At 52.6% G+C, this 55969-nt stretch carries 60 protein-coding genes, 1 tRNA gene and 1 riboswitch (1 of these 62 cut by a window edge); of the genes, 29 read left to right on the top strand and 32 right to left on the bottom strand.

What is annotated here, in order from left to right:
• Nucleotides 1–842 carry the 5' portion of a MocR-like pyridoxine biosynthesis transcription factor PdxR gene (gene pdxR / locus J4E70_RS10525; RefSeq protein ID WP_213889205.1) on the bottom strand. 613 nt of this gene lie to the left of the window's left edge, so 842 of the gene's 1455 nt are visible here — the first part of the coding sequence; the start codon lies at nt 840–842; its stop codon lies beyond the left edge, outside the window.
• Between the two features lie 385 nt (nt 843–1227).
• On the opposite strand from pdxR, the gene J4E70_RS10520 reads away from it, so the two are divergent.
• The 3 genes from J4E70_RS10520 (at nt 1228) to J4E70_RS10510 (ending at nt 4365) form a co-directional block, all read left to right on the top strand.
• Complete coding sequence (locus tag J4E70_RS10520) at nt 1228–2229, top strand: taurine ABC transporter substrate-binding protein (RefSeq protein ID WP_213889204.1); 1002 nt, start codon at nt 1228–1230, stop codon at nt 2227–2229.
• A 67-nt stretch (nt 2230–2296) separates the two neighbouring features.
• Nucleotides 2297–3103: an ABC transporter ATP-binding protein gene (locus J4E70_RS10515; RefSeq protein WP_213889202.1), complete on the top strand. Its 807-nt coding sequence runs from the start codon at nt 2297–2299 to the stop codon at nt 3101–3103.
• Entirely contained in the window at nt 3100–4365 is a 1266-nt protein-coding gene (locus tag J4E70_RS10510) for an ABC transporter permease (RefSeq protein WP_213889200.1), read from the top strand. The genes J4E70_RS10515 and J4E70_RS10510 overlap by 4 nt, the downstream gene beginning before the upstream one ends.
• Nucleotides 4366–4522: 157 nt before the next feature.
• Here J4E70_RS10510 and J4E70_RS10505 read toward each other — a convergent pair whose 3' ends face one another.
• The 17 genes from J4E70_RS10505 to fabA form a co-directional block, all read right to left on the bottom strand.
• On the bottom strand, nt 4523–5761 hold the full coding sequence (locus tag J4E70_RS10505; protein ID WP_213889199.1) for a mandelate racemase/muconate lactonizing enzyme family protein: 1239 nt from the start codon (nt 5759–5761) through the stop codon (nt 4523–4525).
• Nucleotides 5758–6843 carry a Zn-dependent alcohol dehydrogenase gene (locus tag J4E70_RS10500; RefSeq protein ID WP_213889197.1) on the bottom strand — a complete coding sequence of 362 codons (1086 nt, stop codon included), beginning with the start codon at nt 6841–6843 and terminating at the stop codon, nt 5758–5760. The genes J4E70_RS10505 and J4E70_RS10500 overlap by 4 nt, the downstream gene beginning before the upstream one ends.
• Before the next feature lie 91 nt (nt 6844–6934).
• Nucleotides 6935–8188 carry a TCR/Tet family MFS transporter gene (locus tag J4E70_RS10495; RefSeq protein ID WP_343229457.1) on the bottom strand — a complete coding sequence of 418 codons (1254 nt, stop codon included), beginning with the start codon at nt 8186–8188 and terminating at the stop codon, nt 6935–6937.
• Between the two features lie 33 nt (nt 8189–8221).
• On the bottom strand, nt 8222–9550 hold the full coding sequence (locus tag J4E70_RS10490; RefSeq protein WP_213889190.1) for a lyase family protein: 1329 nt from the start codon (nt 9548–9550) through the stop codon (nt 8222–8224).
• Nucleotides 9551–10381 carry a 3-oxoadipate:acetyl-CoA acetyltransferase gene (locus tag J4E70_RS10485; RefSeq protein ID WP_213889189.1) on the bottom strand — a complete coding sequence of 277 codons (831 nt, stop codon included), beginning with the start codon at nt 10379–10381 and terminating at the stop codon, nt 9551–9553. It lies immediately after the preceding gene.
• Between the two features lie 5 nt (nt 10382–10386).
• On the bottom strand, nt 10387–10992 hold the full coding sequence (gene pcaG, locus J4E70_RS10480) for a protocatechuate 3,4-dioxygenase subunit alpha (protein ID WP_213889187.1): 606 nt from the start codon (nt 10990–10992) through the stop codon (nt 10387–10389).
• A complete protein-coding gene (gene pcaH / locus J4E70_RS10475; protein ID WP_213889186.1) occupies nt 10992–11723 on the bottom strand; it encodes a protocatechuate 3,4-dioxygenase subunit beta in 732 nt (243 codons plus the stop codon). Before pcaH ends, pcaG begins: the two co-directional genes overlap by 1 nt.
• A complete protein-coding gene (gene pcaC / locus J4E70_RS10470; protein WP_213889184.1) occupies nt 11720–12100 on the bottom strand; it encodes a 4-carboxymuconolactone decarboxylase in 381 nt (126 codons plus the stop codon). Before pcaC ends, pcaH begins: the two co-directional genes overlap by 4 nt.
• Nucleotides 12093–12887: a 3-oxoadipate enol-lactonase gene (pcaD, locus tag J4E70_RS10465; RefSeq protein ID WP_213889183.1), complete on the bottom strand. Its 795-nt coding sequence runs from the start codon at nt 12885–12887 to the stop codon at nt 12093–12095. The genes pcaC and pcaD overlap by 8 nt, the downstream gene beginning before the upstream one ends.
• Nucleotides 12887–14056, bottom strand: a complete 1170-nt coding sequence (gene pobA / locus J4E70_RS10460) for a 4-hydroxybenzoate 3-monooxygenase (RefSeq protein WP_213889182.1) — start codon at nt 14054–14056, stop codon at nt 12887–12889. Before pobA ends, pcaD begins: the two co-directional genes overlap by 1 nt.
• A 99-nt stretch (nt 14057–14155) precedes the next feature.
• Nucleotides 14156–15151, bottom strand: coding sequence for a threonine ammonia-lyase (locus J4E70_RS10455; protein ID WP_213889181.1), 996 nt, complete (start codon nt 15149–15151; stop codon nt 14156–14158).
• Nucleotides 15148–15969, bottom strand: coding sequence for an alpha/beta fold hydrolase (locus J4E70_RS10450; protein ID WP_213889179.1), 822 nt, complete (start codon nt 15967–15969; stop codon nt 15148–15150). The genes J4E70_RS10455 and J4E70_RS10450 overlap by 4 nt, the downstream gene beginning before the upstream one ends.
• Nucleotides 15970–15972: 3 nt before the next feature.
• Nucleotides 15973–16662, bottom strand: coding sequence for a haloacid dehalogenase type II (locus tag J4E70_RS10445; protein WP_213889177.1), 690 nt, complete (start codon nt 16660–16662; stop codon nt 15973–15975).
• Between the two features lie 296 nt (nt 16663–16958).
• On the bottom strand, nt 16959–17351 hold the full coding sequence (locus tag J4E70_RS10440; RefSeq protein WP_213889176.1) for a GFA family protein: 393 nt from the start codon (nt 17349–17351) through the stop codon (nt 16959–16961).
• 147 nt (nt 17352–17498) lie between these two features.
• Complete coding sequence (locus tag J4E70_RS10435) at nt 17499–18287, bottom strand: enoyl-ACP reductase FabI (protein WP_213889175.1); 789 nt, start codon at nt 18285–18287, stop codon at nt 17499–17501.
• Between the two features lie 9 nt (nt 18288–18296).
• A complete protein-coding gene (gene fabB / locus J4E70_RS10430; protein ID WP_213889174.1) occupies nt 18297–19523 on the bottom strand; it encodes a beta-ketoacyl-ACP synthase I in 1227 nt (408 codons plus the stop codon).
• Nucleotides 19524–19543: 20 nt separating this feature from the next.
• Nucleotides 19544–20056, bottom strand: a complete 513-nt coding sequence (fabA, locus tag J4E70_RS10425) for a bifunctional 3-hydroxydecanoyl-ACP dehydratase/trans-2-decenoyl-ACP isomerase (protein ID WP_213889173.1) — start codon at nt 20054–20056, stop codon at nt 19544–19546.
• A gap of 185 nt (nt 20057–20241) precedes the next feature.
• Here fabA and irrA point away from each other — a divergent pair, with 185 nt between their 5' ends.
• A complete protein-coding gene (gene irrA, locus J4E70_RS10420) occupies nt 20242–20658 on the top strand; it encodes an iron response transcriptional regulator IrrA (RefSeq protein ID WP_213889172.1) in 417 nt (138 codons plus the stop codon).
• Between the two features lie 47 nt (nt 20659–20705).
• Here the strand turns inward: irrA and J4E70_RS10415 are convergent, their stop codons facing one another.
• Complete coding sequence (locus J4E70_RS10415) at nt 20706–21089, bottom strand: hypothetical protein (RefSeq protein ID WP_213889171.1); 384 nt, start codon at nt 21087–21089, stop codon at nt 20706–20708.
• Nucleotides 21090–21351: 262 nt separating this feature from the next.
• Between J4E70_RS10415 and J4E70_RS10410 the strand changes: the two genes are divergently transcribed.
• Nucleotides 21352–22155 (top strand): c-type cytochrome, encoded by an 804-nt coding sequence (locus tag J4E70_RS10410; protein WP_213889170.1) that lies wholly within the window; start codon nt 21352–21354, stop codon nt 22153–22155.
• Between the two features lie 3 nt (nt 22156–22158).
• Here the strand turns inward: J4E70_RS10410 and J4E70_RS10405 are convergent, their stop codons facing one another.
• Nucleotides 22159–23028, bottom strand: a complete 870-nt coding sequence (locus J4E70_RS10405) for a hypothetical protein (RefSeq protein WP_213889169.1) — start codon at nt 23026–23028, stop codon at nt 22159–22161.
• A gap of 130 nt (nt 23029–23158) precedes the next feature.
• On the opposite strand from J4E70_RS10405, the gene miaB reads away from it, so the two are divergent.
• The 11 genes from miaB to aroA all read left to right on the top strand — a co-directional run bounded on the left by miaB (nt 23159) and on the right by aroA (nt 33651).
• On the top strand, nt 23159–24499 hold the full coding sequence (gene miaB, locus J4E70_RS10400) for a tRNA (N6-isopentenyl adenosine(37)-C2)-methylthiotransferase MiaB (RefSeq protein WP_213889167.1): 1341 nt from the start codon (nt 23159–23161) through the stop codon (nt 24497–24499).
• Nucleotides 24500–24723: 224 nt separating this feature from the next.
• A complete protein-coding gene (locus J4E70_RS10395; RefSeq protein ID WP_377609559.1) occupies nt 24724–25293 on the top strand; it encodes an OmpA family protein in 570 nt (189 codons plus the stop codon).
• 14 nt (nt 25294–25307) lie between these two features.
• Complete coding sequence (locus J4E70_RS10390; RefSeq protein ID WP_213889166.1) at nt 25308–25604, top strand: EexN family lipoprotein; 297 nt, start codon at nt 25308–25310, stop codon at nt 25602–25604.
• 148 nt (nt 25605–25752) lie between these two features.
• The gene (locus tag J4E70_RS10385; RefSeq protein ID WP_246531703.1) at nt 25753–26769 is read left to right on the top strand and encodes a PhoH family protein; all 1017 of its coding nucleotides are present in this window, start codon (nt 25753–25755) and stop codon (nt 26767–26769) included.
• Entirely contained in the window at nt 26756–27271 is a 516-nt protein-coding gene (ybeY, locus tag J4E70_RS10380; protein ID WP_213889161.1) for an rRNA maturation RNase YbeY, read from the top strand. The genes J4E70_RS10385 and ybeY overlap by 14 nt, the downstream gene beginning before the upstream one ends.
• 35 nt (nt 27272–27306) lie before the next feature.
• Entirely contained in the window at nt 27307–28209 is a 903-nt protein-coding gene (locus tag J4E70_RS10375; RefSeq protein WP_213889155.1) for a hemolysin family protein, read from the top strand.
• A complete protein-coding gene (lnt, locus tag J4E70_RS10370) occupies nt 28202–29704 on the top strand; it encodes an apolipoprotein N-acyltransferase (protein WP_213889154.1) in 1503 nt (500 codons plus the stop codon). Before J4E70_RS10375 ends, lnt begins: the two co-directional genes overlap by 8 nt.
• 33 nt (nt 29705–29737) lie before the next feature.
• A riboswitch (SAM-SAH riboswitch) is annotated at nt 29738–29785 on the top strand.
• A gap of 4 nt (nt 29786–29789) precedes the next feature.
• Complete coding sequence (gene metK / locus J4E70_RS10365; RefSeq protein WP_213889153.1) at nt 29790–30971, top strand: methionine adenosyltransferase; 1182 nt, start codon at nt 29790–29792, stop codon at nt 30969–30971.
• 16 nt (nt 30972–30987) lie between these two features.
• The gene (queF, locus tag J4E70_RS10360; protein ID WP_213889149.1) at nt 30988–31452 is read left to right on the top strand and encodes a preQ(1) synthase; all 465 of its coding nucleotides are present in this window, start codon (nt 30988–30990) and stop codon (nt 31450–31452) included.
• Nucleotides 31453–31460: 8 nt separating this feature from the next.
• Nucleotides 31461–32177 carry a tRNA (guanosine(46)-N7)-methyltransferase TrmB gene (gene trmB, locus J4E70_RS10355; RefSeq protein ID WP_213889147.1) on the top strand — a complete coding sequence of 239 codons (717 nt, stop codon included), beginning with the start codon at nt 31461–31463 and terminating at the stop codon, nt 32175–32177.
• Nucleotides 32178–32304: 127 nt separating this feature from the next.
• The gene (gene aroA, locus J4E70_RS10350; RefSeq protein WP_213889146.1) at nt 32305–33651 is read left to right on the top strand and encodes a 3-phosphoshikimate 1-carboxyvinyltransferase; all 1347 of its coding nucleotides are present in this window, start codon (nt 32305–32307) and stop codon (nt 33649–33651) included.
• Between the two features lie 53 nt (nt 33652–33704).
• On the opposite strand, the gene J4E70_RS10345 is transcribed toward aroA, so the two are convergent.
• The 3 genes from J4E70_RS10345 to J4E70_RS10335 all read right to left on the bottom strand — a co-directional run bounded on the left by J4E70_RS10345 (nt 33705) and on the right by J4E70_RS10335 (nt 35894).
• Complete coding sequence (locus tag J4E70_RS10345) at nt 33705–34160, bottom strand: MarR family winged helix-turn-helix transcriptional regulator (RefSeq protein ID WP_213889144.1); 456 nt, start codon at nt 34158–34160, stop codon at nt 33705–33707.
• 75 nt (nt 34161–34235) lie between these two features.
• Entirely contained in the window at nt 34236–34715 is a 480-nt protein-coding gene (locus J4E70_RS10340) for a YHS domain-containing (seleno)protein (protein ID WP_213889141.1), read from the bottom strand.
• Nucleotides 34716–34844: 129 nt separating this feature from the next.
• A complete protein-coding gene (locus tag J4E70_RS10335; RefSeq protein WP_213889140.1) occupies nt 34845–35894 on the bottom strand; it encodes an AraC family transcriptional regulator in 1050 nt (349 codons plus the stop codon).
• 42 nt (nt 35895–35936) lie between these two features.
• Here J4E70_RS10335 and cmk point away from each other — a divergent pair, with 42 nt between their 5' ends.
• The 6 genes from cmk (at nt 35937) to trpB (ending at nt 41177) form a co-directional block, all read left to right on the top strand.
• The gene (cmk, locus tag J4E70_RS10330; RefSeq protein WP_213889139.1) at nt 35937–36557 is read left to right on the top strand and encodes a (d)CMP kinase; all 621 of its coding nucleotides are present in this window, start codon (nt 35937–35939) and stop codon (nt 36555–36557) included.
• A 108-nt stretch (nt 36558–36665) separates the two neighbouring features.
• Nucleotides 36666–38345, top strand: coding sequence for a 30S ribosomal protein S1 (gene rpsA / locus J4E70_RS10325; protein ID WP_213889134.1), 1680 nt, complete (start codon nt 36666–36668; stop codon nt 38343–38345).
• 282 nt (nt 38346–38627) lie between these two features.
• Complete coding sequence (gene ihfB / locus J4E70_RS10320) at nt 38628–38909, top strand: integration host factor subunit beta (RefSeq protein ID WP_213889133.1); 282 nt, start codon at nt 38628–38630, stop codon at nt 38907–38909.
• 6 nt (nt 38910–38915) lie between these two features.
• On the top strand, nt 38916–39266 hold the full coding sequence (locus tag J4E70_RS10315; protein WP_213889129.1) for a lipopolysaccharide assembly protein LapA domain-containing protein: 351 nt from the start codon (nt 38916–38918) through the stop codon (nt 39264–39266).
• Nucleotides 39267–39297: 31 nt separating this feature from the next.
• The gene (locus tag J4E70_RS10310) at nt 39298–39951 is read left to right on the top strand and encodes a phosphoribosylanthranilate isomerase (RefSeq protein ID WP_213889127.1); all 654 of its coding nucleotides are present in this window, start codon (nt 39298–39300) and stop codon (nt 39949–39951) included.
• Nucleotides 39948–41177, top strand: coding sequence for a tryptophan synthase subunit beta (trpB, locus tag J4E70_RS10305; protein WP_213889126.1), 1230 nt, complete (start codon nt 39948–39950; stop codon nt 41175–41177). The genes J4E70_RS10310 and trpB overlap by 4 nt, the downstream gene beginning before the upstream one ends.
• Before the next feature lie 66 nt (nt 41178–41243).
• Here the strand turns inward: trpB and J4E70_RS10300 are convergent, their stop codons facing one another.
• The 7 genes from J4E70_RS10300 to J4E70_RS10270 form a co-directional block, all read right to left on the bottom strand.
• Nucleotides 41244–42176 carry a carbon-nitrogen hydrolase family protein gene (locus tag J4E70_RS10300; RefSeq protein WP_213889125.1) on the bottom strand — a complete coding sequence of 311 codons (933 nt, stop codon included), beginning with the start codon at nt 42174–42176 and terminating at the stop codon, nt 41244–41246.
• Nucleotides 42177–42375: 199 nt separating this feature from the next.
• Nucleotides 42376–42750, bottom strand: coding sequence for a DUF2237 family protein (locus J4E70_RS10295; protein ID WP_213889123.1), 375 nt, complete (start codon nt 42748–42750; stop codon nt 42376–42378).
• A gap of 56 nt (nt 42751–42806) precedes the next feature.
• Nucleotides 42807–43970: a serine hydrolase domain-containing protein gene (locus tag J4E70_RS10290; protein ID WP_213889121.1), complete on the bottom strand. Its 1164-nt coding sequence runs from the start codon at nt 43968–43970 to the stop codon at nt 42807–42809.
• Between the two features lie 55 nt (nt 43971–44025).
• Nucleotides 44026–45081, bottom strand: coding sequence for a DUF2332 domain-containing protein (locus J4E70_RS10285; protein WP_213889120.1), 1056 nt, complete (start codon nt 45079–45081; stop codon nt 44026–44028).
• The gene (gene pth, locus J4E70_RS10280; protein ID WP_213889118.1) at nt 45078–45752 is read right to left on the bottom strand and encodes an aminoacyl-tRNA hydrolase; all 675 of its coding nucleotides are present in this window, start codon (nt 45750–45752) and stop codon (nt 45078–45080) included. The genes J4E70_RS10285 and pth overlap by 4 nt, the downstream gene beginning before the upstream one ends.
• Nucleotides 45753–45964: 212 nt before the next feature.
• A complete protein-coding gene (locus J4E70_RS10275) occupies nt 45965–46627 on the bottom strand; it encodes a 50S ribosomal protein L25/general stress protein Ctc (protein ID WP_213889116.1) in 663 nt (220 codons plus the stop codon).
• A 202-nt stretch (nt 46628–46829) separates the two neighbouring features.
• On the bottom strand, nt 46830–47993 hold the full coding sequence (locus J4E70_RS10270; RefSeq protein ID WP_213889115.1) for an alpha-hydroxy acid oxidase: 1164 nt from the start codon (nt 47991–47993) through the stop codon (nt 46830–46832).
• A 156-nt stretch (nt 47994–48149) separates the two neighbouring features.
• On the opposite strand from J4E70_RS10270, the gene J4E70_RS10265 reads away from it, so the two are divergent.
• On the top strand, nt 48150–49256 hold the full coding sequence (locus J4E70_RS10265) for an Acg family FMN-binding oxidoreductase (RefSeq protein WP_213889112.1): 1107 nt from the start codon (nt 48150–48152) through the stop codon (nt 49254–49256).
• Nucleotides 49249–49704, top strand: a complete 456-nt coding sequence (locus J4E70_RS10260) for a MarR family winged helix-turn-helix transcriptional regulator (protein WP_213889110.1) — start codon at nt 49249–49251, stop codon at nt 49702–49704. The genes J4E70_RS10265 and J4E70_RS10260 overlap by 8 nt, the downstream gene beginning before the upstream one ends.
• A 3-nt stretch (nt 49705–49707) precedes the next feature.
• Here J4E70_RS10260 and trpA read toward each other — a convergent pair whose 3' ends face one another.
• Nucleotides 49708–50499, bottom strand: coding sequence for a tryptophan synthase subunit alpha (trpA, locus tag J4E70_RS10255; protein WP_213889109.1), 792 nt, complete (start codon nt 50497–50499; stop codon nt 49708–49710).
• Between the two features lie 177 nt (nt 50500–50676).
• On the opposite strand from trpA, the gene J4E70_RS10250 reads away from it, so the two are divergent.
• The 4 genes from J4E70_RS10250 to J4E70_RS10235 all read left to right on the top strand — a co-directional run bounded on the left by J4E70_RS10250 (nt 50677) and on the right by J4E70_RS10235 (nt 53694).
• Nucleotides 50677–51507 (top strand): PhzF family phenazine biosynthesis protein, encoded by an 831-nt coding sequence (locus J4E70_RS10250; protein ID WP_247077550.1) that lies wholly within the window; start codon nt 50677–50679, stop codon nt 51505–51507.
• 80 nt (nt 51508–51587) lie between these two features.
• Complete coding sequence (gene ychF / locus J4E70_RS10245) at nt 51588–52685, top strand: redox-regulated ATPase YchF (RefSeq protein WP_213889444.1); 1098 nt, start codon at nt 51588–51590, stop codon at nt 52683–52685.
• A 247-nt stretch (nt 52686–52932) separates the two neighbouring features.
• Nucleotides 52933–53022, top strand: a tRNA-Ser gene (locus J4E70_RS10240).
• Between the two features lie 369 nt (nt 53023–53391).
• Entirely contained in the window at nt 53392–53694 is a 303-nt protein-coding gene (locus tag J4E70_RS10235) for a hypothetical protein (RefSeq protein ID WP_213889105.1), read from the top strand.
• 448 nt (nt 53695–54142) lie between these two features.
• On the opposite strand, the gene J4E70_RS10230 is transcribed toward J4E70_RS10235, so the two are convergent.
• Nucleotides 54143–54322, bottom strand: coding sequence for a hypothetical protein (locus J4E70_RS10230; RefSeq protein WP_213889104.1), 180 nt, complete (start codon nt 54320–54322; stop codon nt 54143–54145).
• A gap of 542 nt (nt 54323–54864) precedes the next feature.
• Between J4E70_RS10230 and J4E70_RS10225 the strand changes: the two genes are divergently transcribed.
• Nucleotides 54865–55257 carry a nuclear transport factor 2 family protein gene (locus J4E70_RS10225; RefSeq protein ID WP_213889103.1) on the top strand — a complete coding sequence of 131 codons (393 nt, stop codon included), beginning with the start codon at nt 54865–54867 and terminating at the stop codon, nt 55255–55257.
• Nucleotides 55258–55969 lie beyond the last annotated feature (712 nt).

Genomic DNA, 55969 nt, shown 5'->3' with positions numbered 1-55969 from the left:
GTCTGCCTGCGTTTAAGCGACATTGTTGTCGAGGTTGGGCACTGATGGCTTGGAGTCGTAAAGACGACGTCCGTTTCGTCTGGCAGCAGGTCGGGTGGAAGACCATCATCGTCAACTGGGATAGGGGCCAGATGACACCGCGCCTGAGTTAAAATTTCTCGCAAACCCGGATAGCAGGGGTTTTCATAAGCTGCGGTACGTCGTTGCGTCAGGAGTATCTGTGCAGCAAGCCAGAGGGCGTTTTGCGCCCCTATAGTGATCAGGATTTCTTCTGGGCGTGCTAATATTCCGCGCCGCGGGAGCGTGTGACGCGCGATAAACTCAACCAGCTTCGGGTCATCCCTTTCGGCATAGTCTGCCGTCAGGCTTGAAAAGTCCTTGCGGCCGAGTGCCTGAAGCGCACAAAGGCGCCAGTTTTGCTGATCAAACAGCGTTGGGTCCGCTTGCCCATAGACAAAGGGATAAGGGAACGCCTCCCAGTCAACCGGTTTCTCAACCAATCGAGCGCCGGAAAACCGCCGTCCAATTGCGCGCGACCAGTCAACGCTGTCTCGGGAATGACCAGCTGAAAACTCCGGTGGTGGAGGCGCACTTTGGGATATGAAGTAACCAGAGCGGCCATGCGACGTCAGGTAGTCGTCAGATATGAGCTCGTTATATGCAAGCGTCACGGTCAGCCGCGACACACCGAGATGTTTGGCCAGCTTCCGCGAAGAGGGCATTTTTTCACCGGGTCGAAAGCGTCCAGACAGAATTCCCTCTGCCACCATTTGTTGAATCTGGCTTTGGAGAGTGCCCTCGAATCGGTTCTCGAGGAAAAATGTTTCTTCAGATATTGCCATGTTGTGTTCTTTAACTGGTCTTATCGCGCAATGTAAACTGGAGATACTGGACTTTACGATGAGGCATTATTCATGTTCAATAGCAGGAGACGCAAGAGCGGTTTCCTGAGTGGAGGTCGCGAACAAAAAAACTTGAAAAATTTTGAAATTGCTTAGACTTAGAGCAGAATTTTTGTCTGCAAAATTTCTGTGAAAGGCTTGGCAGAAACGTCTCAGAATGGAAGGAGCAAGAGAATCGCAATCGAAATTCGGGGCTATTTTGGAATCGGGTTCTGTGGTTCGCTGTGTAATGCTTTGGTCAAAATCAAGACAAAACAAAAAAGTTTTGCTGTTCCAAATCGATAAAATCAAACCGCTGAAGCGGTAAAATAACCGGGAGAAAAGAATGAAACTTAAAACCAAATTTATGAGTGCAGTTGCTGGTGTAGCTATGTTGACGGGTGCTCAGGCAGCATATGCTGCCGACGAAATTACTGTCGCCTACTTCCTGGAATGGCCGATGCCTTTTCAGTTTGCGAAAGTGAATGGCCTTTATGATGAAGCAATGGGCGTCAAGGTAAACTGGGTAGCGTTTGACACCGGAACTGCAATGAGCGCGGCGATGGCGTCGGGCGACGTGGATATCTCTGTCAGCCAGGGCGTTCCGCCCTTCGTAGTTGCGGTATCTGCTGGTCAGGACATCCAGATCGTTGACGTGGCCGTGTCCTATTCTGACAACGACAATTGCGTTGTGGCATCGAGCCTTGAGATCGACGCATCCAGTGCGTCCGAGCTTGCCGGCAAGAAAGTTGCTGTACCTCTTGGTACTGCTGCGCACTATGGCTTCTTGTCTCAGATGAACCACTTTGGCGTTGATGTGGCGTCGTTGGAAGTTGTCGACATGGCGCCTGCTGAAAGTGCCGCTGCATTGTCGCAAGGTTCTATCGATATGGCCTGCGGTTGGGGTGGCGCACTGCGTCGAATGAAAGAAAACGGCAACGTGCTGCTGACAGGAGCCGAAAAGGAAGAACTCGGCATTCTGGTGTTTGACGTGACAACCGCACCAGCAAACTTTGTTGCGGAAGAAGGTGAACTGCTTGCGAAGTTCCTCGCTGTCACCGCAGAGATGAACGAGCGCTGGAATTCTGGCGAAGGCGTTGAAGAAATGTTGCCGGTTATCGCTAAGGACGCTGGTATGGAACTGGAAGATACCCGCGCGACGATCGCTACTTTCACTTTCCCAAGCGTCGAAGACCAGCTGAGCGATAAATGGCTCGGTGGCGGTAGCCAGATCTTCATGAAAGGCGTCGCAGACGTCTTTGTAGGTGCAGGTTCAATCGATTCAGCCCTCGACTCTTATGACGCAACGGTGAATACGGCAGCGCTACAGGCCGCATCTGCGATGTAAACCTTATTAAATGGCGCGCCATCCGGCGCGCCGTTTTTCTATTAGGGACAGCAAAGGGGACGTTAGCGTGACAGGGCTATTAATCGAAAATATCTCAATGCGATTTGACTTGCCGAACGGAACATCGATTCAGGCGTTGAAGGACGTATCACTGAATATCAAAGAAGGCGAGCTGATGTCTGTGCTTGGGCCATCGGGCTGCGGCAAGACAACGCTTTTGAATATCATCGCGGGTTTTCTGGCGCCCACTGAAGGACAAGTTGTTCTGAATGGCCATACAGTGACCGGCCCTGATGCAGAGCGTGGAATGGTCTTTCAGCAAGGTGCGCTGTTTGAATGGATGAGCGTGCGTGAAAACGTTGATTTTGGACCCCGGATGAAAGGGCTGCCCAGATCAGAGCGCAACGAGACCGTTGAACATTTGCTGGAGGTCGTCGGATTGGGCGATTTTAAAGACAAGGCGGTTTACGAATTGTCAGGTGGTATGCAACAGCGTGTTGCGCTGGCGCGATGTCTGGCAAATGACCCTGATGTTATCCTGATGGATGAACCGTTAGGTGCACTTGACGCGCTGACCCGTGAAAAAATGCAAGGCCTTGTTCTGAAACTTTGGAAAGAGACCGGCAAGACCGTGATTCTGATCACCCATTCGGTGGAAGAGGCTATTTTGCTGGGTGAGCGGTTGTTGGTGCTGGCACCACGGCCAGGGCGCATCCATAAGGAATACCAGTTGCCATATGCTGAAATGGGTGTGAACGCAGATTTGCGTGAGGTGAAAAAAGCCAAAGGCTATTCCGAAACGCGAGAAGAAATTCTGTCGATGATCTGGGAAATGGAAGAAGAGATCATGGGCCGGACGGAGGGCGCAGCATGACCATTCTGATTATCTATATCATTTTGTTTGTAGGTGCCTTTTTTCTTGTGAGTACCGCAACAAAAATGATGACCGCCAAGCATGATTTCACCAGTCTGAAGACGGTGACATTCGGCGACGAAAGTGCGGTAAAGCCCAACAGGGCTGCCTCTATCATCTCAGTTCTGTCCATATTTCTGATTTGGGGTGCCTTTACCGGCTCTAAGTTGACACCGATTCATGCGCCGGGTCCTTTTGTTGGGGATGCGACGTTCACCTACACCGCAACGAATGCTGCGGGCGCGACGGATGACGCAACGGTCACCGTTGTTGTTCGCAAAACCGGCAGCGCAGATGAAGAACCCGAAGTAGAACCGGGCGACGGGTTTGCTAAAAATGATGTTGCTTCGGTGGGTGCATGGCGCAGCGGCCTTGTTCAGACAAAGGGAAATGATGAGGGAAGCGGAGAGGACGGCTTTCGCATTACGGCGATTGACGGACAGGCGATTGAGCCGGGCAAGGAAGTTATGGTCGACGCCGGACGGGTCAGTCTGACAGGAAAAGGCACGATCAATTTTGAGCCGAGAAAAGGCTGGCAAATGGAACCGATTTGGCTGCCGTCGCCTGAAGCGGTCTGGTCGCGTCTTGTTGAAATCTCCGGGTCAGGCTATCAGAACTTTACGCTAATCGAACACCTGAGTTCCTCGCTGATGAGGGTGATTGCAGGCTTTGTCCTTGGGTCACTTGTCGGTATCCCGCTGGGATACGCGATGGGGCTCAGCAGTTGGTTCCGTGGCTGGTTTGATCCAATCGTTGAATTCATGCGCCCCGTACCACCACTTGCTCTGATCCCGCTGGTGATCATCTGGTTCGGAATTTGGGAAACCGGGAAGATCGTGTTGCTGTTTCTTGCGGCGCTCTGGATCATGACGATCGCAGCGCGGGCGGGTGTGTCTGGTGTGAATATTACCAAGATTCACGCAGCCTATTCGTTGGGGGCGTCACGTGGTCAGATCATGCGGCACGTGATTGTGCCCAACTCTTTGCCGGAAATCTTTACCGGTGCGCGGGTTGCAATGGGTGTTTGTTGGGGAACAGTTGTGGCAGCAGAACTTGTTGCGGCGCAAAAGGGCGCCGGGATGATGATCATTGCGGCCTCAAAGTTCCAGCTGACCGACATCGTGATCATGGGGATCATCCTGATTGGCGTCATCGGTTACGGCATCGATATCCTGATGCGTAAGGCTGAAAACTATCTGGTGCCATGGAAGGGACGTAGCTAAGCCACGTGGGAGAATAAATCTTACAAAGATTTTTGACAAGGATTTTTAGAAAATCCTTGATCTCCGCGCAAAGCAAACGTCGCTTAATAACAAACTCAAAGAGGAGCGTTCTTAACGCTCCTCTTTCTTTTGATGACCAATCACGAAGTCTGTAAATCTAGTCTTCGCGCGCCGGAGCACCACCTAAGAAAACGTTGCCATTCTTGTAGTCACAGGGCGCTTCCTGCATCTCAAGGTGCAGGCCGGTTCCAGTGAACGGATTGGCCCGTGCAAGGCCTTCGTCAAATTCAATGCCGAGCCCAGGGGCAGTGGGCGCGATTATAAATCCGTCTTCCCAGGTTATGGAGTGTTTGATCAGCGGCAGGTGGAAATCACCGCCCGTGCCAATGGTTTCCGCAAGCAGCAGGTTTGGTATGTTCGCGGCAAGCTGAATATTGGCTGCCCATTCCACGGGTCCCGCATATAAATGCGGTGCTATTTGGGCGTTGTAGACTTCGGCCATTGCGGCAATCTTTTTGGTTTCCAAAATACCGCCGGATCGTCCAAGGGCGGGCTGCAGGATTGTCGCCGCACCCGAGCGCAGGACTGTTGCGAATTCAGCCTTTGTGGTCAGCCGTTCACCGGTTGCAATCGGGGTGGATGTCGCGCGGGCGACCTTGGCCATCTCATTTACATTATCCGGCGGAATCGGTTCCTCAAACCAGAGTGGGGAATAAGGCTCTATCGCCTTGCCAAGTCGTATGGCACCACCGGTTGAGAATTGCCCGTGTGTGCCGAATAGTAAATCTGCCTTGTCTCCAACCGCCTCGCGTATCGCTTTGCAAAAGGCGACCGACTGGCTGATATCGCTCATCGCGGGCATATGGCCACCACGCGCAGTATAGGGGCCTGCCGGGTCGAATTTCACCGCAGTAAAGCCCAAGTCTACCATTGCAGCAGCGCATTCTGCGGCCATGTCAGGCGATGTCCAGAACTCGCTAAGCGAATGGTGTTCCATCGGGTAGAGATAGGTGTAAGAGCGGATGCGTTCATTCATCAGTCCACCCATCAGCGCATAAACAGGGCGATCATGCGCCTTGCCAAGAATATCCCAACACGCGATTTCAAGACCAGAGAATGCACCGATCACCGTAAGGTCAGGCCGCTGCGTGAAGCCCGAGGAATAGGCGCGGCGGAACATGAGCTCTATGTTTTCGGGGTTTTCACCTTGCATGTGCCGTTCAAAGACATCCGTTATGACGGCATCCATGGCTTTGGGGCCAACCGATGTGGCATAGCATTCTCCATACCCAACGATGCCGTTGTCGGTCGTGAGTTTCACGAATGTCCAGTAGCGCCCACCCCATCCGGGCGGTGGCGGGGCAACGGTGAATATTTCAAGGTCTCGCAGTTTCATTTGAACATCACCACATTACGGCGTGCCGCACCTGTTTTGGTATCGGCTATCGCCTCGTTTATCTGATCCAGCGACCAGCGACCTGAAATCAGTTCGTCCAGTTTCAGACGGCCTTGCTGGTAGAGGTCGATCAACCATGGGATATCGCGGCGCAAGACAACGTCGCCCATCTTTGTTCCAATCATGCTTTGCCCAAGAGCGGCGATGACAACCGGCTCATAGGATGCATTTGCTCCAGAGTGTGGCATGCCAACCATCACCATCTTGCCTTTGCGGGAAAGATAACGCGGCGCACTTTCATAGGCTGGAATCGCGCCAACCGTCACGAAAACAGCATCGGCCATATGCCCTCCCGTCAATTCGGAAATCTGTTCCCAGGGTTTCTCGGAGCTTGCCAAAATCCCGTGGGTCGCGCCAAATTCCATTGCGACGTCCAGCTTTTCCTCAAGCATGTCGATGGCGATTATCTTTGCGGCACCGGCGATGCGTGCGCCCTGAATAGCGTTAAGGCCAACGCCACCCGCGCCGATTACGACAGCGGTCTGGCCGGGACGCAATTCGGCAGAATTCACCACCGCGCCAACACCGGTAATCACGCCGCAAGACAGGAGCGAAGCAACATCCATCGCCATATTCTCGGGGATCGGAACAATCTGGCTGGGGTGCACGACAACCTTTTCAGCAAATGCGCCACAGGCCATTGCCTGCTCGACCGGGCTGCCGTCGGGCAGTGTGATCGGCCCATGCATCGGAGTCGGCGATTCACAGGAAACCGGAGAGCCACCTGAACAAGGTGCACAGGCACCGCAAGAGCGGATCAGTGTTACAAGAACCGGGTCGCCAACCGCATAGCCTTGAACCCCTTGGCCTAGGGCCGAAATCCGGCCAGCCGCCTCGTGTCCATAGACTGCAGGAAGGGTTCCGCCCCAGCCACCGTCGATAAACGCAATATCAGAGTGGCAGATTGCGCAGGCTTCCAGCGTGACTTCGACTTCACCCATCTCGGGCGCGCGTAGTATCACGTCTTCGATGGAAAGGGGATGGCCGAAGGTATGTGCCACGGCGGCGCGGATTTGGGACATGGGCAAAGCTCCTGTTGTGTTCACAGTAGGGTGCGAAGTTCAGCGCTGGGCTGCAAGGGGGCACGCGACAAAAACATGTCGCAAACAGAGATTATGGTGTTGAGGTTGCAACGCTACGGCGTGATGTCGCGAGAAAAACGAACGCGCAAAGTCCCATAAGCACCATCGAAAGCAAAAATGGTGCCCCGGGCAAATAGATCGGCGCCGCCGGGTTGCTGAAATAACTGAAGGTGGAGGTCATAATCAACGGCGACAGGATTGTGCCAATTGCGGCAACACTGGCCAGCACTCCCTGAAGTTCACCCTGCTGATCATCGCCCGCAATGCGTGAAATGATTCCTTGCATTGCAGGCCCAGCTATTGCGCCGAGTGCTGTCAGCGGTGTCAGTGCAAGAACCACCCAGCCATTTGTAATTGTGCCAATCGCAAGACAGGCGATCATGTTGAACAAAAAGCCTATAATCACAGTTCGACTTTCGCCCAAACGCGGAATGATCAGGCGTATCAGCCCACCCTGTACGATTGCGATGGAAACACCGAATGCAGCCAGAGAATAGCCGACCATCACCGGTTCCCAGCCAAAGCGTTCTTGTGTGAAATAGCTCCAGATTGCCGGATAAACGAAGAACGCAATCTGATAGAGGAAATACACCACAAGAAGACCTTTTAAGCCCGGCAAGTTCCCAATGTTTTTGAAGGCGCCAAACGGGTTCGCGCGTCGCCACATAAACGGGCGGCGGATGCGGTCAGTTACGGTTTCGGGCAGCACAAAATAGCCAAAGGCGAAGTTTAACCCCGCCAGCGCCGCAGCGGCGACAAAGGGCGCACGTGGCCCAAAGGTCGACAGCAAACCGCCAAACATCGGGCCAATCACAAAGCCAACGCCAAAAGCCGCGCTCATCAGCCCAAAATTCTGAGCCTTCTTTTCAGGGGCTGATATGTCCGCAACAAAGGCAGACGCGGTAGATTGCGTGGCGGCAGTGATGCCACCAATGATGCGTCCGACAAACAGCAGCCAGATCGTGCCTGCAATCGCCATGACCGCGTAATCCAGCGCCATGACAGCGAGTGAAATAAGTAAAACAGGACGGCGGCCAAACCTGTCGGACAAGCTGCCAACGACAGGCGAGAACAGGAATTGCATCACGGCGAAACTGGTCGCCAGCACGCCGCCCCATATAGCGGCAGACGCAAGATCACCACCCTGCACATCAATGATGAGATCCGGCATCACGGGCATGATCAGCCCAATACCCATGGAATCGATCATCAGCGTGATCAGGATAAACAACATGGGCAGGCGGTTGGACATGGTTTGCTCCGCGCGCGGCCCGGATGTCCGCACGTGCCGATGTAGATAGTGAACTACGCGGTTTAGTTAAAGAGCTTTAGCAGATTTCGCAAAGTCTCGTGCCTCCGCCGGGGCCTGTCCAAGCTGGGCAATGTGGGAAAACATTGTGCCAAAGTCAACGTCCGGCCACCGTTTCGATGCGAGCTTGCGTAAGGGTTCTCTTTGATCAAGCATTTGTTGGCAAAGCTCCTTTACAGCAGCCTGAGCATCTGGACGGGAAAGGCCGGGCACCAGCGCGAAAGACAACGCTTCGGCATAGATCAGGCCGGTGCCATCGTCGATATGGGCCGCCATTGCCGCATTGTTCGGGCTTAGGGTGTTCGCTAGTTCCGTCGCTGCCGATAGGGCGCGCGCAGTCGCCATGCACATCTGCGGCAGGCTCATCCATTCGCACATCCATGCCGCGCCGTCACGTTGTTGACGGTGCTTTGTGGCGGATTGCATGACATTGTTAAGGGCCGAGGTCTGTCCAGCCAAAGCAACCAGAAGCGAAGGCAAGACCGGATTTGATTTTTGCGGCATAGTCGAAGAACCGCCGCCCGAGGACAGTGATACCTCGTTGATCCCTGATTGTGTCATCAGCAAAATGTCTTCGCCGAAATTTCCAAGGCTGCCGGTAACAAGTGTCAGCCAGCCTGCAAGTTCTGCAAGACTATCGCGTGTCGAATGCCACGACCTTGCCGGATCATTCAGAGACAAGGCTTCTGCCAGGGCCGCGCGTATTTTAGGGCCGTCGTCACCCATTGCAGACAATGTTCCCGCCGCCCCGGAAAGAGAGACGTTCAGAAGGCGTGGGCGCAATACTGCCAGTCGATCAAGATGATTGATAAACGGGGTTCCCCAGCTCGCAACGACTGCGCCAAAACTTGTGACAGTGGCGGTCTGACCCCATGTCCGCGCCGCCATTGGCAAAGTTGCGTGCTCCTCAGCCAGTGAACCGAGGGTTTTGACGAGCGCTTTTATCCGTGTCTCGTAAATTGACAAAACCTGTCGAAGACGCAGCACAAGCCCGGTGTCTATTATGTCTTGCGATGTTGCGCCCCAATGCAGGTATTGTGCGTGTTCCGGTGCCTCCATTGCCTTGCGGAATGCAGCGACGAGGGCAGGGACGACGACAGCGTTTTTACCGGTTTCTGCTGACAGCCCACCGGGGTCGATCTGTATCTCAAGACCAGCACGGTGAATGGCGGCAGCACTGATTTCAGGGATCATGCCAAGCTTGCCCTGCACCTTGGCAAGCGTGCCCTCGACCAGCATCATTGCCCGGACTTCTGCACTGTCAGTGAACAGCTTTCCTACCTCTGCGTCGTAAAACAAGTCACGGGTAATTGCGCTGTCAAAGGGTGTTGTTGCCATTTATGTGGCTCTCAAACCAAGAATTTTCCGCGCTTCCTGCCACGTTGCGACGGGGCGCTCATATTTTTCGCATAGGTCTACGGCGCGTTCCACAAGCGCTGCGTTTGACGGTGCAAGGTGATCGCGGTCAAGACGCATGTTGTCTTCTAATCCCGTGCGCGTGTGCCCACCGGCGGCTATCGACCATTCGTTGACCATGATTTGCCCCGGGCCAACACCAGCGCCACACCAAAGCGCATCAGGTGCGAGCCGGTTCAACGTTTTGATATAGAAATCAAAGATTTCCTTATCCACGGGCATAGCGTTCTTTACACCCATCACAAATTGAACGTAGAGCGGCCCGTTCAAACGGCCATCGGCCTGCATGCGTGTGGCCTGTACGATGTGCGAAAGATCAAAAGCCTCGATCTCGGGCTTCACATCATAGGTTTTCATTTCGGACGCGAGCCAATTCACAAGATCGGGTGGATTCTCATAAACACGAGTTGGGAAGTTGTTGGAGCCGACGGAAAGTGATGCCATATCTGGCCGCAACGGCAGCATGCCACCACGTTCGTTCCCGGCACCTGAGCGGCCACCTGTCGAAAGCTGGATGATCATACCGGGGCAGTGTTTTTCCAGACCTTCCTTGAGGCGGGCAAATTTTTCCGGGTCGGACGTTGGCGTTTCATCGTCGTTGCGCACGTGGCAATGGGCGATACTGGCCCCGGCCTCAAACGCGGCGTGGGTTGATTCAATCTGCTCAGAGATGGTGACCGGCACCGCCGGATTGTTAGCCTTTTTCGGCACAGATCCGGTGATGGCGACGCAAATGATACAAGGATTTTTCATGAGACCTATATATCCAGAAAAACGGTCTCGGCGTCACCCTGTAAGTGTATGTCGAAACGATAGATATCATCATTTTGTCGTGTTGCGATCAAAGTATCGCGACGATGAGCCTGTTCGATAAGGCCCAGAATCGGGTCTGCGGAATTGTCGCTGTCATCAAAGTACATGCGTGTACTTAGCCCGACATTGATGCCACGCGCCACGATCCAAAGATTCAGATGCGGTGCTTGTGTGGTTCCGTTTCGACCCGGTGTTGCGCCGGGCTTTACAGTATCAAAACCCCAGAGTCCGGTTCCGAAATTGGTGATCACCCGCCCCCAGCCACGAAAGCCGTCTTCAACCGCGCGGCCATCTTCGGGATGGGCATAGACCCCTTCTGCATTGGCCTGCCAGACCTCAAGCATAACATCTTTTACGGGTGCACCGGTTCCGTCATAGACATAACCTTCTACGCGAATACGTTCACCTTTTGCGTTTGGTCCTGCGATGTCCCAGCCAAGTTCCTGATCAAAAATCTCAAACCCTGCTGCGCCGGGGGCCAGTCCTATATGAACGTAAGGCCCTGCGGTTTGTGATGGGGTTTCCTTGAGGTAGTTAAGTTTCTGTACCATCAGTTCCCCTCCAGCCGGTTTTCAAACAGGGTAGAGCGCCGCCCGCGCAGCACAATATCAAACTTGTAAGCGATTGAATCCAGAGGGATGGTGGCGTTCATATCAAGAGCGGCGATCAGTTGATCTACAGCTTCGGGGTCAGGGATAGATTGCACAATAGGGCATTTCGCAATGAGCGGATCGCCCTCAAAATACAACTGTGTAATTAGTCGTTGCGCAAAGCCAGACCCAAAGATTGAAACGTGTATGTGCGCAGGTCGCCAACTGTTGATCCAATTGCGCCAGGGATATGCGCCGGGTTTTACCGTGCGAAAAAAGTAATACCCGTCCGCATCAGTCATCGTCCGCCCGCAACCACCGAAATTCGGGTCAATTGGGGCAAGATAGGTATCTTTCTTATGCCGGTAACGCCCGCCTGCGTTCGCCTGCCAAATCTCGACGAGCGTATGGGGAACGGGCCTTGCGTTTTCGTCGATCACGCGGCCATGCAGGATGATCCGCTCGCCAATCGGCTCGCCCCCATGTGTGAAATTGTTCAGCAGGTCATTGTCAATTTCCGCAATATCATTGTGGCTGAAAACCGGGCCTGTCACCTCTCCCAAAGCATTTTCAAGCGACAGCAAGGGCATGCGTGGCGAGCGCGACAATGACGTTTTATAGTCAGGAGCGAACGCTGGCGGATGCCACTGCCGGTCTCGCTGGTAGTATTCAGTGGGTGATCTGTTGGTCATAGTGTAACCCCCATTTCGTGATAGGTGTCGCGTGCGATTCTCAGCGCGTGGTTGGCCGCAGGAACCCCGGCGTAGATCGCGACGTGTAGCATGGCCTCGCGTACATCTTCGGGGCTGGCGCCGGTGTTTTCGGTGGCACGAATATGCATTGCAAATTCTTCCCAATGCCCAAGAGCCGCTAACAAAGTCAGCGTCAGCATTGAACGTTCGCGCGGCGTGATCGTGTCGCGCGCCCAGACAGTACCCCATGCCCCTTCGGTGATAAGCTCTTGAAAGGGCGTGTCAAAAGCGGTTTTAGCGGCCTCTGCACGGTCGACATGTGCATCGCCTAGAATTTCGCGGCGGGTTTTCATGCCGTCGTTGTATCGGTCAGACATGGCCGACCTCCTCCAGAAAAGCGGTCAGAACCTCTGCGTATTCATTTGGGTTTTCAACGCAGGGAAGGTGGCCCGCACCCCGGACCAGATGAAAGCGTGACCCCCTGATCAGATCAGCGGTTTCGCGCACCAGATCTGGCGGGGTAGACCCATCTTCGGAACCAGCAATCGCGAGCGTCGGCAACGTAAGCCGTGCCGTGCTGTCAAACAAATCTGTCTCGGAAATCGCGGCAGAGCAACCTGCATATCCGGCTGCCGGCGTCCGGCAGAGCATGTTGCGCCAGCCATCAAGCTCTGCAGCATTTTCCCGATGAAAGCGTTTGGAAAACCAGCGTTCAAGAATAGGTTGCTCGAGTGCCGCAACACCCCCTTTGCGAACCGTTTCGATACGGCCTTTCCAAATCTCGGGTGTGCCGATTTTTGCGGCTGTATTGGAAATGACCATGGCGCGAACAAGGTCCAGCCTTTCAGCCGCCAATCCTTGTGCAATCATTCCACCAATTGAAAGGCCAACAAAGACACAGCCTTTGACACCCAGCATATCAAGCAGACGCGCCGCGTCCTGAACCAGATCACCCATGAAATAGTCGCCCGCCGGGCAGGTCGTCAGCCCGTGGCCGCGTTTATCATAGCGTATTAATCGTAGTCCCGGCGGAAGCAGTGGAATGATTTGGTCCCATAGGCGAAAATCAGTCCCAAGTGAGTTTGCAAAAACAACAGGTGCGCCATTCCGGTCGCCTTCGTCCACATAGTGGACGTTGATATCGTTCAGTTGAGCCATCAACATCAGTACGGCAATCCTACATAATTTTGTGCGAGCAATTTCTGCGCTGTATCGCTTTCTTCCAATGCTTCAAGGTCGGCGTTTTGCATCTTCAGGTCAAACGGGCTTTGTTCCGGAAAGCGATGCAACAAATTCGTCATCCACCAGCTAAATCTTTCCGCTTTCCAAATACGCGCAAGCGCCTTTTCTGAATACCGTTCAATGCCTTCCATATCCTTGTCATGATAGGCGTGGATCAATGCATGATAAAGGTAGTGCACATCGGATGCCGCTGTATTAAGCCCCTTCGCCCCGGTTGGCGGAACAATATGGGCCGCATCACCGCACAGGAACAGCCGCCCCCACCGCATGGGCTCTGTTACGAAGCTACGCAATGGGGCAATGGATTTTTCGATTGAGGGTCCGGTGATCAGGGCCTCCGCTGTTTCCGCTGGAATGCGCCGCTTTAACTCTTCCCAGAATTGCGTATCTGACCAATCTTCTGGCCTGTCAGAAAGGGAACACTGCACGTAATATCGGCTGAGGTTTTCATTTCGCATGGAACACAGGGCAAAACCTCGGTCTGAATTTGCATAGATTAACTCATCATCCACCGGCGGCGTTTCTGAAAGCACGCCGAGCCAGCCAAAGGGATAGAGCTTTTCGTATTCTCGCCGGATCGTCAGTGGAATTGTCTGCCGACTGACGCCATGAAACCCATCGCATCCGGCAACGTAATCACATTCCAGCCGATACTCGGTTCCTTTCTGGCTGAACTTTACATAAGGTGCATCGCGATCAGCATCATGGATCACGACGTTTTCGACATTGAAAAAGGTTTCGGCACCCGCCGCTTCGCGGGCGTCATACAGATCGCGGGTCAGCTCAGTCTGGCCATAAATTGTTATCGGCGTATTGGTATGCTTTTTAAAATCAACACGAAATTGCCTGTCACCGTATGCGAAAATTGCACCGTCGTGTTGCTGCCCTTCTGCGGCCATCCGGGTGCCTACACCCGCTTCTTCCATCAACTGCACAAAACCTGTTTCGAGAACGCCTGCGCGAATGCGACCCAGCACATATTCGCGGGTCCTTCGCTCCAGCACCACTGCGTCTATGTCTTGCTTGTGCAACAACTGGCCAAGCAAAAGACCTGATGGACCACCCCCGATAATGACAACCTGTGTTCGCATAGAGCCCTCCCGGTAGCGGAACTATCGCACCAGCTAATTGTCAGTGTCAATTATTTAGGGATTGGCCTTCGCCGCTTTCTTAGCTGCGCCTTACAGTTTCTAGCTGTCAGTTGGATTGGGAGTTCCATATTTACGTAACGCATCCTGATAGACATCGGCGTCGACATTTCCTCCCGATGCAACGCAAATCACTGCATCACCCTTAATCTCATCCTGATGGAACAACGCAGAAGCAAGGGCGATTGCGCCTCCGGGTTCAAGAATAATTTTCAACCTCAGAAAGGCAAGGGCCATTGTTTTCAGGCATTCTTCATCCGTTGCAACAATTCCGGGGCCGCAAAGTCGCTGCATGATCGGGAAAGTAATCTGGCCGGGCGAAGGAGTTACAATTGCATCGCAAATGGATTGGTTGCCAGAGGCATTTGTTTCAATGTTCCCAGATAGCAGTGACCGGGTCGCATCATCAAAATTTTCAGGCTCTGCAGGACGCGCGCGCAAACCCGGAGCACGCGCTTCGAGTGCCAGCGCGATACCAGAAGTAAGGCCACCACCACCGCAGCAGACAATGACATCTGCCTTGTCAATGCCCTCGTGAGCCGCCTGCTCTGCTATTTCAAGGCCAGTTGTACCCTGGCCTGCGATGACCAAAGGCTCGTCATACGGCTTGATCAAAGTAAGGCCGCGTTCCTTTGATAACGTCTCCCCAATCGCATCGCGGTCTTCGCCGAAACGGTCATAAAGAACAACCTCTGCCCCCAACGCGCGGGTATTGTCGATCTTCAGGTGGGGCGCGTCATACGGCATCACTATGACGGATGGGACGCCATGCATGCGTGCGGCAAGCGCAACGCCTTGTGCATGGTTTCCCGAAGAAAAAGCGATCACACCCTTGGTTCGCACCGCAGGATCAAGCGCAGAAAGGGCTGACCACGCTCCGCGAAATTTGAAGGACCCGGTATGTTGAAGGCATTCAGGTTTCACAAAAACCCGGCGCCCGGCGATTTCATCCAGAAACGGCGAAGACAAAAGTGGGGTGCGCCGCGCGTGACCCTTTAGACGCTTAGCAGCCGCTTCGATCATTGTGATATCTGTCATCGGATTTTATCCAGAAATTGTGAAATGATTTCAAGGCTTTCAGGTTCGTCGAGAAAAGGCACATGCGCGCGGTCGGGGATATTAGCAAACACCATGTCAGGGCGGCGGCGCTGCATTTCAGAGGCCGTTTCCGGTGACAAAAGGTCAGAGTTTTCACCGCGGATCAGTGCCAGCGGCAACCCTTGAAGTGCATCAAAAAATGGCCAGAGGTCTAGGGCAGGCTGCGCGCTTGCAACTTCAACAGCGCGGCGTAGTTTTGCGTCATAGGTGATGCCAAGACCGTGGTCAGTTTCGACATAATGTTTGCGTACTTCATCGTCCCAGCGGGATATGGGAACATCGTGGAAACCGACCATAAACTTGGCCCGGGCAATTGCCGCATCTTCAAACGTTTTTTGCGGAGGGCGACGACCGAGGTAGGTCATAATGTTTCGCAGACCTTCGTGCGCAATCTCTGGGCCGATGTCATTCAGGCAAACGCCAAGCAGCCGGTCCTTAACTGTACCTGCCAGCCCCATCGCAATAAGTCCGCCACGCGAGGTGCCAAGAATGGCTGCCTTTTCAAGGCCCAGATGATCCATCAGTTCCAACACATCCCGTGCCTCTGTTGGAACAGTGTAGGTCGTATAGTCAGCATGCTCCGATGCGCCGCGGCCGCGATAGTCCGGCCTGATCACCCGGATGTTTTTTAAATGCGGAACGACATAATCGAAGTCAGTCGAGTTTCGCGTCAGGCCAGAGAGGCATAGCAAAGGAAGACCCTCGCCTTCATCCTGGAAGGCGAGGGTCAAACCATCAGAAGATGTGTAATGTTTCATATGTTAAAGGCGCTGGGCTAGATCTGGGATCGTTGTAAGATTGCTCAGTATGTTATGCGGGACCCAGGGCAGTCTGTCTACCGGTTCATTTGCGCGATTGGCCCATGCAGTCTGGAAGCCATAACCTGTTGCAGCAGCAGCATCCCAACCATTTGAAGAGACAAACAAAACCTGATCAGGTTTTGTGCCAAACCGTTTGCCGACGAGGTCATAAACGCTGCGGTGAGGCTTGAAGACACCGACAGATTCAACCGACAAAACGTCGTCAAGCACGTCAGACAGGCCGGCGGATTTTACAGCGCCATCCAGCATTGCGGGGGAGCCGTTTGACAGAATCGCGGTTTGCATGCCGTTCTCTTTGAGTGTTGCCAGCATTTTGGGAACTTCGGGGTAAGCCGAAAGCTCCCAGTAAAGCTGCAACAGACGCTCTCTTAATTCGGCATCGCCATCAAGACCCGATGCTTCGAGTGCCCAGTCCAGCCCGTTTTGCGTGACATCCCAGAAATCTGCATGGGCATCAGCAACGGCGCGTAGCCAGGTGTATTGCAGTTGCTTCAACCGCCAGTCATTTGCAACTTTGGGCCAGAGGTCAGCGAACGCTTCGCGCCCCGGCTCTGCCGCTGCTTCACGCGCCGCAGCGGATACGTCAAACAGTGTTCCGTAGGCGTCAAAGACACAAGTTGTGATAGGCATGGTGTTCTCCTTGGTTGCGGCGAGATTGGCATAGCGATTTGGCGAGGAAAAGGGCCATTCACTTAATGGTTATATCCTGTCCCGATCATTGACGGGTCTGTGGCAGCAGAGTGTTAACAATTCGTAAACGAGGTATCGGGCCGCTCATAGAAGCCGGTAATACGTCAGCAATCGTGATCCTGAACCAGACCCATCAAAACCGTTGCAATAAGGCGGGGTCCATACACAATCCACACAGGATAAAGCTGACATCCCTTACTTTTAGCCGAATAACCGCTTTTCAAAGATTGCGGAATTTAATTCTCAGCCCTACCAGTGGTTTCACGACCGTGCTCGTACAGCCTCGTTTCCGGAAATGGAGGCAACCAAGACTCACGATGAACGGTCCAGCTTTCGTAAGTTGGCACGAGTTGGTCCGCAGCATCCAACGATCCCAAGTGCACTTCGATTTCGTCTTCGCTGCGTGCAAAAACTGACGAACCGCAACGTGGACAGAAAAATCTCCCGGCGTAGTTGCGTGTTTCGCCTTCGATTGTAACCGCATCCTGAGGGAACACCGCGGAAGCATAAAAGAGCGCCCCATGATGCTTACGGCAACCTAGGCAGTGACAAAGGCCCACCCGGTATGGGTTTCCCAACGCAGTAAATTGCACGTTGCCACAAAGGCAACTTCCCGTGAACCGATCCATGGGGTGTCTCCTCAAAATCAAACGGTCGGGATATCTACAACGAATTCTGTCAGGCGTCTACGATTTGGTAAGCCCAACAGCGGACATTCCCTGAAAAGCCGGAGACGGTCACCAAGGGCTCAAAGCAGCCCTTGGTGCCTGTGTTACCTACAGGTTTTCAGGCTGTGGCATTCCCAAAACATGGTAGCCGCCATCAACCGTGATAATTTCACCCGTCGTGCAAGCCCCATATTCAGAGGCGAGGTAAACTGCAGTACCTCCGATTGCCTCCAACGTCGCATTGCTGCGCAGCGGGCTGTTCGCTTCTGTCTGGCGAAAGGTTTTGCGCGCGCCGCCTATCGCGGCTCCGGCCAGGGTTTTCATCGGGCCGGGGCTGATCGCGTTTACGCGAATACCTTCTGGTCCCAGGTCATTCGCAAGGTAACGCACAGAACTTTCCAGCGCGGCCTTCGCAACACCCATCACGTTGTAATACGGTGTCACCCGGTTTGAGCCTTGGTAGGTCAGGGTCAGGATTGTGCCGCCATCGCTCATTAGCGGGGCGGCCCGGCGTGCGACTTCGATCAGCGAGTAGCAGGAAATACACAGCGAATTTTTGAAGTTTTCGCGGCTTGTGTTGATGAAACGGCCCGTGAGTTCGTTTTTGTCAGAAAATGCGATTGCGTGGACGACAAAATCCAGGCTGCCCCAACGATCTTTGAGCGTCTGAAATGCCAGATCAAGCGATGCATCATTATTGACATCTGCATCGACCAGTATATCCGAGCCGAGGCTTTCCGCGAGCGGGGCGACCCGTTTTCCAAAAGCCTCACCCTGGTAGGTGAACGCCAGTTCTGCACCTTCGGCGGCCATCGCTTTTGCAATGCCCCAGGCTATAGAACGTTCGTTGGCGACCCCCATGATCAGGCCGCGCTTTCCCTTCATCAACTCAGGCATTTTATTTAATCATCCGTGATATTTGCTCATGATCAAGGTGGCATTTGTGCCGCCAAACCCAAAGCTGTTTGAAAGGACTGTATCAAGATTTACGTCATTCAGGCGCGTTGTCACAATTTCACCTTCATCAAGTGCCGGGTCAAGTTCGGTGATATTGGCAGACGCTGTGATAAAATTGTCTTTCATCATCAGAAGCGAATAGATTGCCTCGTGTACACCGGTTGCGCCCAGACTGTGACCTGTCAGCGATTTTGTAGAACTTATTGGCGGAGTGCTACCCCGGCCAAAGACGCGACGAACGGCTTCTATTTCGGTGACATCGCCTGCTGGCGTCGATGTGCCATGTGCGTTGATATAGTCGATTTTGCGATCGCCGATCGTGGATAGTGCCACTTTCATAGAACGTTCGCCGCCTTCGCCAGATGGTGCGACCATGTCGTAGCCGTCCGACGTCGCGCCATAGCCGGTGACTTCGGCGTATATCTTGGCTCCGCGTGCCAATGCGTGGCTTAGTTCTTCTAACACCAAGACACCGCCGCCGCCGCCTATGACAAAGCCATCGCGGGTCGCATCAAATGGGCGAGAGGCCGTTTCGGGCGTGTCGTTATACTTGCTCGACATCGCACCCATTGCGTCAAACAGGCAGGAAAGGGTCCAGTCGACCTCTTCGCCGCCGCCCGCAAAAACGATGTCCTGTTTGTCCATCTGAATTTGCTCGACCCCATTACCGATGCAATGCGCACTGGTAGAGCAGGCAGATGTTATTGAATAGTTTATACCCTTGATTTTGAAGGGCGTGGCAAGGCAGGCAGAATTGGTAGATGACATGCAGCGGGTCACCATAAAAGGACCCATACGCTTGGGTGCGCCTTTCTCTTTAACTGCTGTGAAAGCCGTAAAGAAGTTCGACGTAGATGGCCCGCCAGAGCCCATTACCAGCCCGGTGCGCGGGTTGGACACTTCATTGTCTTCGAGTCCGGAGTCGGCGATTGCCTGTTCCATCGCAAGATAATTATAGGCAGCACCCGGCCCCATAAAGCGAAGCTGGCGCTTGTCTATGGATTCAACCAGATCGATCTTTGGAATACCGGCAACTTGGCTGCGAAAACCATTCGCGGCATAGTTCTCCTCAAATATAACCCCGGATTTTCCTGCTTGCAGCGAAGCAGTAACCTCTTCGGCATTGTTGCCAATGGGTGAAATGATCCCTATTCCGGTGATAACGACGCGGCGCATGGGTAGTCCTTTCCTTGATGTCAGCTGGCGTCTGTTGCCAGGCCGACCTTCATATCTTTTACGAGATAGATCTCTTCGCCATCCGCTTCAACCCGGCCATCCGCGACGCCCATCTTCAGACGACGGTCGATCACCTTTGTAAAGTCCACGTAATAACGCAACATTTTGCGGTCGGGTTTGACCATGCCTTTAAGCTTCACTTCGCCCACGCCAAGGGCCATGCCCCTGCCTAGCATGCCGCGCCAGCCCAGATTGAAGCCGGTAAGTTGCCACAAGCCGTCAAGACCAAGACAGCCGGGCATGATTGGGTTGCCGGGGAAGTGGCATTCGAAAAACCACAGGTCGGGGGTAATGTCGAATTCAGCAACAACATGGCCTTTGCCATTGGCACCGCCATCCGCGCTGATTTCGGTGATGCGGTCCATCATCAGCATCGGGGGCAGCGGCAACTGAGCGTTACCGGGGCCAAAAAGTTCGCCCCGCGCGCACTTCAAAAGCCCCTCTTTGTCAAAACTGCTTGGATATTCGGCCATAGAGACCCGCCCCCTGTTCGTCATGTATTTGTTATCACCCGTTTAGCACCTGAAAAAGACGGGTGGCAAGGGTTGCAAATCCAACAAATAAAAAGGCTCTGGAGGGTAGTTGCAATTGAAAATCATTTGAAATTGGCGCGAATTCAGCCATATATGAGGTGGAAGCAACCGAAAGTAGTCCTCTTATGACCATCCGCGCGACCGAGAGAGGTACATCCTGGCTTAGCAGCGCGGGCCTGCGCCCGACGCGTCAGCGCATGTCGTTGGCTACATTATTGGTGGGTGATGGCAATGATCGCCATGTGACGGCAGAAAGCCTGTATGCTGCCTCTGTTGCTACGGGTGACAAGGTGTCGCTCGCGACGGTCTACAACACGCTACGCGCGTTCTGTGACGCCGGATTGATGCGTGAGGTAACGGTGGATGGTTCAAAAAGCTATTTTGACACCAATATCACGGACCACCCGCATTTTTTCTGGGAAGACAGCCACGAGCTGACCGATGCCCCTGCGGAGCAACTCGTGATTTCACGCCTGCCCGAGGCACCCGAGGGTGCAGAAGTCAGCAAGGTTGACGTCGTGATCCGGGTGCGGCGGGTTTAGGACTACCTTCAATTTATGAATTGCGGGTAATACTCAAAAGCGCTGCTTTAGTCTAAAAACTTCTCCAAAATTTCTGCGATCCATGGATCAGTGTAGTCAGAAATCGGATCATCGCTTTTGTCTTTTGAATGGTGATATTCGCCTTCGTCAAAGGCGCTGAATACTTCATAGAACATTTCGGGTATTTTGAATTCTCCACGATGCTCGTGAAGAATTACAACCCAAAGATCATTTACAATTGCATCACAAATTTCAAAGGACAAACGTCCTTGGTGGTATTCCTTGGCCAAGTACAATGCGAGTTTTTCGTAGAAATCGGGTAGCGTACGTGATTCCGCCACCGCCCAGCGGATAACGTCCTCTTTAACAATGCGGAAAGTCCCGTTCTCCGGGTGATCGTTCGGCATCATTTCATCAAGAACAGCTTTCATTTCAATTCCGTGTGCTGAGCTACAGATACGCATAACTGAATTCTGGTCGAAGCACCCAATCAACTTACGTTGAGAATTGTTATTGCAGGCCAATCGATAACCGCAGCTCAACAATGTGAAGATCCTTCAAAATTTCAGAAATTAACGTTGCACAGTTGAGTTCCGGAATCTCCAGCATCGTTAGATAAAACAATGCTAAACTGAATTTAGGGAACGTCGCGAATCGCTGCGCTTTTAAGGCGCGGAAACCTCGGGAGGGGATATGCGACTATTTTCGTTAAGTTTTTCAGCAATAGTAGTAACAGCTTTGGTTGCGGGTGCCGCGGGGCAGCTCGAAGCCAGTGAAGCGGAAAACCATGACTATTCGCATGGTGAAGAGGCACAAATGTTTGTGCACGGTGCTCCGGAAAATCCAACAGACGCTTGGACGCTCGCTGCGGGTGGGCGCATTTATGACAACTGGTGGGTTGCGCTTGATAGGGACGAGCCGGAAGGGACGCATCCCTCTTATCCCGCAACGGGCAAAAAGGACGGCTCAACAACATGGCGCTGCAAAGAATGCCATGGATGGGACTATCTGGGGGCTGAGGGCGTTTATCGTTCTGGCAGCCATTTCACGGGGATCAAAGGTATCTCCGAAGCTATTGGAATGGATGAGGCCGAGATAGCGACCACGATGAGGGCCCCCACACATGGTTTTACCGCTGAGATGATCAGTGACGAAGAACTGGCGCGCTTAGCGGCCTTCGTTTCCCGGGGTCAGATTGACATGGCGAATTACGTCGATCTCGCAACTCGAGAAATCATCGCAGGCGATCCAGACAGCGGACGCGCGATTTTTCAGACAACCTGTGCTGTATGCCATGGATTTGACGGGCGTAGTCTTGATTGGGGCGATGAAGATGGGCCTGCCTATGTCGGGACCGAAGCGGTTGCTGCTCCTGATGAAGTCATGAACAAGATTCTGAACGCCCATCCGGGTGTTGAAATGATCAATCTTCGTGTGTTTGGTCCTGACGTTGCAGGGGATGTGCTGAGTTACATCGCGACGCTTCCGCAGGAGTAGGCTCTAAAACCACTGCCCCGGCTCCATCAAGCCAAGATCCAGCAATTGCTGCGAATGCCACTCGAACGTTGTGGAATTGTGCCAGGTGAAGCTTTCGATATCAAACTTGCTGCCGGGGTTTGATTTCAGCGCTTTTGCAGTTCGGAAACTGCAAATTGACGCCGTGATGTTGTGGTGCCAGGGGCAAGCGTAGGTATTCATTTCTTCATCGTTGAAGGTATGGCTTGGCAGTAACCGCAATCCCGGTTTGCTTTTGAACAGGGCAATCCGGTCAATCTTGCGCCGGATCATCGGGATATGTTCCTCATACCGCCAGCGCAGCCCGCCAAAGAAATCAAGCTGGCGTTCCTTCGGATGAAAGTGATTGTCAGGGTCTTTGCGCGCGAGGGCGTAGTACCCAGTTTTATCCATATGTGCGTCTTCCAGCGAGACTGCGGTGGGGTATTCATTAAGATCGCCCGCATAGAGATCGACGACATAAGTTAAGACGGAATCCCGGCGCTCCTCAGAATTGAAGGCCAGCATTTCACCTATGCTGCGCGTTTCACAAAACGGATAGAAAAGATATTCGGCGTTGTAGCAGTAGTAGATCCAGACATCTGGCGCGGCGTCATTGATGGCGTTCACCGCCGTTTCCGTCGCGCCATTTTCGTGCATATTAAACGGAATGCGATGTATTGCCTTTTCCAGAACGTCAGGAAGCTCTAACTCCGGCGGAGCAAAAACCAATGTCTCTTTGAACCCGGCCTGCTGGTGGTGTCGGATGGTTGTGTCGACTTCGACCAGATCTTCGACAAGAATCAGCGCAATCGGGCCTTTGGCCAGCACCTCTTTGCCTTTTGACAGAAAATCCTTGAGATCGTTGTAGATCATTTGCCTGCTGCCCGCCTTTTGCCGGTCCGTTTTGTCCAAAATCGATTAATTTTCTGTTCATTGCAAGCGTTGCAGCCGCGCTTCTCTTTCTATAGGAAGCTCCACTGAACAGATGTAAAGGCTAAGGGCCATGTCGGACGCAAAGAAACTTTTCATCAAGACCTATGGCTGTCAGATGAATGTCTATGACAGCGAACGAATGGCTGAGGCGCTGGGCACCTCGGGTTACACAACAACAGATGTAGTTGAAGACGCGGATATGATTCTGCTGAACACCTGTCACATTCGTGAAAAGGCGGCGGAAAAAATTTATTCGGAACTTGGGCGATTTAAAGGGCTGAAAGCAGAAAACCCGGACCTGAAGATCGGTGTTGCCGGTTGCGTCGCACAGGCCGAAGGGGCCGAAATTATGCGGCGTCAACCGATGGTCAATCTGGTTGTTGGGCCACAGACCTATCACCGCTTGCCAGAAATGATGCTCGAGGTTGAGGCCGGTAAGAAGGCGCTGGACACGGATTTCCCTGAGGAAGACAAGTTTGATCACCTTGCAAAACGCCCCAAGGCAAAACGCGGCCCGACTGCTTTTCTGACGGTGCAGGAGGGATGCGATAAGTTCTGTGCGTTCTGTGTGGTGCCCTACACCCGCGGTGCAGAGGTCAGCCGCCCGGTTGACCGAATTCTCGGCGAAGCGCGAGACTTGGTCGAACGGGGTGTTCGCGAGATTACCCTATTGGGTCAGAATGTGAATGCCTATCACGGTGCAGGAGAAGGTGGCGACTATACATTAGCGCGGCTCATCTGGGTGCTGAATGACATCGACGGTCTGGAACGTATTCGTTTTACCACAAGCCACCCCAACGATATGGATGACACGTTAATCGAAGCGCATGGTGCCTGTGAAAAACTGATGCCCTACCTGCATCTTCCGGTTCAATCTGGCAGCGATAAGGTTCTGAAAGGAATGAACCGCAAACATACCGCCAAAGAATATCTGCGCATTATTGAGCGTATTCGCAAAGCACGCCCGGATATTTTGCTATCCGGAGACTTTATTGTCGGGTTTCCGGGTGAAACTGAAGATGATTTTCAGGACACCATGCGCTTGATCGAAGAGGTGCGTTACGGACAGGCCTATTCCTTTAAGTATTCTACGCGCCCCGGGACGCCCGCAGCAGAGCGCGCGCAGGTGGATGAAGCCGCGAAGACAGAGCGTCTCTATCGCCTTCAAGCGCTTCTTGCACGTCAGCAGAGCGAGATTCAGAACGAAATGATTGGTCGCGATGTGAAGGTTTTGTTTGAAAAACCAGGGCGGCTGGATGGCCAAATGGTCGGAAAATCTGAGTATTTGCATGCTGTGCATGTCAGCGATCCGAATATTGCGACTGGCGATATCAAATGGGTGAGAATCACCGGGAGCGAGCGAAACTCTCTGGGTGGCGAAATCCTGGAAAAGACAGCTCCAGTTTCCTGACGTTAACGATTTTGACAGTATCGTGAAGGTATTTTCAGCGATATGTCGAGACAATGTACCTAAAGTTGTATCAGTGTTTCCTGATTGGACACGATGAACTGACCTAGTGCATTCTTTTTATTGTAAAATTTGCTAATATCCTCCTGATTTTGTGGCGGCACAGAACCGGGAAAATACATCCTGTGGTTTCTCCGCTGCACCAATTGAGAACAAGGATGTAAGCGGTGTTGATCAGATATTTAAAAAGCATTCGGTTCGTGCTGGGGGGCGTTTCTGCTCTTGCACTGACGTTTGCATTTTTGGCTGGCCCGAGTATGGCGCAGCAAACCGTGAGAGGGGAACGTTATGTCCCGACGATCTGGGTTGATCCGGATGGTTGCGAACATTGGGTGATGGACGACGGTTGGGAAGGTTACATGGATAACCACCTCAATCGCGATGGTACGCCAGTATGTCGCCAACTGGATACCTGTGCTGTGATGAGTTCTGACCAGTTGTTTGCAACGGACCGCTATTCAATCAACGCAACAAACCGCCAGCGTCTTGCAGAGTTCTTCCGTCAGGATGGCGTGAATTCCTACATTGTCATTGGTCACACTGATAGCCGCGCGAGTGATCAGTACAACATGCGCCTTTCCGAAAACCGGGCAAACGCTGTTGCGAGCATTGCGCGTAGCGCAGGTGCAAGTGTTGCCGATGTGCGCGGTTATGGCGAACGACAGCCACGTGCTACCAACACGACCGCTGCGGGCATGCAGCAGAACCGCCGCGTCGAAATCATTTGTGTCCGCTGAAGGAGAGAACCGACATGAAAATCTTACATGGTTTTACAATTCTCGCCTCTGTAGCAGTTCTTTCTGCATGCACAGAAAAAGTAGACAAAACCGTTGACCGCTTTGTTGACTCAAAAGACCTGACCGAGCTTCAAGCGGGAATCTGGATTGACCCGAATGGGTGCGATCACTGGATTATTGATGATGGCATCGAGGGTTATCTTAGCACAAGGCTTGATCGTCTTGGCCGTCCGGTCTGTTCCGGCTCTGCCCCGCCAAGCACAGCAATCGGCGGGTATCATGATGGGACAACCATTGGCGACCCGATCTGATATCTAAACACACCCAGAAAACCAAAATAGCCGCGATCAGTCTTCGCGGCTATTTTGTTGCAGTTACGTGATGTTTTGCAATGTGTGCTTGCACACCGGCGCGCGACTTGGCACCATCGGTCTTAACTTGCACCCAACGGAGATATTTTTGGATATTCGTGCGTTGACACCACCGCCAAACACAGAAGAGGCAGAAGAAACTCTTCTGGAATTCCCTGATAATCGGTTATTGATCGACCTTTGTGGTGAGTTTGATAAAAATTTAACTCAGATTGAAGAAAAATTATCGGTGCAGATTTTGCGCCGGGGAAATCTGCTTGCGGTTCTGGGCGAGTCGGGAGCACGTGAAAAAGCGGCCGAGGTATTGCAGGCGCTATACGTTCGGCTTGAAGCCGGGCAAAGCTTTGAGCCCGGCGATATCGACGGTGAAATTAGAATGGGTGATTCTGAAAAGGACACTGGAATCCGCGATGGCGACCAACTGGAAATGTTCCGGGGAGGTCGGGTTGAGATAAACACCCGAAAAAAAACCATTGTACCGCGTACTGAAGCGCAGAATGCCTATGTGCAGGCGCTTTATCAGAATGAAATGGCTTTTGGCATCGGGCCTGCCGGGACGGGTAAAACATATTTGGCCGTCGCGGTTGGTGTCAGTATGTTTATCGGTGGCCATGTCGACAGAATTATCCTCTCGCGTCCCGCTGTCGAGGCCGGTGAAAGGTTGGGGTTCTTACCGGGCGACATGAAAGAAAAGGTCGACCCCTTCATGCAACCCCTTTACGACGCGTTGGCTGATTTTCTGCCAGGCAAACAGGTTGCGAAGCTTATCGAGGATAAACGGATCGAGATTGCGCCGCTTGCGTTTATGCGTGGGCGAACGCTGTCCAACGCTTTCGTCGTGCTTGACGAAGCACAGAACGCCACAACCATGCAGATGAAAATGTTCCTGACCCGCCTTGGTGAGGGGTCACGGATGGTTATTACCGGTGACCGTTCACAGGTGGACCTGCCGCGTGGTGTGACAAGTGGATTGCATGATGCTGAACGGTTGCTCAAAGATATCGATAGCATATCGTTTAATTATTTTACTGCCAAAGATGTCGTGCGGCATCCGTTGATCGCAAAAATCATTGAAGCTTATGATCGCGACGATGCCCGCCTCTGATCTTGTTGACACAATTGTTGAAGACGAGCGCTGGGATGCGTTGAACCTTGAGGCGCTTTCTCAGGCCGCTGCGACTGCGACGTTGAAGCATTTGGCGCATGATCCGCAGAAATTTGAAATTTGCGTTATGGGGTGCAACGACGCCAGAATAGCAGAGTTGAACAGCGAATTTCGGGAAAAGCCAACGGCAACAAATGTGTTGTCCTGGCCCAGCGAAGACCGCGCCGCAGATCAACCCGGTGGCACGCCCGCACCGCCAGGAAAAGATCCGACCGGAATGCCAGTAGAACTTGGTGATATTGCAATTTCGTATGAGACGTGCTTATCCGAAGCGAACGCAGCCGCAAAATCGCCTAAAGAACATGTTACCCATCTAATTGTGCATGGGGTCTTACATCTGTTGGGTTATGATCACATATGCGAAGAAGATGCAGCCCTTATGGAGGGGGTGGAGAAAGAGATACTTGCGGATTTGGGAATTGCAGACCCATATAATATTTAGGACACTAATTGTGTCGGAACACTTGGAAAGGAAAAATGGGCGACACAAGCGAAGGCTCCTCTAGCGCAGCGCAAAGCGCGCAAGAGTTTGAGACACACGAGACCGAAACATTGGGGCAGCGCGGCTTTTTTAGCCGTATTATTGGTGCCCTTTCACCTTCAGACTTAGATGATGCAACGGAAGATGTCGTTCCGCTGAATGGCAGTTCCGATAGTTCACCAAGAGGAATGGTGAACCTGCGTAGTATGCGTGTTGAAGATGTTGCTATTCCGAAAGTCGAAATTATTGCAATTTCCAACGACATTCACAAAGACGAGCTGGTTCAGGTCTTTCGTGACAGTGGCCTAACACGGTTGCCGGTTTATAGTGGAACACTTGATACGCCGATCGGGTTGATCCACCTCAAAGATCTTGCCTTGAAACACGGGTTTAACGGCACCGGGAACGGCGGACGTTTCGCGGTTAAAAGCCTGCTCCGACCGCTGCTCTATGCGCCCCCTTCGATGCCAATCGGTGTTTTGCTGCAGAAAATGCAGTCAGAACGTATTCATATGGCATTGGTGATCGATGAATATGGCGGCGTTGACGGGCTGGTTACTATCGAAGACCTGATTGAACAGGTGATTGGTGAGATCGAAGACGAGCATGATCTGGATGAAGGTCAGTATTGGACGAGTGAAAAGCCGGGATGCTACCTAGTCGAGGCACGTGCTCCGCTTGATGAATTTGAAGCCGAAATTGGTCAGAGCCTGACCCAAAATATCGATGACGAAGAAATTGATACCTTGGGTGGTCTGGTGTTTGTTTTGTCAGGCCGCGTTCCCGCCCGGGGTGAAATGATCCGCCATCCGGATGGTCCCGAGTTCGAAGTGGTCGATGCTGATCCACGCCGTATAAAGCGGCTGCGTGTGCGCCTTCCTGATGTAATGAATGCCTAAGCTTTTGGCGCGTGTTTCGGCGTGGTCATCCCGCGTTCAACTGTTGTTCGCACTTTTGATGGGTGTGTTTGCCGGGCTGGGACAAGCGCCATGGAATCTTTGGTGGCTGGCTTTGCCGGCGCTGGTGGTTTTGGTCGCGCTCTACAGTGTAACAGAGGGTGCAAAACAAGCGGCTCTGATTGGTTGGTCAGCAGGTCTGGGGTATTTCGGCCTCGTCTTGTTCTGGATTGTTGAGCCTTTCCTTGTAGATGTTGCACGACACGGATGGATGGCCCCGTTTGCGTTGGTTGGCCTTGCGGGCGGTATGGCCCTGTTCTGGGGTCTGGCTTTTGCACTGGCACGCAGAATGGGTGGCGGCACAGTGACACTCGCTTTAACCTGGACAGCAACAGAGTTGCTGCGGTCTTACGTTCTGACCGGGTTCCCTTGGGGGCTGTTATCATACATCTGGACAGAGACGCCGGTTCTACAACTGGCCGCCGTTTTTGGGCCGCATGGGCTGACGTTGCTCACGTTGTTGTTCGCGGAAAGTGTGCATCGGGTTTTGTTGAAGCAAACCCCACGCAACTTTGGAAGCGTTCTGTTGCTTGGGATACTCTATCCTTTGGGTGCATTTTACGAGCCAGGCGCGCTTGAACCTAATGATGAACCGCGTCCTGTTGTTCGTCTGATCCAACCCAACGCGCCCCAGCATCAAAAATGGGATCCTGAAATGATCCCGGTCTTTTTCCGTCGTCAATTGGATTTCACGGCGGCAGAGGGAAACCCAAATCTGATCATATGGCCGGAAACGGCTGTGCCCTATGCATTAACCGCTGACAGTCCGGTGCTCCCATTGATCTCCGATGCCGCAGGTGAGGCGCAGGTTGTTTTTGGCGCACAACGGCGTGACGGCGACCGGGGGTTCAACAGTCTTGCGGTCGTGGACAGTACCGGCTTTCTTCAGGCGGTTTATGACAAGCACCATCTTGTACCTTTTGGCGAATATGTACCGGGTGGGTCGGTAGCGGCGAATATGGGTCTTGTCGGTTTTGCCGCCCAAAATGGTTTCGGCTTTTCACCCGGGCCCGGGCCTGTATTGCTTGATCTTGGACCCCTAGGTCGCGTTCTGCCACTGATCTGCTACGAGGTGATCTTTCCACAAGATGTAAATGCGGCACCCGAGCGACCCGACTGGTTATTGCAAATTACCAATGACGCCTGGTTTGGAAAGGTGACGGGCCCTTACCAGCACCTTGCACAGGCCCGGTTTCGCGCTGTCGAACAAGGCCTGCCCATGGTGCGCGTCGCAAATACCGGGGTTTCAGCGGTTATTGATGCAACGGGACAGGTCGTTGAAAGCCTGCCTTTGGGTCAGGCTGGCTATCTTGACGCCGTATTACCAAACGCTGCGCGCGCGACTTTTTACAGCAAAACTGGTGACAGTCTTGTTGTCTTGTTGCTTATTGTTTTTTTAGCGGTGCTAATGATCGCCCGTTTTCGAAATAGCGATTGACGCCCAACGCTCACGGCCTTACGCAGACATATCTTACCACCACAACGGCTTCCTGGCGTGGTGGGTTTTTTAAATGGAGCGTTTCATGTCCCGCCAAAACTACATTTTTACTTCTGAATCTGTTTCAGAAGGCCACCCAGATAAAGTCTGCGACCGTATTTCAGATGCAGTCCTTGACGCTTTTCTAAGCGAAGAGCCCGAGGCGCGTGTCGCCTGTGAAACCTTCGCCACAACAAACAGGGTCGTCATTGGTGGTGAGGTTGGGCTGTCGGACCAGGCAAAACTGAAAGATTGTATGGGCCGGATTGACCAGATCGCGCGTGATTGCATCCGGGATATCGGTTATGAGCAGGAAAAGTTTCATTGGGAAACTGTTGAGGTCACAAACCTCCTGCACGAACAATCCGCTCATATCGCGCAAGGCGTGAATGCGGCTGATAATAAAGACGAAGGTGCGGGTGACCAGGGTATTATGTTTGGCTATGCAGTCAGAGAAACTGAAGAGCTTATGCCTGCCCCCATACACTATGCACATGCAATTCTGCGCCGCCTTGCCGAGGTGCGCAAATCAGGCAATGAACCTACATTGCGTCCAGACGCAAAATCCCAACTCTCGGTTCACTATGAAGGCGGCAAGCCGGTGGGTATCGGCTCTGTTGTGCTCTCAACTCAGCATTCTGACGAGGCACAAACCTCGGACGATATACGCGAAATTGTAGAACCATATATTCGCGAAGTACTGCCGGATGGTTGGTTGACAGCAGAAACCGAATGGCACGTAAACCCGACAGGTACGTTTGTGATTGGCGGCCCAGATGGGGACGCAGGTCTGACCGGACGTAAGATTATCGTTGATACCTATGGTGGCGCGGCCCCGCATGGGGGGGGTGCGTTTTCCGGGAAAGACCCGACCAAGGTAGACCGGTCTGCGGCCTATGCGGCGCGTTACTTAGCCAAGAATATTGTGGCGGCGGGCATGGCGGAACGGTGTACGTTGCAGCTTTCCTACGCGATCGGCGTTGCAAAACCTTTGTCTATCTATGTTGATGCACATGGCACGGGCGAGGTGCATGAGGCCGAGATTGAGAAGGCGGTTGCAGAATGCATGGACCTTACACCAAGGGGTATTCGCCAACATCTGGGGCTGAACAAACCAATTTATCAGCGCACTGCGGCATATGGGCATTTTGGGCGTATTCCTGATGCTGACGGCGGGTTTAGCTGGGAACGAACCGATCTCGTCGATCTTTTGAAAAAAGCCGTTTAGGTCAAAGGAGACTGTCTTGGCAAAAACGGATGTGTCTGGTTTGTCGCTACTTGGCAACGAAGTCGAACAACCCAAAAACCCGGAAGAAGCTGTGCTTGAAAAAGTACCCGCCAGCCATTCCGGGACAGAGTATGTTGTTCGCTTCACGGCACCGGAGTTTACATCAATCTGCCCAATGACGGGGCAACCGGACTTTGCGCACATCGTGATAGATTATGTTCCCCGAGATTGGCTGGTGGAATCAAAGTCATTGAAACTTTACTTGACTTCCTTTCGCAACCACGGCGCTTTCCACGAAGACTGCACCATCGACATAGGCAAACGTTTAGGTGATCTTCTCGATCCGGTTTGGCTTCGGATCGGGGCCTATTGGTACCCGCGCGGCGGTATCCCGATTGATGTCTTCTGGCAAACCGGGCCAGCACCCGACGGGGTCTGGATTCCGGATCAGGGTGTCCAGCCCTATCGCGGACGTGGCTGAGGGACGTTATGTCTGAGAACGATGGGAAGAATGGTGCACCTTGGCGAAACTTTTACGGTCGCTTTAAGGGAAAGCACCTGCGGGATAGCCAGAAAGCATATCTGAATGAAGACCTCGCAAAGCTATCACCTGGGCCGGTTACTTGGGACGAAAACCCGGACCGTACCCCGCTTGATCTGAAAGCTCTTTTTGATGACAAACCGCTTTGGCTCGAGGTCGGATTTGGCGGTGGCGAGCATATGGTGCATCAGGCACAGCAAAACGCTGATGTTGGCATCATAGGGTGTGAGCCATACATCAATGGTGTGGCGATGCTGCTCGGGAAAATCCGTGAAGCAAACGTGCCCAATGTCGCGATTCACCCTGGTGATGTGCGTGATATGTTTGATGTATTACCGGAGGCATCAGTCGCACGAGCGTTCCTGCTTTATCCGGACCCATGGCCGAAGAAACGCCACCATAGGCGACGCTTTGTGACGCCAGAGCACCTTGACCCTTTAGCGCGGGTGCTGAAACCGGGCGCGATCTTTCGGGTCGCGACCGACATTCAGGACTATGTGCGTCAAACCCTTGAACAGATGATGCCCCGTAACGATTTTGAGTGGCTTGCGGAGGGACCAGACGATTGGCGTAAGCCCTGGCCGGATTGGATTCCAACCCGGTACGAGCAAAAAGCGCTACGCGAAGGGCGCATACCGCATTACCTGACATTCCGCCGCAAGTGACCGGTACAAAATTCTTGTAAAGAATTTTGGCAAGATTTTTTGTAAAAATCTTGGTGCCAAACCCGATGGACCTCCTTGGGCGCTTGCGCTATCACCGCGCGTACTTCGCGCTTTCAAGGAAATACCCATGTCCGGCCATGACACCCCAATTCCAATGACGTCATCGAAATGCGGCCCGCTGAGCGGTGTGGCACAGGTTCCAGGTGATAAGTCAATTTCGCATCGGTCACTGATCCTCGGCGCGATGGCTGTTGGTGAAACGCGTATCACGGGCTTGCTTGAAGGTGAGGATGTGCTGGATACTGCAAAAGCGATGCGTGCTTTTGGGGCAGAGGTCAGCCAGCACGGCCCAGGAGAATGGTCCGTTCACGGTGTTGGCGTCGGCGGGTTTGCTGAGCCCGAGAATGTGATTGATTGCGGGAACTCCGGAACGGGTGTCCGCCTGATTGTGGGGGCGATGGCAACACAGCCGATAACCGCAACATTCACTGGCGATGCGTCGCTTAACAAACGCCCTATGGGACGCGTGACAGACCCGATTGCACTTTTTGGCGCGCAAGCCCACGGGCGTGACGGCGGCAAGCTTCCAATGACGATTGTTGGAGCGGCGGAACCTGTACCGGTGACCTACACTGTACCAATGCCGTCGGCGCAGGTGAAATCTGCAGTTTTGCTAGCAGGGCTAAATGCGCCCGGAAAAACAGTCGTGATCGAAAAGGAAGCAACCCGTGACCATACAGAGCGAATGCTTGCTGGCTTTGGGGCCGAACTTACCGTCGAAGATACAAATGAGGGCAGAAAGATTACCCTCACCGGCCAGCCGGAACTGACGCCGCAGGACATTGCCGTGCCTCGCGACCCAAGTTCTGCTGCTTTTCCTGTTTGCGCGGCGGTTATTGTACCGGGCTCTGAAATCACCGTTCCGGGTGTCAGCCTGAACCCAACGCGCAATGGGCTCTATACGACCTTGATTGAAATGGGTGCCGATATAGCGTTCGAAAACGAGCGCGAAGAAGGTGGTGAGCCTGTCGCAGATCTAAGGGTGCGCGCAAGCGAGACTAAAGGTGTCGAAGTTCCGCCAGAACGCGCGCCGTCAATGATCGACGAATATCCAATTCTTTCTGTGGTTGCTGCCCTTTCAACCGGTACGACCGTGATGCGCGGTGTCAAAGAGCTGCGGGTGAAAGAATGCGACCGTATCGATGCGATGGCACGCGGGTTGGAAGCCTGTGGTGTAACGATTGAAGAAGATGAAGACACTTTGATTGTTCATGGAATGGGGCAGGGCGGTGTGCCGGGAGGCGCAACCTGCAAAAGCCACCTCGATCATAGGATTGCAATGTCGTTCATGTGTTTGGGTATGGCTGCGCAAAATCCGGTTTCGGTTGATGATGGCGCACCAATTGCAACGTCTTTTCCCGTGTTTGAGCCATTGATGGCTGCACTTGGTGCAAACGTCACACGAGATTCATGAAGAGAGACGTCATTAAGCCCGACGCAACGATTCAGAAAATCACAAAAGCAGGCTTAGGCCTTTAGACTTTCGTTCAGGTTGCGAAACCCTTCCAGCACGTGCTCTGCGACCTGATGCGCCTTGTTGACGGAATCAAAAGTAAGCTCTTGTGAAATGCTTTCGACGACGGCCATTTCAGCTTTTCGAATCTGGGTGATTACGTTTTTTCCAGCGCTGCTAAGCTCAAACAGAACGGAACGTTTGTGGGCCGGGTTCACTTGTTTTTTCACGAGCCCGGCAGCTTCGACTTCATTCATCATGACCTGAACATACTGCCGCTGTATTCCGAGTTGCTTTGCAACTTGCGGAACGGTGGCGGTTTCGAGGTTTTCCAGTTGTTCTAGCACGGCGCGCATTCGGACTGTCACAGTCGTTTCGGAAAGCATCGCAGCGATTGCAGCTTCGACCTGTTGATGGATTGGTCGTGCAAGCAAGATGAGGTCGTAAAGGAGATCTGATTTTTGTGTCATAATGAATCCCCTAATCCATTATGACATTCAGGATGTCAAGAAAGGGGGCCGAGTAGCCCCCTTCCGAGATTGAATTTACAGCTCTGCAGCAGCAGTATGCTGAATTTTTTCCCACTGTGCGTCTGCATTGGCAATCGTGCCATCAATATCTTCAAGGAAAAGATCACGTGTCGCAGCGTTCAGGAAGACAAAAAGCTTGTCATCGTGGACGACAAAGTGACGTGGGTCGCCATCGAACTTTTTACCAACGGAAACACCGTAGGTGCAAAATCCACCGTTCTGGGGCTCAAAACGGGCTGGGTTTTCCATGAATGCTCCAGCGTTCTGAGGAGATGTGAAGTAGTAAGATGCACCGTTGTGAGTTCCGGAAAGGTAAGAGGAACCGAGCGCAACTTTTTCACCGTTGAGCAAAGCAACAGGGTCAGCGCCGTGAAGAGCCAAAGGCGCGCCAGCAGCAGAAATGCCAGGTGCAACATTAATTTCATCTGCAGCAAATGCTGAGGTGACCGTGAGCATGGTGGACGCCGCAATGGCAGCCATTACAAAACTTTTCATGATTTCATCCTTCAGTTAACTTTCGTCGGTTAATGGTGCCGACAGAAGGAAAATGGGGCTTCAGACTTATCTCGCCATGTCCGCGCATCCGGCAAATATTGCTATGCGTCCGAAGGGTCGACGAGATGTTCAGGCGACCCGTTGCAGCGCAGCACGACGCGTACTTCCCGGCCCTTCCCCAAACTCACGCGCATAGACACGGCTGAAAGACGCGACCGAACGATAGCCCACACCTTCTGCGATTTTTTCGACCGAAAGGGAGCCAGCCCCAAGCAGTTTGCGTGCTTTTTGTAAACGCCATTCTGTCAGGTAGCGTAACGGCGTGGTATTTGTAAGCTGGTGAAACCGTTGTGCAAAGACGGAACGTGACATTCCCGCGATCGTTCCAAGCTCTGCAACGGTCCACGGTTGTTCGGGGGCTGCATGTAGCGCCGTGAGTGCCTTTGAAATCTGTTTATCAGCCAGCGCAAGAAGCACACCTTTTGGTATATCTTGCTGCTTCATCCAAACACGAATGGCCTGAACAAACAGAATTTCAGTCATTCGGTGAAGAATGGCGTCGTGGCCTGGTGCCTGCTCCTGCGTTTCATGCTCTAGTTGCAGTAATGTCGTCATTAGCCATTCGTTTGAATAGTCCGGTAAGTTTCGGGCGATGATCTGGTCAGGAAATGCGTTTAAAAAGCTTTGCCTTTTTGGGGGTGTATCAAACACGAAATGCCCACACAGCATACGCGTCGGCTCCCCATGATCCTGAAGCCCATAGATAAGAGGGCCAGTGCCCGAATAACCCGCATCAGAAAGAACGGTCTCGAGCGGCGGTGTTGCGGATCGTGGATCACCCATGATGTCATGCTCCTGGCCGCGGGGGATCATCAGGAAATCACCAGGTTTGAGTGTGTAGTGATCCGAAGAACGGCCAATTCGGGCGTGACATGTACCACGAAGAACGAGATGAAACCTGATCACGTATTCATCGGCAGGAACATGCACACCCCATTTACCAGAAAACCGGGTGGAAAAGTACAGCATCCCGCGAAAATCAAGATGCGAAAGAATATCACTGATTGGGTCCATACCCGCGAGATAGGGTTGTGAAACCGAGTTCAAAGCCGGACTGAACGATCTGACAGAAATTTTGGACGATTTGACAAGTGAACGGTATTCCGTTTGACAGATCATACGCGGCTGATTACCCGGCAACCCATGAGTTTTGGAGCAAGAATGAGTTTTACCGTAGCGATAGACGGGCCTGCCGCCGCAGGAAAAGGTACGATCTCCATGGCCGTCGCGGCCTGTTTTGGTTTTGCACATCTCGATACAGGGCTTTTGTACCGGGCAACCGGACGGCGGGTGCTTTTGGGTGAAGACCCTGTGAAAGCGGCGAAAACCCTTCGTCCTGAGGATTTGGCTGGTGAAGAATTGCGTACACCCGAAGTTGCGCAAGCTGCCTCAAAAGTTGCGGCTGATCCTGAGGTTCGAAAAGCTTTGATTGCTTTTCAAAAGGCGTTTGCACGCCGATTGGGCGGTGCGGTGTTAGATGGACGTGATATCGGCACGGTTATTTGCCCGGAGGCCGAGGTGAAGCTTTATGTCACGGCAAGTGATGAAGTTCGCGCAGAGCGCCGTTTTTCGGAACTGAACGAAAAAGGACTCGACGTGACGTTCGAAAGTGTTCTTGCAGACCTGCGTGCCCGCGACGCCCGCGATAGCGAGCGGGCAGCAGCCCCGATGCGCCCTGCTGACGATGCGCTCTTGCTAGATACGTCAGAATTGTCTATAGACGCCGCTGTCGAAAAGGCTGTTCACGCCGTAAAACAAAAGATCGAGCAGGGTCGGGGTTAACCACGGCCCTTATTGTTTTGTGAACAACTGTATCGACCAATTGAAACCCAAAGACCGGCGGAGACAACCGCACGGCCAGAAAATAAATGTAAAGGAAACTGAGACCACATGGCTCAATCAAATTCTATGGAAGAGTTCGAAGCCCTTCTACAAGAAAGCTTCGAAATTGACACACCCGAAGAGGGGTCTGTCGTTAAAGGCAAAGTGATCGCTATTGAAGCCGGTCAGGCCATCATCGACGTCGGCTACAAAATGGAAGGCCGCGTAGATATTAAAGAATTCGCAAATCCTGGCGAAACCCCTGAAATTGCTGTTGGTGACGATGTCGAAGTCTTTCTTCGCCAGGTCGAAAACTCGCGTGGTGAAGCTGTCATTTCCCGTGAAATGGCCCGCCGCGAAGAAGCATGGGATCGCCTCGAAAAAGCATATGCAGACGAAGAACGTGTCGAAGGCGCGATCTTTGGCCGCGTTAAAGGTGGCTTTACCGTCGACCTTGGCGGTGCAGTTGCGTTCCTGCCTGGTAGTCAGGTTGATGTGCGCCCCGTGCGTGACGCAGGCCCGCTGATGGGTCTGAAGCAGCCATTCCAGGTTTTGAAAATGGATCGCCGCCGTGGCAACATCGTTGTTTCACGTCGCGCGATCCTCGAAGAATCACGTGCCGAACAGCGCGCTGAAGTTATCGGTCAGCTGGCCGAAGGTGATTCAGTTGACGGTGTTGTTAAAAACATCACCGAATACGGTGCATTTGTTGACCTCGGCGGTGTTGATGGTCTGCTTCACGTTACCGATATGGCATGGCGTCGGGTGAATCACCCGTCCGAGATTCTGGCGATTGGTGAAACCGTTAAGGTTCAAGTCATCAAGATCAACAAAGAAACTCACCGTATCAGCCTTGGCATGAAACAGCTGCAGGATGATCCATGGGATGCGGTTGCCGCGAAATTCCCGCTTGAGTCTGTGCACAAAGGTCGCGTGACAAACATTACTGATTACGGCGCATTTGTTGAGCTGGAGCCAGGTGTTGAAGGTCTGGTTCACGTTTCAGAAATGTCCTGGACGAAAAAGAACGTTCATCCGGGCAAAATCGTGTCTACCTCGCAAGAGGTTGAAGTCATGGTTCTGGAAATCGACAGCAGCAAACGCCGCGTTTCGCTTGGCCTCAAACAAACCATGCGTAACCCATGGGAAGTCTTCGCTGAAAACAACCCGGTTGGGAAAGAAGTTGAAGGCGAAGTCAAGAACATCACCGAGTTCGGTTTGTTCATTGGCCTTGAAAACGACATCGACGGCATGGTTCACCTCTCTGACTTGACTTGGGAAGGTCGGGGCGAAGACGTGATTGGCGACTACCACAAAGGTGATGTCGTCAAGGCAGTTGTAACCGAAGTTGACGTTGAAAAAGAACGTATCAGCCTTTCGGTCAAAGCACTGGGCGAAGATCCATTTGAAGGCGCAACCGATGGCGTTAAACGCGGTTCGATCATCACTGTTGAAGTGACCGCAATCGAAGACGGTGGCATCGAGGTTGAATATGAAGGCATGAAATCCTTCATTCGTCGTTCCGACTTGTCGCGTGACCGCTCTGAACAACGCCCAGAGCGTTTTGGCGTAGGTGATAAGGTCGACGTTCGTGTAACCAACGTTGATGCAAAATCGCGCCGTCTGGGCCTGTCGATCAAAGCCCGCGAAATCGCTGAAGAGAAAGAAGCAGTTGAACAGTATGGTTCTTCTGACTCTGGCGCATCTTTGGGCGACATTCTTGGTGCCGCACTTAAAGGCGACGAATAACACTATTCTGAACCTGGAATTAGAAACGGCCCCGCATTGTGTCGGGGCCGTTTTTTTGTGCGAATCAATCAGACGCGGAGCAGATTTTTCTGCGTCTCAGCGCGACTGGCGTCGCCTCGGCGTGTGCCAGAGTGGCTTTTTAACCCTTAAATACCGGGAATCCGGGGTTTTTTCTGTGGAAGTTTCTCAAATAGTTTCTCACTTTAAGGAAATTTCATATAGTCTCAGAAAGAAATCGCGCTGCCAAAATTGCGCAAGTCCTATACATGGGGGATACAAGGGATGATCCGTTCGGAGCTGGTCCAAAAAATTGCTGATGAAAATCCACATCTCTACCAACGTGACGTAGAGCGCATCGTAAACACCATTTTCGAAGAGATTATCGAGGCCATGGCCAACGGCGACCGGGTCGAATTGCGCGGCTTCGGCGCCTTCTCTGTCAAAAAACGTGATGCACGTATTGGTCGCAATCCGCGCACTGGTGAATCGGTTTCGGTTGAAGAAAAATACGTCCCGTTCTTTAAGACAGGAAAGTTGCTTCGCGACCGTCTGAACGGAAAATAAGAACCTATGCGCTATTTTCGCTACGCTTTTTTGGCAATCCTTGGAATTTGCCTGATCACTGTCGCGCTCGCAAATCGCGATGCGGTGACTCTACGCTTGTTGCCTGATGAACTCGCCTCGTTAATTGGCTACAGCAAAGTGATTGAGCTTCCGCTGTTTCTGGTAATTTTCGGTGGCATCGTTGCGGGCCTATTGATTGGCTTCGTCTGGGAATGGATACGTGAGCATAAGCAGCGCGCAGAAGCCGCACGGGCCAAGCGCGAGGCGTCAAAGCTGGCTCAGGAAGTATCGCGTCTGCGTTCTGAAAAGAATAGCGGCAAAGACGATGTTCTGGCCTTGCTAGAGGACGGTACTTGAGGCGGCTGCCACAACGCGCTAGACCGCCCCTATGGTATCTGAGATCAAAGTCAAAATTTGCGGGCTGCGCGATGCGGCCCATGTCGCTGCCGCAGCTAAGGCTGGCGCGGCCTATGTCGGATTTAACTTTTTTTCTAAATCTCCCCGCTACATTAGCGTGGATGATGCCCGGTCGCTGGCCGTTGATGTGCCGCTTGGCATTGCCAAAGTGGCCCTGACCGTAAATGCTGACAACGCGTTTCTGGATGACATCGTTGGACGTGTTCCACTTGATATGTTGCAGTTGCACGGTTCTGAAAGTGTAGAACGTGTTGCCGAGATTCGTGCCCGTTATGGTTTGCCTGTCATGAAGGTTATTGGGGTCGCAGATGAGGGTGATCTTGCGGCTATTTCTGAATTTAGTAAAATCGCCGATCAATTGCTGATAGACGCGAAACCTCCCAAAGAGGCGGAACTTCCGGGTGGCAACGGACTTTCGTTTGACTGGCGGCTGATCGCCGGGCAGCGCTGGTCTGTGCCATGGATGCTTGCCGGGGGTTTGACCCCATTGAATGTTGCCGAGGCAATCAGCATGACGGGCGCGAAACAGGTAGATGTAGCTTCGGGCGTGGAAACGGCGCCGGGGGTAAAGGACGAGAGATTGATCGCGGATTTTATTAAGGCCGCGAGAGGAGAGAAGACATGAATGACCTTTTCAACAGTTTCATGAGCGGTCCCGACGAAAATGGCCGCTTTGGCAAATTTGGCGGGCGCTTCGTTTCTGAAACGCTGATGCCGCTGATCCTTGATCTTGAGGCCGAATATGAAAAGGCAAAAACGGATGATAGTTTCTGGGCCGAGATGGATGATCTCTGGAAGCACTATGTTGGTCGCCCAAGCCCGCTCTATTTTGCACCACGTCTGACAGGGGCGCTGGGTGGCGCAAAAATTTATCTCAAGCGGGACGAACTGAACCATACCGGTGCGCATAAGATCAACAACGTTCTGGGTCAGATTCTACTGGCTCGACGAATGGGAAAGACACGTATTATCGCTGAAACTGGCGCTGGGCAGCATGGGGTTGCGACAGCGACCGTCTGCGCCCGCTTCGGCCTTAAATGCATTGTCTATATGGGTGCGCACGATGTCGAACGTCAGGCGCCTAATGTGTTCCGCATGAAGCTGCTTGGCGCAGAGGTTATCTCTGTTACCTCTGGTCGTGGTACGCTCAAGGACGCGATGAATGACGCGCTGCGGGACTGGGTTACCAACGTGCGCGATACCTTCTATTGCATCGGTACTGTTGCAGGGCCGCACCCATACCCGGCGATGGTCCGCGATTTCCAGTCTATCATCGGCAAGGAAGCGAAGGAGCAGTTGCAGGAGCAAGAGGGTCGACTGCCCGACACGCTTATCGCAGCGATTGGTGGCGGGTCTAACGCAATGGGATTGTTCTATCCCTTCCTCGACGACACAGATGTGAACATCATCGGGGTAGAGGCCGGTGGCAAAGGCGTGAACGCCAAGATGGAACATTGCGCGTCGCTTACAGGTGGCCGCCCGGGCGTGCTGCATGGCAATCGAACTTATCTGTTACAGGATGATGATGGTCAAATCCTCGAAGGGTTCTCAATTTCGGCCGGTCTTGATTACCCCGGCATTGGCCCAGAACATTCATGGCTGCATGACATAGGCCGCGCCCAATACGTTTCAATCACCGACAAAGAAGCGCTGGAAGCGTTCCAGTTCTGTTGCGAGCAGGAAGGCATCATTCCGGCGCTCGAGCCGAGCCATGCGCTGGCACATGTGATGAAAATTGCGCCTGAACTGCCCAAGGATCATATCATCATCATGAACATGTGTGGCCGGGGTGACAAAGACATCTTCACTGTCGCCAAAGCGCTTGGGATTGAGATGAACGATGGTGACTGAGTTTTAGAACCCTGCCTTTCGAATCATGGGCTGGGCGCTTACTGCACGACGATACAGTTACAGGTTCTAACTGAACGTCACAGGCGTTTGTTTTTGACGGTTTACGTTCAGGGTAAAGACGTCCGGGCGCGCGTAGTGGCCACTGACATCAAATTTCCTTCGGGAAGCGCGTGCTGCGCTAACGTCGATTTCGGCAATAAGCAGCCCTTTTTCCTGATGCATTGGTCCGGCGGCGATACCGCCAAAGGGTTTGTAAACTACGGCATCGCCTGGGTTCACCCATTCATCATTATTCGGGAAAAGCTCTTCTCGGTACGGAATGTCCTTTGGGATGTCTTTTGCTTCAAGCGCGGTTGCGCAACCGATCACCCAACAGCCACCTTCGCGTGCGATATGCTGCATGGTGGATAGCCAAGTTTCGCCGCTGTCCCACGTTGGGGCAACATAGATATCAATGTTCTGAGCGTAGAGCGCGAAGCGCGCCAAGGGCATGAAGTTTTCCCAGCAGATCAATGCGCCAACCCGGCCAACGGCGGTCTCTACAACATTCAGGCCAGATCCGTCACCAAAACCCCAAACCATCCGCTCCGGATTTGTTGGCATTAGTTTCCTGTGGTTGTTCACCAGTTTGCCGTCAGCGTCTATAATCGCGCAGCTGTTGAACAGGGTGCTGCCACTGAGTGAGCCATCAACCTCCTGATAGCCGATGACAATAACAACGCCGTGTTCTTTTGCAGCTTCTTGCAAGAGCGCCAGGCCGTTTTTACTCAGGTCAACCGAATTTGCCAGAGACAACGCAAACAGTTCATCTGTTTTGCCCATCCCGGCACCTGGCGAAAGTCTCCAGACAAACGTTGGATATCCGGGAAGCCATGTTTCCGGGAACACGACCATCTCGCATCCCTGCTTTGCAGATTGCGCGACAAGTTCAACCGCTCTTTCCAATGATTTTTCTAACTTGAGGTATACCGGAGGCTGTTGAACAATGGATACTTTCATAGATTTTCCCTAACTCAGCTCAATTATCACGAAAATGTTACCAGAAAGCGCTGGGTTCGCAGCATCTATTTTTCAACTGTCGGCAAGGATTACTCAACAAACACGCTTGTGTTGGTTTAAATTCTTGATCTGATTAGTTTAAATGATCGAGGGGTAACGCGTTAAATCTGTAAATGCGCGATTTGAGGAATGAGGAAATTCATTTTGACGCAGCGTAAAACTCCAGAATATCAAGCGGAACGATTGCAAGTGCGCGCCGATGGGTCGCCTTGAGAACCACATTTGGGGCACACCCTTCGTCATGCGCCTGCAAAAACCGGCTGGCACATAAACACCATTGGTCCCCGGGTTCCAGCCCTGCAAAGCCGAATTCAGGACGCGGCGTGGACAGGTCGTTTCCAAGATATTTTGAAAACGCTAAAAACTCTGCTGTGACAATTGTACAGACCGTGTGGCTACCCTGATCCTGCGCACAAGTGTTGCAGTGACCATCCCGGAAATATCCTGTGGCAGGTGCAAAGGAACACGGCTCTAGCTTGCCGCCCAATACATTTATCGAAGGATCTTTCTCCATCACACCACTCTTCCTAGTGTAAGCATAAGTCAGGGTTAGAAACGCGCAAGCTTTTGCTAAAGGCTTTCCGCGATTAAACGAAACAATGCAACGTTCTGGTCGTCTACGCCTGTATCCCGGAAACTTCGGTCAGCAGCGCTTGTGGCGATTACAATGCCGCGCCGCTGATTGATGTAAAGGTACTGGCCGTAAATGCCGCGTGCCATAAATTCACCGGGAGTGGCGTCCTTGGGTATCCACCATTGATATCCATAACCATATTCATCCTCCGTAGTCGGCGCAGTAGCCGCAGTTGACTCTTCGACCCAAGCGCTGGGCACAACTTGCTGCCCGTCGATTTTACCCTTCTGGGCGTACATTAACCCAAGTCGCGCATAGTCGCGTGTGGTCATGTTTAATCCGCCAAGTACAAAGGCAACACCCTCCCCATCGGTGACGTAGAAGGGCGTCCTCTCAACCCCCATGGGGATAATAATGCGTTCCGATAGCAAGTCAGGAATGGAACGCCCTGTTGCACCACGGATCACCATACCGATTACATGGGTGTCGATCGAAACATACTTCCACGCGGCACCGGGTTCGGAAATTCGTTCAACAAGTTTCGCGGTAAAACTATCAAGCGCCTGCCCCAATGCAATGACCCGACCCATGCGATTAATATCGGAGTTGTAGTCCAGATAATCTTCGTCAAACTTCACTCCACTTGACGTTTGCAGGACATTTCGGATGGTTACACCTTCGTAAGCGGACCCCATCAGCAAAGGGGCATAGTCGGTTACTTGGGCATCAAGGGAACGGATTGACCCATCCTCAACCAACAAGCCTATCAGCGCTGAAAGAAAACTTTTGGCAATAGACCATGAGATACGTAGATCGTCAGAAGATGTGCCAAGATAGTAGTCTTCGAAAACGATTTTTCCATCTTTTAGAACAACAAGCGACGTCACCTGCCGTTCTTTGACCCAATCTTCTATCCCGGGTGGTAAGCTTGCAGGCGTCCCTTTAGGCAGAAGGCTTGCCGGGCCATCGCCGCGCGGCACATCAACGGTTAAGAACGCGGCATCCATATTGCTGAAGTTTGATACTATTTTTTCTTCAGAAAATAAGGCGTTGACGGCAATAAGGCGGGCAATTTCGTCACGCTTCCAAAGCGCTGCCGCGGCAAGAACGACCAGCAAAACCAGCAATGCTTTTAGCGCGATTTTGAATTTTCGGGACATGGTCTCCTCCTTTTGAAGAAACGAATTGCACGAGTTGGAAATGCCTGCCTTAACGCTATTTCGGCGACGTCAGACCGGCCCATCTAACCCAGCGACCGTGAAAATCGGCACGCCCTAACGTTACAGTCTGGCCGCTCGGCCATAGTGTCAGGGTGATCGCAGCGCCATCGTTATGCACATCGGGCTCCAACCGCAGCCAAGCAAGTGGGGCTGCGCGTGTTGCGCGATTTCCTGCTGTCTTCAAAAGACTGGATGCCCGGTTCGCTGTCTCCTTTGGCAAGTATTGCCAAAAGATCGAATGGTAGACGATATGTAGGGAGCCTGAGCACGAGGTCTTTAACCTTGTTTCGAGCCAGTCTGCTGCATCCGCACGCTCTACATTAAAGCCACCAGTTGCGGCCATGGCTAGCGCGGCTTTGGTTCTTTGCATACGCTCAGATTGGTCTGGCCAAGTGTAGGCCAACAGTCGAAGTCGATCATCTGGGTTATCTGGAGAGAGCGGAGCCTGATCACAGGCCGCTCTGTTTTGGATTCTGATTTCAGTCTTCGGGGGCAGCGAGCCGCTCCAGTCAGGGTTAAGCTGAACCGGGCTTTGCGGATCACCCCATGTATGATCTCCAATTGAAAGCGCGAACTGATCCCAGATCATATTAAGACCGGCACTTGCCCCAAGTTCGGACAGCACAAAGGGCATGTCAAGTTTGCTGGCCAATGTATGGAACGCTGGGATCAAAGCGCTGGATCGGCGTACTTCGTTGGTTTGGGGCGGGGACTTAAGCCACTGAAGAATGAAAGCTTCTTCATCAATGAGAGCTGAATGAACAGCGGCGCGAAGCGACACAATGTTTGTTAGGTCATGATGCGGGGGATATTGGGCCACTAGGGCGGGGTGACGCTCAAGCAGCACCAGTGCGTGTAGCGCACCGGCAAGCCGCAGTGCGACAGCGCCACCTCGCGCAGAAGGATCACCGGGCCAGCTCGATAATTTTTGGGCAACCGCGCCGGCGTTCGTTGGTAAATCCGCGAAGATACGACACAGCGTCGCGGTAAATGGAGATCCAAGCGCATCGCAGGCGTCCGCTTGAAAATGTGCTGTTTCATGAAAGCTCAAGAAAACTTATCCAACAAGCGTTGAAACGGAGATTTTTGCTTCTGAACTTCTGGTTTTTCTGGCGCTTCAGATCGTTTTGATTCCGGCTTGTTGTTCTTTCGTTGCGGGGAAAGCCTGAGCGCCACTGCGTTCAGAAACTTGCTGCTGTCGCCAGCGGCGAGCATCGGAGCAGCCTCTGCCAAACCGCTGATAAGATCGTCCAGCCACGCTGCATCTGCTTTGGCAAAATCATGCAGGACGTAGCCAGCAACCCTGTCTTTGTGGCCGGGATGCCCAATGCCAAGGCGCACACGTTCATACGCGTCACCAATGTGCTGATGCAATGAGCGCAGGCCGTTATGCCCGGCGTGTCCACCACCCTGCTTTACACGCAGCTTGCCGGGTGCAAGGTCAAGTTCGTCATGAAAAACAATAACATCTTCCGGCGCGATTTTGTAAAACCGGATCGCCTCGCCAACGGATTGACCTGAAAGGTTCATGAAGGTTTCTGGTTTCAGCAGAACGATTTTTACGTTTCCAAGCCGCCCTTCTGAAACTTGGCCCTGAAATTTTTTGCGCCAGGGGCTGAACCCGTGTTCTTCGGCGATACGTTCAACAGCTATATAACCGATATTGTGTCGGTTTCGCGCGTATTTCGCGCCCGGATTTCCAAGGCCAACAAAGAGTTTCATGGGGCTCGTTTTAGCGGCTTTGCCATGGGGAAGCCAGAGGCAGGGTAAGCCTGAAGAAGAATCAAATGCTCAACTTGTTGCAAGTGCCAGGCAAGGTGACGAGCATCGAAAAGTGTTTGGATTTTATTTACCCGCGAAAAGCTGAGGAAACCATTAAATGCAAACGCGGGGCCAATGGCCCCGCGCGAATATTCGAAACAAAAGCGGTGCTTTTATTCTTCAGCAGCCTCTTCGGTGCTTTCCTCATCCGCTTCGACTTCAGTGCTTTCACCTTCGTCTTCATCCTCGTCATCTGCAGAGCGCAGGCTGGATGGAGCAGAGATGTTCGCAATCACAAAATCACGGTCGATGGTTACCTTGGCACCCTTTGGCAGATCGATGTCGGAAATTGTCACTGTATCGCCAACATCAAGGCCAGTCAGATCGACGGTCAGCTTCTCAGGAATATCGCCAGCAGTCACCAAAAGCTCTACTTCCGGGCGCACAACGGTCAGAACGCCACCGCGTTTAATGCCAGGAGCTTCCTCTTCGTTAATGAAATCAACATGAATGAACAGTGCGATTTTGGTGTTCCGGTGCAGACGCAGCAGATCAAGGTGTGTCGGCAGGTCTTTAACAACATCACGTTGAACGTTACGGCAGATAACGCGAACGTCGTCGTGACCGTCAACTTTAAGGTTGAACAATGTTGACAGGAACCGGCCCTGTTTTAGCCTTGTGAACAGTACGTTAAACGGTACTTCAACCGGGAGCGGATCAGTGCCGCCGCCGTATACGATGCCAGGTACGTTGCCTTCGCGGCGAGATTTGCGAGCGGCCCCCTTGCCTGTCCCCGTGCGTACCGTAGCGTTAAGATCTGGGATCTCTCCAGCCATGGTTATTCTCCTAGGTTATGCGGTCATCCTCCAAGGGTGTATGCCCGCGTGAAGCCGCGCGTATAGACGACTCGGAAGCCCTTGGAAAGAGGCCAAATCGCCAATTTGGTCGATCAGGTCAGCTTTGGCGTGGATTTTGGAACAAAGTTCTGCAAAATACGCGCGTATGTCATACAGGGAACGGCCTTCCGGCTATGTGTTGCTACACCCAGCGGCCTTCAAAGTCCTCTGGAACCAGCAGTACGTCGCGTCCGACGTCTTTCAGGTCGCGATGACCGCAGAGCGCCATCGAGGTATCAAGCTCTTTGTGGATCACCTCAAGCGCCTTTGTCACACCGGCTTCGCCCATTGCGCCAAGACCATAGACAAAGGCACGGCCAATATATGTACCCTTCGCCCCCAATGCGCAGGCTTTTAAAACGTCCTGACCAGAGCGAATTCCACTGTCTAAGTGAACTTCAATCTTGTCACCAACCGCCTCAAGTATCGAGGGCAGGGCGCGGATCGAAGAAATTGCACCGTCTAGTTGCCGTCCACCGTGGTTGGAAACGATAATTGCATCTGCACCAACTTCAAGCGCCATACGGGCGTCGTCGGCATCCAGAATACCCTTAAGGATCACCTTGCCGCCCCACATTTTCTTGATCTTCGCGATCTTTTTCCAGTCAAGCGTTGGGTCAAACGCCTCGGCCGTCCAGGATGCAAGCGAAGACGGATCAGAAACGCCCTTTGCGTGCCCGACAACATTTCCAAAGAAACGGCGTTTGGTGCCAAGCATCCCAAGCCCCCAATGCGCCTTGGTCATCATGTTGGCAATTGATTTAACTGTCAGCTTGGGTGGCGCGGAAAGGCCGTTCTTAAGGTCTTTGTGGCGTTGTCCCAATATTTGAAGGTCGACCGTAATAACGAGCGCACTGCATTTCGCCGCCTTCGCGCGATCAACCAGATTGCGCATGAAATCGTCATCCCGCAGCGTATAGACCTGAAACCAGAATGGTGCGGTTGTGTTTTCCGCCACATCCTCGATCGAGCAGATCGACATTGTGGAAAGTGTGAAAGGAACGCCAAATTTCTCTGCCGCGCGGGCGGCCTTGATTTCGCCGTCAGCGCATTGCATGCCAGTCAACCCAACAGGGGCCAGCGCGACGGGCATGGAAACATCCTGCCCAATCATTTGGGTAGCTGTTGTGCGTCCGGACATGTCGACGGCGATCCGCTGGCGTAGCCTGATCTTTTCAAAATCAGAGGTGTTTTCGCGAAAGGTTTGTTCGGTCCAGCTGCCTGATTCTGCATAGTCGTAAAACATCTTGGGTGTGCGACGCTTATAGATGCGTTTCAGGTCTTCGATATTTGTGATGATGGGCATGCGGCTGGCCTTTGTGGCTGATTTTGGTAAGCGCCGTTTACCAATCAAGCAAAAAACCTGCAAGTTTTATGTAATTTTTGCGATCAAAATAACAAAGGGGTTGAATTAGTACGATTTCGAACTTAATAGTGCGATATCGTACTAATGGAGGTTGAGATGACCCTATCACGACGTAGAACACTAGCCCTTATCGGAGGCGGGATTATTCTGGCCGCAGGTTCAGCAGCGGGTGGATTCGCCGCAACACGAAGGCCAGATAAGGCCCTGATGCCCTGGGAGCGGGCAGGAGGATATGAAGACATCCGCCATTTCGCATTGTCTTATGCGATCCTTGCGCCAAACCCGCATAACCGCCAACCTTGGTTGGTCGACCTTAAAGGTGAAAATCGAATCGTTCTTTACCGGGACACGACACGAGAGCTGGAACACACCGACCCTTTTCAGCGTCAACTTGTCATCGGGCTTGGTTGCTTTCTGGAGCTGATGCGAATTGCTGCTGCAGAACGCGGCTTTGCAGTGGACTTAAAGATTTATCCTGAAGGCGAAGACGGGCCAGTTGCGATTGCTGATTTTAGCGAGGGCGCGCAAAAAGACCTACTATTCTCGCAAATACTGGGGCGTAGAACCTGTCGAAAACCGTTTGCCGATACCCCTGTTCCTGGTGAAATAGTGGACGCGCTTTCAGGATATGGTGAGATCATTACCCAACTTGAACGTGTTGTGGAAATTCGCGAACTGACTTGGCAGGCCATGAAGGTTGAGTCCGAAACACCCCGGACCCTCAGCGAAAGCATTGATTTGCTTCGTCTTGGTAAGGCAGAAATCAACGCCAATCCTGACGGCATATCCTTGGGCGGCCCACTGGTGGAAACCCTGGTCGCTTTCGGGGCTGTAACACGGGACGGGCAGCGTGACCCGTCCAGCAAACAGTTCGCGACGACGCAGGAGATGTTTCGCGATATTGCAATGGCGTCCCCGGCTTATGCCGTTATCAAAACCGGTCAAAATACGCGGAGAGACCAGATTGACGCCGGGCGCCGCTGGGTTCGGTTGAATCTTGCGACCACGGGTTTAGGGCTTTCCCTGCATCCTGTCAGCCAAGCCTTGCAGGAATACCCAGAAATGGCCGAGCATTACACGCATATCCACGAGATACTTACCGAGCCGGGAGAAACAGTTCAAATGCTTGGGCGCCTGGGATACGGTCCTGATGTGGCGCAATCCCCGCGCTGGCCGCTCGAAACACGGATGTTGAATGGATAAAGAACAGACAGCGACTTACTTTTCGTTTTTCACGGAAATCGGTATACTTGACCAACTTGTTTCTGCAGGGCTAGAGGCGCGTTTGCCAGCAGGTTTACTGATGTCGCATTTCACAGTGATCAACCATTTGGTGAGGGTTGGAGATGGTGGTACGCCACTCGCTCTGGCTCGCGCCTTTCAGGTTCCAAAGACCACGATGACACATACATTGGCTGGGCTGGTCAAACACGGATTGGCAGAGATGCGCCCAAATCCAAAGGACAAGCGGTCAAAACAAGTCTGGCTGACAGAGGAAGGGCGCTCGTTTCGTAAGGTGGCAATAGCCACTGCAATTCCAGTTTTCGAAAGAGTTTCTCGGAAAATACCTGCGGAACGGTTGGCAGAGGTGCTGCCATTGCTTCAGGAGCTACGAGAACTTTTAGACGAAGACCGAGATGCTAAAGACTGAAGCTTAGGCGCGGTGCGCCCCATCAGCGAGCGATTTAATAAATGCCAGAACGTCAGCTGGAGAGTCGCCATCGCCAATTCGCTTCACGATCGCAGAGCCAACAACAGCACCGTCGGCAATGCGTGCAATAGCTTCGGATTTTTCAGGAGTGTTGATGCCAAAACCAACGATTACAGGCAAATCTGTTTTCGCTTTGATGCGTGCAACCTCGGGGCCAACATTCGCTGCCTCTGCCTCGGCCGCGCCTGTGATGCCGGTTATAGAAACGTAGTAGACGAAACCAGACGTGTTTTGCAGCACTTTCGGTAGGCGTTTGTCATCGGTTGTAGGTGTCGCGAGGCGAATGAAATTCATTCCTGCGGCCTGCGCCGGAATGCAAAGCTCTCCATCTTCCTCTGGGGGCAGATCGACGACAATCATGCCGTCGATACCAGCAGCTTTCGCATCGACCAGAAACTTGTCAACGCCACGATTATAGATCGGGTTGTAGTACCCCATAAGAACAATTGGCGTTTCATTGTCGGTTTTGCGAAAGTCGCGCGCAAGCTGAAGCGTGCGTTCAAGTGTCATGCCCGCAGCAAGGGCGCGCTGCCCTGCAAACTGGATCGTGGGTCCATCTGCCATAGGGTCAGTGAAAGGAATGCCCAGTTCAATAACATCAACGCCGGCAGCAGGCAGGCCTTTGACAATCTCAAGCGACGTTTCGTAGTTCGGGTCACCTGCCATGACATACGTCACAAAAGCTTTTTTGCCTGCTTTACGTAATTCAGAGAATTTCTGATCAATCCGTGTCATGGGAGTCCCTCAATATCTTTCAACAGGGTTTGCGCGAGCTTTTAGTGAATTTCAATGGTATTCCGACAAAAATCTTTGGCTAATCTAAGCAATCGCAATACTTCTTATCAAAAATTGCAATTTGAACATGAAACGCGGTGTTTCTACTTCTGTGCAAAGCAGAAAAAGGAATTCAAAGTGAAAGTAGAACGACGTGCTGCCTTTTCATCAGATGGAAAAGGTGGAAACCCGGCAGGTGTAGTCCTGACAAATGAGTTACCCACGGCAGATCAAATGCAGGAGGTGGCTGCAGAAGTCGGTTATTCGGAAACCGTTTTTGCAGCCCCGCAAAAAGGTGGGTTCCGGGTGCGGTACTTTGCGCCAGAAGCCGAAGTGCCGTTTTGCGGTCATGCAACAATCGCGCTGGGCGCGGAGCTTGGGAAAACCAATGGCGCTGGTAAGTATGCTTTAACATTGAATGACACTGAGATAACCGTCGAAGCCTTTGAGGAAGATGGTGCCTGGAGTGCACGGCTCGTTTCTCCCAACACGTCTTACAGAGATGTTGAGCCGGACCTGCGTGCTGACGCGCTCGCACTATTTGGTTGGACGGAAGCGGATATTGATCCATCTCTGGATATGGCGCGCATCAACGGCGGTGCGGAGCATTTGCTGATACCTTTGGCGACACACGAGGCGCTTAAGGGCATGAAATATGATTTCGACAAGGGTGCTGCGCTGATGCAGGCGCATAGCCTTGTCACAATCAATCTGGTCTGGCGCGAAAATGCTAATACCATCCACAGCCGGAACCCCTTTGCGGGTCATGGAGTCTACGAAGACCCGGCAACGGGTGCCGCTGCCGCGGCACTGGCCGGTTACATGCGTGACAGCGCGCAGGTTACAGAGCCATTTACGGTGCATCAGGGTGTAGATATGGGTGTGCCGTCGCGGCTTATCGTCGATCCCAACCCGGGCAAAGGGCAGTCTGTTAACGTTGCCGGGCAGACGCGTGTTATCAACAATTGATCTATTTGCGTTGACCCCGGTAGCGCTTATTTCGTAGATGCGTCCGAGTTTGGATGAATGCAAGCAAGGACGTGAACGATATGGGTTTCAAAATGGGGATCGTTGGCCTGCCTAATGTAGGTAAGTCGACATTGTTCAATGCGTTGACAAAAACCGCCGCCGCACAGGCGGCGAACTTCCCGTTCTGCACAATCGAGCCGAACGTCGGCGAGGTTGGCGTACCCGACTCACGGCTTGAAACACTCGCTGGTATCGCCGGGTCAAAGCAAATCATCCCGACCCGAATGACATTTGTCGATATCGCGGGGCTCGTGAAAGGTGCCTCAAAAGGCGAAGGGCTTGGAAACCAGTTTCTTGCAAACATTCGGGAAGTTGACGCCATTGCACATGTGCTGCGGTGTTTTGAAGACGGCGATGTCACCCACGTTGAAGGCCGGGTCGATCCGGTTGAAGACGCGGAAACCATCGAGACCGAGCTTATGCTTGCGGATATGGAATCAATCGAACGCCGCCTGCAAAACATTGTTCGTAAGGTAAAAGGTGGCGATAAGGACGCGGTCCAGCAAGAGCGCCTGCTGCGTCAGGCTTTGGCTGTGCTGGAAGACGGCAATCCGGCCCGCACCGTAGAGGTGGATAAGGACGACCTTAAAGCATGGAACACGCTACAGCTTCTGACGACGAAGCCGATACTTTTTGTCTGCAACGTTGACGAAGACTCTGCCGCAACGGGGAATGAGCACTCTGAAAAAGTTGCGAAAATGGCGGCAGAGCAGGGTGCTGCTCATGTGGTTATTTCGGCCCAGATTGAAGAAGAAATAAGCCAGTTGGACCCAGAAGAAGCCACCATGTTTCTTGAAGAAATGGGACTACACGAAGCTGGTCTGGACCGGTTAATCCGGGCTGGCTACGAGCTACTCGAGCTGCAAACCTATTTCACGGTCGGTCCGAAAGAGGCGCGCGCCTGGACCATCAGGCGCGGCACCCTGGCACCACAAGCTGCTGGTGTCATCCACGGGGATTTTGAACGCGGATTTATCCGTTCGGAAACCATCGCCTTTGACGATTTTGTGGCATTAAAAGGCGAGCAGGGTGCCAAGGACGCCGGAAAAATGCGTGTTGAAGGTAAAGGCTACGAAGTTAAAGACGGCGATGTGCTGCATTTCCTGTTCAACGCCTAATTCCTAAGAATGACTTTGACGCCAAGGAGCAGGGGTTTTTGCGTTTTTTCGTTCGTTTGATGGCGCTTAGTCTGCTTGCAGAAATGTTTGCCACCAACGTCGCACGTTCCGCGCCGACGAGTGCCAATCAATGCATCCATCAAAACAAGTAGGTCTGAGGAAGCTGTTTAAGATTTTCTCAGGATAAGCGCGTCAGATCATCAAAACCATGTTGCAACCACGGCTTCGTGCAAATATACGCATCGGCGGAGATGTGGCCGAGTGGTCGAAGGCGCTCCCCTGCTAAGGGAGTAGGCCCGGAAGGGTCTCGAGGGTTCGAATCCCTTCGTCTCCGCCACTAAAATATTATATGTTATTGATATTATTTAATAAATAGTGACTCGATGACTATCTATCCCCCGTATTGTCCCCCACTTAATTCTGTAATTCGTGGGTAATGAGCGGAAAGGGTTTGCGGAAGCAACATAGAACGAAAGAGATGAATACTACCAGTTCGAGCAAGGGCATGTTGAGTGCGGTTAGACGATGAACCACAGCTGTGTCACTGCGCGACCCAAAACCTCTTGACGGATCAAAGGCCTGCGCCACGACGCTGGTTTTGGCAGCGATAATTTCAATAAGGACAGAATATGCTTAAGAACACTATCCTTGCGGCAACAATCGCTCTTATTGGCATGTGTCAAGAAGCAACGAAACGTTCACGCTCGTGAAAGGAAAAAAGACAGATGCAGCATTGAAGTGTTTTACCAAATATACTGACAAGATCATTGGATATGAAAGGCAAGTTATGAAACGAATTTATGCAACCGCTGCGATTGCTTTTATGGCAGGTTATCTAGTTAACGATGTTGTTCAGGTGTTGGGTTTAGGTGTCCAACCCGCACAAGCGTCAGTTGCGGGGATGAATTACCGCCTCCTCTCAAGAGATCCTGATTTCATAGAAGCCGTCCTTCAGGTTGTTGATGGGGCTTGTCGGGTCAATGATGGGGCTGAAACCGTCTACTGCTAATCCTCAACCGTATTTGATGGCGGATATTTGCATGGCTAATAAGAAGCTTTATATATTGAACAAATGTGCCACGCTAGAATACAACCAAACTTCGTGCCAATTTGAAAATTCATGGTAAGGCCCCATGCCTCGCGCGTTAACGCTTCGGAAAAGTGTCTTGATTTTGCCTTTCAACTGCACACGTAAAAAAGTGACTACCCGCGCCGGTCCCGTTCTGATGACTTGAGAGGTTGCACCTCCCCCTACTAGCGCGCGCTCAATCGCATTCTTGGTAGTTTGACTCCATGCAAATCCTAGCTCGCCTTTGCGCCATACCTAGTCAAGTGTGGCAATCGTCAAAGTACATCGTGCAAATACGTTCGAAAAGAAGCACTGAGGTCGGCGAACAATATCAATCAGCCGGACGCTGGCACGAAAGAAGCTCTTGTGATGAGCCGAGCGTCAGGAATTAGCGCATTTTTTGAATTTTCAGCTTGTCTTGTTTTGCTCTATTCTTAGTCGATTCCTCAGAACGCGTGAGAGCTTTGGCAATAGCCTTTAAACTCATCCCCTTTGACACCAGCATATGCAGCTTTTGAATTTCCTCATGTGTCCAAGCTTGGCGGTGGCGTTCGTAACGTTCGGTCATTGGGTCGTCTACCTTATCATTATGTTGGAGCTTTCATAAAGCCTGGTCGTACCGATGGCGCCGATACAATGGCGATAACGATCATGGAAGGACCTGTCGATCAAATAGGTGCTGAGGATAAAATACGCTCAATTTATTTACGTGACCCTGACCCGAACCTAATCGAGATATCCAACTGCTATGAATGGCAGCAAAGTCCCGCATAACAGTCATACGTCCAAGCCCAATACACACGGCCTCACCGACACACTCTAACGATGTTTGAGTACATTCCTCACAGCCGCTAACGCGGCCCACACCAACACACGCGGTGTTGGGTATGCCGTATCAGCAAAAAACTGCAAACACGCACCACAGGAGGCACTCAGCGCCGCTGATTTCTGACAGAATGCCTCGGACGACCGGTCTGCAGAAGACCTGCTTTCTCTTATGTATCGAATGGCGGCTATCGGGGGAAATACTAATAAAACGCGGCAAATTGCACTGGACGAATGAAGGCTACATGTCATGATGCGGGTATATTAATTGGGAAAGGTGAGGCAATGATTGATGCGCAAGCAGTGGCCAAGATGGCGGCAGACTATACTGCAGCTTGGAACTCTAAGTCCGCAGAGGCGGTGGCCTCTTTCTACGCAGAAGACGGCGAAATCATTATAAACAATGGCGATCCATGGAGTGGTCGGTCGCGCGTTCAGGATATGGCTGCAGGCTTTTATGCGGATGTCCCAGATTTGACGCTCACCTGTGATGATGTGCGTTGTGCTGGAACTCATGTGATTTTCGTTTGGACATTCACAGGGCACGATGCAGCCAGTGGAAATCCGCTGAACATTCGGGGATGGGAAGAATGGGAAGTTGGTGACGACCTCAAGGTAAAGGCTTCTCGCGGGTGGTTTGATGCTGAGGATTATGGACGGCAGGCCGAAGGCAAGTAGCCACATTTTGGACTGCGCAGGCACATTCTTGTGTGCTTGCGATAGTGCAGACGCGCTATCTAGTGATCTGTCCGAAAGCCGCCATTCGGCGATGTCGGACTCCCTTAAATATAAATGACGCCTGACAGCCGCTAACGCGGCGCTGTGCATGCCGTTCAGAAAAATACCGACGCAGCACGCCGGTCACGTACCGACATAGCACCATAGCAGCACCCAGCACGCCAGTACACGAGCGGGTGAGATGCAGAATTTCTGAGGTGGTGAGAATGTCGACTGCTGAGACGCGGAAAGGGCCAAGCCATTCTGAAACAACGAGAAAGGATTAAACGATAGACCATCGAAGCCCCGCGCTTGCAACACCGCAAGACTGCTGCATAATCAATCCAACCAGATAGGCCAGATACTCTATTAGCTCAAGCAGCTCTTAAGACCATTATCCCTGATGACGGACAGCTCGATTACGTCGGCTCTTGGATTGTCGCGAGAAAGAAGACCAACTCAAGAACCCTAGATTGTGCTGTAGGTACTCCGCTACCGCCAGTCCCATACTCCCCTTCTTGAGCAATAGTATCAGCGTTAAATCGGTTGTCTAGCCCCCAATTTCAGTACCAGTAATTTTCGTTTTCTCTAATAAGGTTTCAAGCACTGGCGGGCGCATGTTCAATGCGTGATGTGGTCTTATCCGGTTGTATTGCCTGAGCCAAACATTGAT

The sequence above is a fragment of the Pseudohalocynthiibacter aestuariivivens genome (genome assembly GCF_018457175.1).
Lineage (GTDB): Bacteria > Pseudomonadota > Alphaproteobacteria > Rhodobacterales > Rhodobacteraceae > Pseudohalocynthiibacter > Pseudohalocynthiibacter aestuariivivens.
Note: the sequence above shows the minus strand (reverse complement) of the source record. Positions and strands in the feature narration are given on the sequence as shown.

Bases quoted from the DNA above. Each gene is read 5' to 3' on its own strand.
- J4E70_RS10520 (WP_213889204.1), top strand. From the start codon at position 1,228: ATGAAACTTAAAACCAAATTTATGAGTGCAGTTGCTGGTGTAGCTATG.
- J4E70_RS10510 (WP_213889200.1), top strand. From the start codon at position 3,100: ATGACCATTCTGATTATCTATATCATTTTGTTTGTAGGTGCCTTTTTT.
- J4E70_RS10505 (WP_213889199.1), bottom strand. From the start codon at position 5,761: ATGAAACTGCGAGACCTTGAAATATTCACCGTTGCCCCGCCACCGCCC.
- J4E70_RS10500 (WP_213889197.1), bottom strand. From the start codon at position 6,843: ATGTCCCAAATCCGCGCCGCCGTGGCACATACCTTCGGCCATCCCCTT.
- J4E70_RS10490 (WP_213889190.1), bottom strand. From the start codon at position 9,550: ATGGCAACAACACCCTTTGACAGCGCAATTACCCGTGACTTGTTTTAC.
- J4E70_RS10485 (WP_213889189.1), bottom strand. From the start codon at position 10,381: ATGAAAAATCCTTGTATCATTTGCGTCGCCATCACCGGATCTGTGCCG.
- pcaG (WP_213889187.1), bottom strand. From the start codon at position 10,992: ATGGTACAGAAACTTAACTACCTCAAGGAAACCCCATCACAAACCGCA.
- pcaH (WP_213889186.1), bottom strand. From the start codon at position 11,723: ATGACCAACAGATCACCCACTGAATACTACCAGCGAGACCGGCAGTGG.
- pcaC (WP_213889184.1), bottom strand. From the start codon at position 12,100: ATGTCTGACCGATACAACGACGGCATGAAAACCCGCCGCGAAATTCTA.
- pcaD (WP_213889183.1), bottom strand. From the start codon at position 12,887: ATGTTGATGGCTCAACTGAACGATATCAACGTCCACTATGTGGACGAA.
- pobA (WP_213889182.1), bottom strand. From the start codon at position 14,056: ATGCGAACACAGGTTGTCATTATCGGGGGTGGTCCATCAGGTCTTTTG.
- J4E70_RS10455 (WP_213889181.1), bottom strand. From the start codon at position 15,151: ATGACAGATATCACAATGATCGAAGCGGCTGCTAAGCGTCTAAAGGGT.
- J4E70_RS10450 (WP_213889179.1), bottom strand. From the start codon at position 15,969: ATGAAACATTACACATCTTCTGATGGTTTGACCCTCGCCTTCCAGGAT.
- J4E70_RS10445 (WP_213889177.1), bottom strand. From the start codon at position 16,662: ATGCCTATCACAACTTGTGTCTTTGACGCCTACGGAACACTGTTTGAC.
- J4E70_RS10440 (WP_213889176.1), bottom strand. From the start codon at position 17,351: ATGGATCGGTTCACGGGAAGTTGCCTTTGTGGCAACGTGCAATTTACT.
- J4E70_RS10435 (WP_213889175.1), bottom strand. From the start codon at position 18,287: ATGCCTGAGTTGATGAAGGGAAAGCGCGGCCTGATCATGGGGGTCGCC.
- fabB (WP_213889174.1), bottom strand. From the start codon at position 19,523: ATGCGCCGCGTCGTTATCACCGGAATAGGGATCATTTCACCCATTGGC.
- fabA (WP_213889173.1), bottom strand. From the start codon at position 20,056: ATGGCCGAATATCCAAGCAGTTTTGACAAAGAGGGGCTTTTGAAGTGC.
- irrA (WP_213889172.1), top strand. From the start codon at position 20,242: ATGACCATCCGCGCGACCGAGAGAGGTACATCCTGGCTTAGCAGCGCG.
- J4E70_RS10415 (WP_213889171.1), bottom strand. From the start codon at position 21,089: ATGAAAGCTGTTCTTGATGAAATGATGCCGAACGATCACCCGGAGAAC.
- J4E70_RS10410 (WP_213889170.1), top strand. From the start codon at position 21,352: ATGCGACTATTTTCGTTAAGTTTTTCAGCAATAGTAGTAACAGCTTTG.
- J4E70_RS10405 (WP_213889169.1), bottom strand. From the start codon at position 23,028: ATGATCTACAACGATCTCAAGGATTTTCTGTCAAAAGGCAAAGAGGTG.
- miaB (WP_213889167.1), top strand. From the start codon at position 23,159: ATGTCGGACGCAAAGAAACTTTTCATCAAGACCTATGGCTGTCAGATG.
- J4E70_RS10390 (WP_213889166.1), top strand. From the start codon at position 25,308: ATGAAAATCTTACATGGTTTTACAATTCTCGCCTCTGTAGCAGTTCTT.
- ybeY (WP_213889161.1), top strand. From the start codon at position 26,756: ATGCCCGCCTCTGATCTTGTTGACACAATTGTTGAAGACGAGCGCTGG.
- J4E70_RS10375 (WP_213889155.1), top strand. From the start codon at position 27,307: ATGGGCGACACAAGCGAAGGCTCCTCTAGCGCAGCGCAAAGCGCGCAA.
- lnt (WP_213889154.1), top strand. From the start codon at position 28,202: ATGCCTAAGCTTTTGGCGCGTGTTTCGGCGTGGTCATCCCGCGTTCAA.
- metK (WP_213889153.1), top strand. From the start codon at position 29,790: ATGTCCCGCCAAAACTACATTTTTACTTCTGAATCTGTTTCAGAAGGC.
- trmB (WP_213889147.1), top strand. From the start codon at position 31,461: ATGTCTGAGAACGATGGGAAGAATGGTGCACCTTGGCGAAACTTTTAC.
- aroA (WP_213889146.1), top strand. From the start codon at position 32,305: ATGTCCGGCCATGACACCCCAATTCCAATGACGTCATCGAAATGCGGC.
- J4E70_RS10345 (WP_213889144.1), bottom strand. From the start codon at position 34,160: ATGACACAAAAATCAGATCTCCTTTACGACCTCATCTTGCTTGCACGA.
- J4E70_RS10340 (WP_213889141.1), bottom strand. From the start codon at position 34,715: ATGAAAAGTTTTGTAATGGCTGCCATTGCGGCGTCCACCATGCTCACG.
- J4E70_RS10335 (WP_213889140.1), bottom strand. From the start codon at position 35,894: ATGATCTGTCAAACGGAATACCGTTCACTTGTCAAATCGTCCAAAATT.
- cmk (WP_213889139.1), top strand. From the start codon at position 35,937: ATGAGTTTTACCGTAGCGATAGACGGGCCTGCCGCCGCAGGAAAAGGT.
- rpsA (WP_213889134.1), top strand. From the start codon at position 36,666: ATGGCTCAATCAAATTCTATGGAAGAGTTCGAAGCCCTTCTACAAGAA.
- ihfB (WP_213889133.1), top strand. From the start codon at position 38,628: ATGATCCGTTCGGAGCTGGTCCAAAAAATTGCTGATGAAAATCCACAT.
- J4E70_RS10315 (WP_213889129.1), top strand. From the start codon at position 38,916: ATGCGCTATTTTCGCTACGCTTTTTTGGCAATCCTTGGAATTTGCCTG.
- J4E70_RS10310 (WP_213889127.1), top strand. From the start codon at position 39,298: ATGGTATCTGAGATCAAAGTCAAAATTTGCGGGCTGCGCGATGCGGCC.
- trpB (WP_213889126.1), top strand. From the start codon at position 39,948: ATGAATGACCTTTTCAACAGTTTCATGAGCGGTCCCGACGAAAATGGC.
- J4E70_RS10300 (WP_213889125.1), bottom strand. From the start codon at position 42,176: ATGAAAGTATCCATTGTTCAACAGCCTCCGGTATACCTCAAGTTAGAA.
- J4E70_RS10295 (WP_213889123.1), bottom strand. From the start codon at position 42,750: ATGGAGAAAGATCCTTCGATAAATGTATTGGGCGGCAAGCTAGAGCCG.
- J4E70_RS10290 (WP_213889121.1), bottom strand. From the start codon at position 43,970: ATGTCCCGAAAATTCAAAATCGCGCTAAAAGCATTGCTGGTTTTGCTG.
- pth (WP_213889118.1), bottom strand. From the start codon at position 45,752: ATGAAACTCTTTGTTGGCCTTGGAAATCCGGGCGCGAAATACGCGCGA.
- J4E70_RS10275 (WP_213889116.1), bottom strand. From the start codon at position 46,627: ATGGCTGGAGAGATCCCAGATCTTAACGCTACGGTACGCACGGGGACA.
- J4E70_RS10270 (WP_213889115.1), bottom strand. From the start codon at position 47,993: ATGCCCATCATCACAAATATCGAAGACCTGAAACGCATCTATAAGCGT.
- J4E70_RS10265 (WP_213889112.1), top strand. From the start codon at position 48,150: ATGACCCTATCACGACGTAGAACACTAGCCCTTATCGGAGGCGGGATT.
- J4E70_RS10260 (WP_213889110.1), top strand. From the start codon at position 49,249: ATGGATAAAGAACAGACAGCGACTTACTTTTCGTTTTTCACGGAAATC.
- trpA (WP_213889109.1), bottom strand. From the start codon at position 50,499: ATGACACGGATTGATCAGAAATTCTCTGAATTACGTAAAGCAGGCAAA.
- ychF (WP_213889444.1), top strand. From the start codon at position 51,588: ATGGGTTTCAAAATGGGGATCGTTGGCCTGCCTAATGTAGGTAAGTCG.
- J4E70_RS10230 (WP_213889104.1), bottom strand. From the start codon at position 54,322: ATGACCGAACGTTACGAACGCCACCGCCAAGCTTGGACACATGAGGAA.
- J4E70_RS10225 (WP_213889103.1), top strand. From the start codon at position 54,865: ATGATTGATGCGCAAGCAGTGGCCAAGATGGCGGCAGACTATACTGCA.